At 61.5% G+C, this 56,129-nt stretch carries 51 protein-coding genes, 1 tRNA gene and 1 pseudogene (2 of these 53 only partly in view); 18 read left to right on the top strand and 35 right to left on the bottom strand.

The window, feature by feature from the left end:
* The 4 genes from CAF78_RS07535 to CAF78_RS07520 all read right to left on the bottom strand — a co-directional run.
* A protein-coding gene (locus CAF78_RS07535) for a TetR/AcrR family transcriptional regulator (protein ID WP_085678637.1) crosses the window boundary here: on the bottom strand, window positions 1-133 show its beginning. The gene continues 500 nt to the left of window position 1, outside the view; the window shows 133 of its 633 coding nt (coding positions 1-133); its start codon is at window positions 131-133; its stop codon lies beyond the left edge, outside the window.
* Entirely contained in the window at window positions 133-1,710 is a 1,578-nt protein-coding gene (gene gshA, locus CAF78_RS07530; protein WP_177408505.1) for a glutamate--cysteine ligase, read from the bottom strand. The genes CAF78_RS07535 and gshA overlap by 1 nt, the downstream gene beginning before the upstream one ends.
* Before the next feature lie 154 nt (window positions 1,711-1,864).
* Entirely contained in the window at window positions 1,865-2,248 is a 384-nt protein-coding gene (locus CAF78_RS07525) for a PaaI family thioesterase (protein ID WP_085678644.1), read from the bottom strand.
* Window positions 2,248-4,572: a Tex family protein gene (locus tag CAF78_RS07520; protein WP_085678647.1), complete on the bottom strand. Its 2,325-nt coding sequence runs from the start codon at window positions 4,570-4,572 to the stop codon at window positions 2,248-2,250. Before CAF78_RS07520 ends, CAF78_RS07525 begins: the two co-directional genes overlap by 1 nt.
* Window positions 4,573-4,789: 217 nt before the next feature.
* Between CAF78_RS07520 and ompR the strand changes: the two genes are divergently transcribed.
* Both ompR and CAF78_RS07510 read left to right on the top strand, forming a co-directional pair.
* Complete coding sequence (gene ompR / locus CAF78_RS07515) at window positions 4,790-5,530, top strand: two-component system response regulator OmpR (protein WP_079230429.1); 741 nt, start codon at window positions 4,790-4,792, stop codon at window positions 5,528-5,530.
* A 13-nt stretch (window positions 5,531-5,543) separates the two neighbouring features.
* On the top strand, window positions 5,544-6,857 hold the full coding sequence (locus CAF78_RS07510; RefSeq protein ID WP_085678650.1) for an ATP-binding protein: 1,314 nt from the start codon (window positions 5,544-5,546) through the stop codon (window positions 6,855-6,857).
* A 127-nt stretch (window positions 6,858-6,984) separates the two neighbouring features.
* Here CAF78_RS07510 and rimK read toward each other — a convergent pair whose 3' ends face one another.
* Window positions 6,985-7,890, bottom strand: a complete 906-nt coding sequence (gene rimK / locus CAF78_RS07505; RefSeq protein WP_015268602.1) for a 30S ribosomal protein S6--L-glutamate ligase — start codon at window positions 7,888-7,890, stop codon at window positions 6,985-6,987.
* Window positions 7,887-8,369: an ATP-dependent zinc protease gene (locus CAF78_RS07500; protein WP_085678653.1), complete on the bottom strand. Its 483-nt coding sequence runs from the start codon at window positions 8,367-8,369 to the stop codon at window positions 7,887-7,889. The genes rimK and CAF78_RS07500 overlap by 4 nt, the downstream gene beginning before the upstream one ends.
* Window positions 8,370-8,478: 109 nt before the next feature.
* On the opposite strand from CAF78_RS07500, the gene CAF78_RS07495 reads away from it, so the two are divergent.
* On the top strand, window positions 8,479-8,880 hold the full coding sequence (locus CAF78_RS07495) for an RNA-binding S4 domain-containing protein (protein WP_085678656.1): 402 nt from the start codon (window positions 8,479-8,481) through the stop codon (window positions 8,878-8,880).
* Between the two features lie 126 nt (window positions 8,881-9,006).
* Here the strand turns inward: CAF78_RS07495 and CAF78_RS07490 are convergent, their stop codons facing one another.
* Window positions 9,007-9,801: a phosphatase PAP2 family protein gene (locus CAF78_RS07490; RefSeq protein WP_085678659.1), complete on the bottom strand. Its 795-nt coding sequence runs from the start codon at window positions 9,799-9,801 to the stop codon at window positions 9,007-9,009.
* A 119-nt stretch (window positions 9,802-9,920) separates the two neighbouring features.
* On the opposite strand from CAF78_RS07490, the gene hslO reads away from it, so the two are divergent.
* Both hslO and CAF78_RS07480 read left to right on the top strand, forming a co-directional pair.
* Complete coding sequence (gene hslO, locus CAF78_RS07485) at window positions 9,921-10,820, top strand: Hsp33 family molecular chaperone HslO (protein ID WP_085678662.1); 900 nt, start codon at window positions 9,921-9,923, stop codon at window positions 10,818-10,820.
* 179 nt (window positions 10,821-10,999) lie between these two features.
* The gene (locus tag CAF78_RS07480; RefSeq protein ID WP_085678665.1) at window positions 11,000-12,547 is read left to right on the top strand and encodes a phosphoenolpyruvate carboxykinase; all 1,548 of its coding nucleotides are present in this window, start codon (window positions 11,000-11,002) and stop codon (window positions 12,545-12,547) included.
* Window positions 12,548-12,603: 56 nt separating this feature from the next.
* On the opposite strand, the gene CAF78_RS07475 is transcribed toward CAF78_RS07480, so the two are convergent.
* Both CAF78_RS07475 and CAF78_RS07470 read right to left on the bottom strand, forming a co-directional pair.
* Window positions 12,604-12,876 carry a type II toxin-antitoxin system RelE/ParE family toxin gene (locus CAF78_RS07475; protein WP_085678668.1) on the bottom strand — a complete coding sequence of 91 codons (273 nt, stop codon included), beginning with the start codon at window positions 12,874-12,876 and terminating at the stop codon, window positions 12,604-12,606.
* Window positions 12,876-13,190 (bottom strand): hypothetical protein, encoded by a 315-nt coding sequence (locus CAF78_RS07470; protein ID WP_256573963.1) that lies wholly within the window; start codon window positions 13,188-13,190, stop codon window positions 12,876-12,878. The genes CAF78_RS07475 and CAF78_RS07470 overlap by 1 nt, the downstream gene beginning before the upstream one ends.
* Window positions 13,191-13,443: 253 nt before the next feature.
* Between CAF78_RS07470 and CAF78_RS07465 the strand changes: the two genes are divergently transcribed.
* Window positions 13,444-13,884, top strand: coding sequence for a thioesterase family protein (locus CAF78_RS07465; protein ID WP_085678674.1), 441 nt, complete (start codon window positions 13,444-13,446; stop codon window positions 13,882-13,884).
* A 56-nt stretch (window positions 13,885-13,940) separates the two neighbouring features.
* Here the strand turns inward: CAF78_RS07465 and CAF78_RS07460 are convergent, their stop codons facing one another.
* The 3 genes from CAF78_RS07460 to fdhD all read right to left on the bottom strand — a co-directional run bounded on the left by CAF78_RS07460 (window position 13,941) and on the right by fdhD (window position 17,812).
* The gene (locus CAF78_RS07460) at window positions 13,941-14,417 is read right to left on the bottom strand and encodes a glycine zipper domain-containing protein (protein ID WP_085678677.1); all 477 of its coding nucleotides are present in this window, start codon (window positions 14,415-14,417) and stop codon (window positions 13,941-13,943) included.
* 213 nt (window positions 14,418-14,630) lie between these two features.
* Window positions 14,631-16,976, bottom strand: a complete 2,346-nt coding sequence (locus CAF78_RS07455) for an FdhF/YdeP family oxidoreductase (protein WP_085678680.1) — start codon at window positions 16,974-16,976, stop codon at window positions 14,631-14,633.
* A gap of 5 nt (window positions 16,977-16,981) precedes the next feature.
* Window positions 16,982-17,812, bottom strand: coding sequence for a formate dehydrogenase accessory sulfurtransferase FdhD (gene fdhD, locus CAF78_RS07450; RefSeq protein WP_085678683.1), 831 nt, complete (start codon window positions 17,810-17,812; stop codon window positions 16,982-16,984).
* 177 nt (window positions 17,813-17,989) lie between these two features.
* On the opposite strand from fdhD, the gene lysM reads away from it, so the two are divergent.
* Window positions 17,990-18,430, top strand: a complete 441-nt coding sequence (gene lysM / locus CAF78_RS07445) for a peptidoglycan-binding protein LysM (RefSeq protein WP_060507543.1) — start codon at window positions 17,990-17,992, stop codon at window positions 18,428-18,430.
* Between the two features lie 102 nt (window positions 18,431-18,532).
* Here the strand turns inward: lysM and yrfG are convergent, their stop codons facing one another.
* On the bottom strand, window positions 18,533-19,195 hold the full coding sequence (yrfG, locus tag CAF78_RS07440) for a GMP/IMP nucleotidase (RefSeq protein WP_085678686.1): 663 nt from the start codon (window positions 19,193-19,195) through the stop codon (window positions 18,533-18,535).
* A 64-nt stretch (window positions 19,196-19,259) separates the two neighbouring features.
* Here yrfG and nudE point away from each other — a divergent pair, with 64 nt between their 5' ends.
* Entirely contained in the window at window positions 19,260-19,826 is a 567-nt protein-coding gene (gene nudE, locus CAF78_RS07435) for an ADP compounds hydrolase NudE (protein ID WP_015268611.1), read from the top strand.
* Complete coding sequence (gene cysQ / locus CAF78_RS07430) at window positions 19,823-20,641, top strand: 3'(2'),5'-bisphosphate nucleotidase CysQ (protein ID WP_085678690.1); 819 nt, start codon at window positions 19,823-19,825, stop codon at window positions 20,639-20,641. Before nudE ends, cysQ begins: the two co-directional genes overlap by 4 nt.
* Before the next feature lie 240 nt (window positions 20,642-20,881).
* On the opposite strand, the gene CAF78_RS07425 is transcribed toward cysQ, so the two are convergent.
* Genes CAF78_RS07425 through rfbC form a run of 5 tightly spaced genes read right to left on the bottom strand, consistent with a single transcriptional unit; the run spans window position 20,882 to window position 25,992 of the window.
* The gene (locus CAF78_RS07425) at window positions 20,882-21,337 is read right to left on the bottom strand and encodes a YiiD C-terminal domain-containing protein (RefSeq protein WP_085677884.1); all 456 of its coding nucleotides are present in this window, start codon (window positions 21,335-21,337) and stop codon (window positions 20,882-20,884) included.
* On the bottom strand, window positions 21,334-22,743 hold the full coding sequence (locus CAF78_RS07420; protein ID WP_085677885.1) for a sigma-54 dependent transcriptional regulator: 1,410 nt from the start codon (window positions 22,741-22,743) through the stop codon (window positions 21,334-21,336). Before CAF78_RS07420 ends, CAF78_RS07425 begins: the two co-directional genes overlap by 4 nt.
* Window positions 22,740-24,554, bottom strand: a complete 1,815-nt coding sequence (locus CAF78_RS07415) for an ATP-binding protein (protein ID WP_085677886.1) — start codon at window positions 24,552-24,554, stop codon at window positions 22,740-22,742. Before CAF78_RS07415 ends, CAF78_RS07420 begins: the two co-directional genes overlap by 4 nt.
* Window positions 24,555-24,592: 38 nt before the next feature.
* Window positions 24,593-25,453 (bottom strand): dTDP-4-dehydrorhamnose reductase, encoded by an 861-nt coding sequence (rfbD, locus tag CAF78_RS07410; RefSeq protein WP_085677887.1) that lies wholly within the window; start codon window positions 25,451-25,453, stop codon window positions 24,593-24,595.
* The gene (gene rfbC, locus CAF78_RS07405) at window positions 25,450-25,992 is read right to left on the bottom strand and encodes a dTDP-4-dehydrorhamnose 3,5-epimerase (RefSeq protein WP_085677888.1); all 543 of its coding nucleotides are present in this window, start codon (window positions 25,990-25,992) and stop codon (window positions 25,450-25,452) included. Before rfbC ends, rfbD begins: the two co-directional genes overlap by 4 nt.
* A 453-nt stretch (window positions 25,993-26,445) precedes the next feature.
* On the opposite strand from rfbC, the gene aguA reads away from it, so the two are divergent.
* The gene (aguA, locus tag CAF78_RS07400) at window positions 26,446-27,552 is read left to right on the top strand and encodes an agmatine deiminase (protein WP_085677889.1); all 1,107 of its coding nucleotides are present in this window, start codon (window positions 26,446-26,448) and stop codon (window positions 27,550-27,552) included.
* Between the two features lie 183 nt (window positions 27,553-27,735).
* Window positions 27,736-27,933, top strand: a complete 198-nt coding sequence (locus CAF78_RS07395; protein ID WP_085677890.1) for a hypothetical protein — start codon at window positions 27,736-27,738, stop codon at window positions 27,931-27,933.
* Between the two features lie 79 nt (window positions 27,934-28,012).
* Here the strand turns inward: CAF78_RS07395 and CAF78_RS07390 are convergent, their stop codons facing one another.
* The gene (locus CAF78_RS07390; protein WP_085677891.1) at window positions 28,013-30,115 is read right to left on the bottom strand and encodes a TonB-dependent siderophore receptor; all 2,103 of its coding nucleotides are present in this window, start codon (window positions 30,113-30,115) and stop codon (window positions 28,013-28,015) included.
* A gap of 445 nt (window positions 30,116-30,560) precedes the next feature.
* Here CAF78_RS07390 and CAF78_RS07385 point away from each other — a divergent pair, with 445 nt between their 5' ends.
* The gene (locus CAF78_RS07385; RefSeq protein WP_085677892.1) at window positions 30,561-31,880 is read left to right on the top strand and encodes an OprD family porin; all 1,320 of its coding nucleotides are present in this window, start codon (window positions 30,561-30,563) and stop codon (window positions 31,878-31,880) included.
* 30 nt (window positions 31,881-31,910) lie between these two features.
* Here CAF78_RS07385 and CAF78_RS07380 read toward each other — a convergent pair whose 3' ends face one another.
* From CAF78_RS07380 to CAF78_RS07370, 3 genes are all read right to left on the bottom strand, one after another.
* Complete coding sequence (locus tag CAF78_RS07380) at window positions 31,911-33,581, bottom strand: FMN-binding glutamate synthase family protein (RefSeq protein WP_085677893.1); 1,671 nt, start codon at window positions 33,579-33,581, stop codon at window positions 31,911-31,913.
* 104 nt (window positions 33,582-33,685) lie between these two features.
* On the bottom strand, window positions 33,686-35,053 hold the full coding sequence (locus tag CAF78_RS07375; protein WP_085677894.1) for an ATP-binding protein: 1,368 nt from the start codon (window positions 35,051-35,053) through the stop codon (window positions 33,686-33,688).
* 1 nt (window position 35,054) lies between these two features.
* Window positions 35,055-35,774: a response regulator gene (locus CAF78_RS07370; RefSeq protein WP_085677895.1), complete on the bottom strand. Its 720-nt coding sequence runs from the start codon at window positions 35,772-35,774 to the stop codon at window positions 35,055-35,057.
* Window positions 35,775-35,913: 139 nt separating this feature from the next.
* Here CAF78_RS07370 and CAF78_RS07365 point away from each other — a divergent pair, with 139 nt between their 5' ends.
* On the top strand, window positions 35,914-38,211 hold the full coding sequence (locus CAF78_RS07365) for a TonB-dependent siderophore receptor (protein ID WP_085677896.1): 2,298 nt from the start codon (window positions 35,914-35,916) through the stop codon (window positions 38,209-38,211).
* Window positions 38,212-39,113: 902 nt separating this feature from the next.
* Window positions 39,114-40,802 carry an ATP-dependent endonuclease gene (locus CAF78_RS07360; protein WP_158090042.1) on the top strand — a complete coding sequence of 563 codons (1,689 nt, stop codon included), beginning with the start codon at window positions 39,114-39,116 and terminating at the stop codon, window positions 40,800-40,802.
* Between the two features lie 407 nt (window positions 40,803-41,209).
* Here CAF78_RS07360 and CAF78_RS07355 read toward each other — a convergent pair whose 3' ends face one another.
* The 7 genes from CAF78_RS07355 to CAF78_RS07315 form a co-directional block, all read right to left on the bottom strand.
* Window positions 41,210-42,148 (bottom strand): retron St85 family RNA-directed DNA polymerase, encoded by a 939-nt coding sequence (locus CAF78_RS07355; RefSeq protein WP_085677898.1) that lies wholly within the window; start codon window positions 42,146-42,148, stop codon window positions 41,210-41,212.
* On the bottom strand, window positions 42,148-43,110 hold the full coding sequence (locus CAF78_RS27765; RefSeq protein ID WP_143515024.1) for a retron St85 family effector protein: 963 nt from the start codon (window positions 43,108-43,110) through the stop codon (window positions 42,148-42,150). Before CAF78_RS27765 ends, CAF78_RS07355 begins: the two co-directional genes overlap by 1 nt.
* Window positions 43,111-43,595: 485 nt before the next feature.
* Window positions 43,596-43,871: a hypothetical protein gene (locus CAF78_RS07340; RefSeq protein WP_085677901.1), complete on the bottom strand. Its 276-nt coding sequence runs from the start codon at window positions 43,869-43,871 to the stop codon at window positions 43,596-43,598.
* Window positions 43,868-44,848, bottom strand: a complete 981-nt coding sequence (locus CAF78_RS07335; protein ID WP_085677902.1) for an integrase domain-containing protein — start codon at window positions 44,846-44,848, stop codon at window positions 43,868-43,870. Before CAF78_RS07335 ends, CAF78_RS07340 begins: the two co-directional genes overlap by 4 nt.
* Before the next feature lie 925 nt (window positions 44,849-45,773).
* Window positions 45,774-47,093: an integrase arm-type DNA-binding domain-containing protein gene (locus tag CAF78_RS07325; RefSeq protein ID WP_085677904.1), complete on the bottom strand. Its 1,320-nt coding sequence runs from the start codon at window positions 47,091-47,093 to the stop codon at window positions 45,774-45,776.
* Window positions 47,094-47,255: 162 nt separating this feature from the next.
* Window positions 47,256-47,331, bottom strand: a tRNA-Thr gene (locus CAF78_RS07320).
* 98 nt (window positions 47,332-47,429) lie between these two features.
* Window positions 47,430-47,678, bottom strand: coding sequence for a hypothetical protein (locus CAF78_RS07315; protein WP_085677905.1), 249 nt, complete (start codon window positions 47,676-47,678; stop codon window positions 47,430-47,432).
* A 481-nt stretch (window positions 47,679-48,159) separates the two neighbouring features.
* Between CAF78_RS07315 and CAF78_RS07310 the strand changes: the two genes are divergently transcribed.
* Window positions 48,160-48,432: a hypothetical protein gene (locus CAF78_RS07310; protein ID WP_085677906.1), complete on the top strand. Its 273-nt coding sequence runs from the start codon at window positions 48,160-48,162 to the stop codon at window positions 48,430-48,432.
* Window positions 48,425-48,696: pseudogene (locus CAF78_RS07305) on the top strand (DUF3077 domain-containing protein). Before CAF78_RS07310 ends, CAF78_RS07305 begins: the two are co-directional and overlap by 8 nt.
* Window positions 48,697-48,988: 292 nt before the next feature.
* Here CAF78_RS07305 and CAF78_RS07300 read toward each other — a convergent pair.
* The 5 genes from CAF78_RS07300 to CAF78_RS07280 all read right to left on the bottom strand — a co-directional run bounded on the left by CAF78_RS07300 (window position 48,989) and on the right by CAF78_RS07280 (window position 53,237).
* Window positions 48,989-50,194, bottom strand: coding sequence for a methyltransferase (locus CAF78_RS07300; RefSeq protein WP_085677907.1), 1,206 nt, complete (start codon window positions 50,192-50,194; stop codon window positions 48,989-48,991).
* A gap of 72 nt (window positions 50,195-50,266) precedes the next feature.
* Complete coding sequence (locus CAF78_RS07295; RefSeq protein WP_085677908.1) at window positions 50,267-50,956, bottom strand: ABC transporter permease; 690 nt, start codon at window positions 50,954-50,956, stop codon at window positions 50,267-50,269.
* Window positions 50,957-51,649 (bottom strand): ABC transporter permease, encoded by a 693-nt coding sequence (locus CAF78_RS07290; protein WP_085677909.1) that lies wholly within the window; start codon window positions 51,647-51,649, stop codon window positions 50,957-50,959. It abuts the gene before it with no gap.
* A gap of 53 nt (window positions 51,650-51,702) precedes the next feature.
* Entirely contained in the window at window positions 51,703-52,452 is a 750-nt protein-coding gene (locus tag CAF78_RS07285; RefSeq protein WP_085677910.1) for an ABC transporter substrate-binding protein, read from the bottom strand.
* 11 nt (window positions 52,453-52,463) lie between these two features.
* Entirely contained in the window at window positions 52,464-53,237 is a 774-nt protein-coding gene (locus CAF78_RS07280) for an ABC transporter ATP-binding protein (protein ID WP_085677911.1), read from the bottom strand.
* A 633-nt stretch (window positions 53,238-53,870) separates the two neighbouring features.
* Between CAF78_RS07280 and gabP the strand changes: the two genes are divergently transcribed.
* Entirely contained in the window at window positions 53,871-55,256 is a 1,386-nt protein-coding gene (gene gabP / locus CAF78_RS07270) for a GABA permease (RefSeq protein WP_085677912.1), read from the top strand.
* 180 nt (window positions 55,257-55,436) lie between these two features.
* On the opposite strand, the gene CAF78_RS07265 is transcribed toward gabP, so the two are convergent.
* Window positions 55,437-55,880 (bottom strand): hypothetical protein, encoded by a 444-nt coding sequence (locus CAF78_RS07265; RefSeq protein ID WP_085677913.1) that lies wholly within the window; start codon window positions 55,878-55,880, stop codon window positions 55,437-55,439.
* A 224-nt stretch (window positions 55,881-56,104) separates the two neighbouring features.
* On the opposite strand from CAF78_RS07265, the gene CAF78_RS07260 reads away from it, so the two are divergent.
* On the top strand, window positions 56,105-56,129 hold the beginning of the coding sequence (locus tag CAF78_RS07260; RefSeq protein WP_177408508.1) for an HDOD domain-containing protein. It continues 794 nt past the right edge of the window; the window shows 25 of its 819 coding nt (coding positions 1-25); it begins with the start codon at window positions 56,105-56,107; its stop codon lies beyond the right edge, outside the window.

Genomic DNA, 56,129 nt, shown 5'->3' with positions numbered 1-56,129 from the left:
GCTCGGCCACGCTGTAGATCGACAGCCCCGCCACCCCGTGTTCGGCCAGCAGCTCACGCGCGGCGACCAGGATCGCCTCGATCCTGGCCTGGCTGCTGGCGCGCGGCTTGCGCTGGGTGGCGGTGCGGCTCATCAGTTGCTGATGGCCAGGATGCTGGCCTGGTAGGCGCCGACGAACAGGTCGAAGTCACCGACTTCCTCCTGCTCCAGCTCGGACTGCTTGGCCAGCGACTCGCGAGCGAGGGTCTCGAAGGCCTGTTGCTGCTCGACCGACAGCGGTTGCTCGCGGAAGGTCTCGGCGTGCAGGCGGCTCTGGCGCAGGGAGAACTCGACAAAGCTTTCGTCATGCTCGGTCATGCGCGCCAGCACCTGGGCCGACGGGGTCAGCGAGGCGTCGTCGACCTTGGCCTGTTGGGCCGCCAGGGCCTTGGCGTGATCGTCGCTGCCCTGAGCCTGATCGAGCAGCCCGGCCAGCTGGCCGATGCGGCTGATCAGTTCGCTGGCCCACTCACGCAGGCCGACAGGCTGGCCGTTGCGGTGCAGTTCAAGGCCTGGGCGGCGGCCTTCCTTGACCACGGTGAGGAAGTTGCTGGTGCACTGGCCGCACTCGCCGTTGTCCAGTTGCGGGCTCTCATCGAGGGCACAGAACAGCAGAAACGCATCGAGGAAGCGCGCTTCGGTCAGGTCGATGCCCACCGGCAGGAACGGGTTGATGTCCAGGCAACGCACCTCGACGTACTGCACGCCGCGCGAGGTCAGCGCCTGGATCGGCCGCTCGCCGGTGTAGGTGACGCGCTTGGGGCGGATGTTCGAGTAGTACTCGTTCTCGATCTGCAGGATGTTGGTGTTCAACTGCACCCATTCGCCATCCACGTGCGTACCCACCTCGACATAGGGCGGGTAGGGCGTGCCCACGGCCTTGCGCAGGCTGTCGGTGTAGCTGGCGAGGTTGTTGTAGCAGGGCGTGAGGCCGGCCTGGGCGTTGCTCTGGTAGCCCAGGTCGCTCATGCGCAAGCTGGTGGCGTAGGGCAGGTAGAGGGTTTCGGCATCGAGCTCTTCGAGCTGGTGCGGGCGGCCGCGCAGGAAGCCTTTGTCCAGCGCCGGCGAGGCACCGAACAGGTACATCAGCAGCCAGCTGTAGCGGCGGAAGTTGCGGATCAGCGCGATGTACGCCGAGGACTGGTAGTCGCGGTCGCTTTCCTCGCCACCTTCGGCGTCGCGCAGCAGTGGCCACAGCGCTTCAGGCAGCGAGAAGTTGTAATGGATGCCGGCGATGCACTGCATGGTGCGGCCGTAGCGCAGGGCCAGGCCCTTGCGGTAGACGTGCTTGAGCTTGCCGATGTTCGAGGTGCCGTACTCGGCGATCGGGATGTCCTCCTCGGCCGGCAGCGTGCAGGGCATCGACGGGCTCCACAGGTACTCGTCGCCCAGCTTGCTGTAGACGAAGCGGTGGGTCTGTTCGAGGCTTTCGAGCACCTTGGCCGGGTCGGGCAGGGCCGGGGTGATGAACTCCAGCAACGACTCGGAATAGTCGGTGGTGATCTGCTCGTTGGTCAGCGCCGATCCCAGGGCTTCCGGATGTGGGGTCTGGGCCAGGCGACCTTCGTCAGTCACGCGCAGGCATTCGCGCTCAATACCGTGCAGGCACTGCTTGAGCAGGGGAAGATTGGCGCCGAGCAGGCTCAGGCGGCGGTTGAGGAGGTCGCTCAAGATGTATTCCTTCACGCGTCAGTCGCCCCAATATGGGGGTAGAGATGACGGTCTACAAGGGTAGGAAAAAAGGAACTGGCGTTGTCGCCTGGTTTACGCGGTTCCGGCAGTGCCAGCGCACTGCCGAAAAATACCGCATATACAGCTTGGTGAGCTAGAGAACCGCGAAGGTTCCTTGCGCTTTTGCCACCAGTTTGTCGCCTTGAACTACGTCGGCGTCGACCACCAGGGTGCGGCGCCCGGCATGCAGCACGCGGGCCGTGCACAGCACCTCACCGTCGCTGACGGCGCGCAGGTAGTTGATCTTGCATTCGATGGTCACGCTCTGCTGGTCGAAGCCGTGGCTGGCCGAGCAGGCCAGGCCCATGGCGATGTCCACCAGGCTGAAGATCGCCCCGCCGTGCAGCTTCTGGCCGCGGTTGCGCAGTTGCGGTTCGAGCGCCAGGGCCACCTCGGCAACGCCGGTATCCAGGCGTTGCACGCGGCAGCCAAGGAGCTGGCTGTAGGCGCTTTGGACCAAGTCCTTGGGGATGTCCATCACTTCTTCTTCAGCGTCTTGGCGTTGGCGAACAGCGCGGCCATGGCGTTGTTGGCCGGGGCTGCAGTGGCGGTTTCACGCTGGCGTGGCGCCTGTTGCTGGCGGTTGCCGCCATTGCCACGGTTGCCGCCGCGGTTGCCTTCGACCTTTTCGCCCGGGGTGTCGCTCATGCGCATGGACAGGCCGACGCGCTTGCGCGGGATGTCTACTTCCATGACCTTGACCTTGACCACGTCGCCGGCCTTGACCGCTTCGCGTGGGTCCTTGATGAACTTCTCCGACAGCGCAGAGATGTGCACCAGGCCGTCCTGGTGCACACCGATGTCGACGAAGGCGCCGAAGTTGGTGACGTTGGTCACCACGCCTTCGAGGATCATGCCCGGTTCCAGGTCCTTGAGGTCCTCGACGCCATCCTGGAAGGTAGCGGTCTTGAACTCGGGGCGCGGGTCGCGGCCAGGCTTGTCCAGCTCCTGCAGGATGTCGGTGACGGTCGGCAGGCCGAAGGTCTCGTCGGTGAATTTTTTCGGGTCCAGGCGCTTGAGGAAGCTGCTGTCGCCGATCAGCGAGCGGATGTCGCGCTCGGTGCCGGCGGCGATGCGCTGCACCAGCGGGTAGGCCTCAGGGTGCACGGCGGACGCGTCGAGCGGGTTGTCGCCGTTCATCACGCGCAGGAAGCCGGCAGCCTGTTCGAAGGTTTTCTCGCCCAGGCGGCTGACCTTTTTCAGCGCTGCACGGGTCGCGAACGGGCCGTTGGCGTCGCGGTGGGCGACGATGTTCTGGGCCAGGGTAGCGTTCAGGCCCGAAATACGGGTCAGCAGCGCCACCGACGCGGTGTTGACGTCTACGCCCACGGCGTTCACGCAGTCCTCGACCACAGCGTCCAGGCCGCGGGCCAGTTTGATTTGCGAGACGTCGTGCTGGTACTGGCCGACCCCGATGGATTTCGGGTCGATCTTCACCAGCTCGGCCAGCGGGTCCTGCAGGCGACGGGCGATCGACACGGCGCCACGGATCGACACGTCCAGGTCCGGGAACTCACGGGCGGCCAGCTCCGACGCCGAGTACACCGAAGCGCCGGCTTCGGAGACCATGATCTTGGTGATCTTCAGTGCCGGGTACTTCTTGACCAGCTCGGCCACCAGCTTGTCGCTCTCGCGGCTGGCGGTGCCGTTGCCGATGGCGATCAGCTCCACCGAATGCTTGGCGCACAGGGCGGCCATGATGGAAATGGTGCGGTCCCAGTCGTTCTTCGGCGCATGCGGGTAGACCGTGGTGTGGTCCAGCAGCTTGCCGGTGGCATCGACCACGGCGATCTTGCAGCCGGTGCGCAGGCCCGGGTCGAAGCCCAGGGTGGCGCGCGGGCCGGCCGGGGCGGCCAGCAGCAAGTCGTGCAGGTTGTGGGCGAAGACGTTGATCGCCTCGCTTTCGGCGTTGTCGCGCAGTTCGCCGAACAGGTCGGTTTCCAGGTGGGTGTAGAGCTTGACCTTCCAGGTCCAGCGCACCACCTCGCCCAGCCACTTGTCGGCCGGGCGGCTGCGGTTTTCGATGCCGACGTGGTTGCCGATCATCAATTCGCACGGGTGCAGGGTGCCGGGCAGCTCTTCGCCGACCTTGAGCGAGGCGCTCAGCACGCCTTCGTTGCGCCCGCGGAAGATCGCCAGGGCGCGGTGCGAAGGCGCAGTGCGCAGCAGTTCGTCATGGGCGAAGTAGTCGCGGAACTTGGCGCCTTCCTCTTCCTTGCCGGCCACCACGCGGGCGCTGAGCACCGACTCCTGCTTGAGGAAGTTGCGCAGCTTTTCGAGCAAGGAGGCGTCTTCGGCGAAGCGCTCCATGAGGATGTACTTGGCACCCTCCAGCGCGGCCTTGACGTCGGTCACGCCTTTTTCGGCATCGACGAAGCGCGCGGCTTCGCTTTCCGGCGCCAGGTTCGGGTCGTTGAACAGGCCGTCGGCCAGTTCGCCGAGGCCGGCTTCCAGGGCGATCTGGCCCTTGGTGCGGCGCTTCTGCTTGTACGGCAGGTAGAGGTCTTCGAGGCGGGTCTTGGTGTCGGCCAGCTTGATCTCTCGGGCCAGTTCCGGGGTCAGCTTGCCCTGCTCCTCGATGCTGGACAGGATGCTGGCGCGGCGCTCGTCGAGTTCGCGCAGGTAGCGCAGGCGCTCTTCCAGGTGGCGCAGCTGGGTATCGTCGAGGCTACCGGTCACTTCCTTGCGGTAACGGGCGATGAAGGGCACGGTCGAGCCTTCGTCCAACAGGCCCACGGCCGCCTCGACCTGCTGGGGGCGTACGCCCAGTTCCTCGGCGATACGGCTGTTGATGCTGTCCATGTAAACCACCTGACATTTGTGAATACGGGGGTCGCCGGTGGGCCTTCGGCCCGGTGGCGCTGGATGAAAGCCGCGCATTATACCCATCGCAAACGGCTTGCGGTGATGGCGCCCGGCCAGTCGGAACTGGCGCCCGGGGAAAAATCTGCTAACAATGCTCACGCAACGTGCAGCAATGGCTACGCCATAATGCGCGGCGATATCAGAGGAGTTATTCATGACCGGCACGCCAAACACCGCTGAAGGTGACAAGATTCTCATCGTCGACGACGATCCGGGGCTCAGCAGCCTGCTGGAACGTTTCTTCACCAGCAAGGGCTACCGCGCCCGCGCGGTGCCCAACACCGAACAGATGGACCGCCTGCTGCAGCGTGAGGTGTTCAACCTGGTGGTGCTCGACCTGATGCTGCCGGGCGAGGACGGCCTGTCTGCATGCAAGCGCCTGCGCCAGCAGAACAACCAGATCCCGATCATCATGCTCACCGCCAAAGGTGACGAGCTCAGCCGCATCAAGGGCCTGGAGCTGGGTGCCGACGACTACCTGGGCAAACCGTTCAACCCGGACGAACTGATGGCACGGGTCAAGGCCGTGCTGCGTCGCCAGTCGCCGAGTGTGCCGGGTGCCCCCGGCAGCGAGGACGAGTCGGTCACCTTCGGCGACTACGAGCTGTCGCTGGCGACCCGCGAACTCAAGCGTGGCGACGAAGTGCACATGCTTACCACCGGCGAGTTCGCCGTGCTCAAGGCACTGGTGATGCACGCCCGTGAGCCGCTGACCCGCGACAAGCTGATGAACCTGGCCCGTGGCCGCGAATGGGATGCCCTGGAGCGTTCCATCGACGTGCAGATTTCGCGCCTGCGCCGCATGATCGAGCCGGACCCGTCCAAGCCACGCTACATCCAGACGGTGTGGGGCGTAGGTTACGTGTTCGTGCCAGACGGAAACGCCGGCAAATGATGTTTCGTCGTCGATGAAAACACCGCTCTGGTTTCCGCAAAGCTTCTTCGCCCGCACGTTGTGGCTGGTGCTGATCGTTGTCCTGTTCTCCAAGGCACTGACGCTGGTCTACCTGCTGATGAACGAGGACGTGCTGGTGGATCGGCAGTACAGCCACGGTGTGGCGCTGACCCTGCGCGCCTATTGGGCCGCGGATGAAGAGAACCGCGACAAGATCGCCGAAGCCGCAGGGCTGATCCGGGTCACCGGTTCCGGCGTGCCGGAGGGCGAGCAGCACTGGCCATACAGCGAGATCTACCAGCGGCAGATGCAGGCCGAGCTGGGTGAAGACACCGAGGTGCGCCTGCGCATCCATGCGCCGCCAGCGCTATGGGTGAACGCACCGAGCCTGGGCCCGGGTTGGCTGAAGGTGCCGTTGTACCCGCACCCGCTACGTGGGCAGAAGATCTGGAACGTGCTGGGCTGGTTCCTGGCCATCGGCCTGTTGTCGACCGCCTCGGCGTGGATCTTCGTGCGCCAGCTCAACCAACCGTTGAAGCGCCTGGTGTTCGCCGCCCGGCAGGTGGGCCAGGGGCGCAGCGTGCGCTTGCCGATCAGTGACACGCCCAGCGAGATGACCGAGGTTTACCGCGCCTTCAACCAGATGGCCGAGGACGTCGAACAGGCCGGGCGTGAGCGCGAGCTGATGCTGGCGGGGGTTTCCCATGACCTGCGTACGCCGCTCACGCGCCTGCGCCTGTCGTTGTCGTTGTTGGACAGCGACAGCGAACTGAGTGACGACATGGTCCGCGATATCGAGGACATGGACGCGATTCTTGACCAGTTCCTCGCGTTCATTCGCGATGGGCGGGACGAGCCGGTCGAGGAGGTCGACCTGGCTGACCTGGTGCGTGAAGTGGTGGCGCCCTACAACCAGCCGCAAGAGCGTGTGCGCTTGTGCCTGGAGCCGATTCCGCCGTTCCCGCTGCGTCGGGTTTCGCTCAAGCGCATGCTCGGCAACCTGATCGGCAATGCCCTGCATCATGCTGGCAAGGGCGTCGAGGTAGCGGCCTATGTGTCCGGTGACGAAAGTGCGCCGTATGTGGTGCTCAGCGTGTTGGACCGGGGTACCGGGATCGACGAATCGGAGCTCGAAACCATCTTCAACCCGTTCATCCGCGGCGACCGTGCCCGCGGGGGCAAGGGGACCGGGCTGGGGTTGGCGATCGTCAAGCGGATCGCGGCGCAGCATGGCGGGAATGTGGAGTTGCGCAACCGGTCCGGGGGTGGGATCGAGGCGCGGGTAAGGCTGCCATTGGGGCTGTTGCTGCCGCGTAATGCGGTCTGAATGTGTTTCTGCTGTACCGGCCCTTTCGCGGGCAAGCCCGCTCCCACAGGTGATTCACATGTCCTGATGCCTTTGGAGCACCCTGTGGGAGCGGGCTTGCCCGCGAAGAGGCCGGTACAGGCTAGAGTCAGCCCTTGCCCTTGGTCCGGGTCTGATTCGGCCCGCCATTCTTTTCCAAGTGCTCGATGATCATCCCGGCGACGTTCTTGCCGGTGGTCACCTCGATGCCCTCCAGCCCCGGCGACGAGTTCACCTCCATCACCAACGGCCCGTGATTCGAACGCAGGATATCCACACCTGCCACGCTCAGCCCCATCACCTTGGCGGCACGAATGGCCGTCATGCGCTCTTCGGGGGTGATCTTGATCAGGCTCGCCACCCCACCGCGGTGCAGGTTGGAGCGGAACTCCCCCGGCTTGGCCTGGCGCTTCATCGAAGCGATCACCTTGTCGCCCACCACGAAGCAGCGGATATCCGCACCGCCGGCCTCCTTGATGTACTCCTGGACCATGATGTTCTGCTTCAGCCCCATGAATGCCTCGATCACCGACTCGGCAGCCTTGGTGGTTTCGCACAGCACCACGCCGATACCCTGGGTGCCTTCCAGCACCTTGATCACCAGCGGCGCGCCGTTGACCATCTGAATCAGGTCGGGGATGTCATCCGGGGAGTGGGCGAAACCGGTAATCGGCAGGCCGATACCGCGGCGCGACAGCAGTTGCAGCGAGCGCAGCTTGTCACGTGAGCGGGCGATGGCCACCGATTCGTTGAGCGGGTACACACCCATCATCTCGAACTGGCGCAGGACCGCGCAGCCGTAGAAGGTCACCGAGGCGCCGATGCGCGGGATCACCGCATCGAAGCCCTCCAGCGGCTTGCCGCGGTAGTGGATCTGCGGCTTGTGGCTGGCGATGTTCATGTAGGCCCGCAAGGTGTCGATCACCACCATTTCATGGCCCCGCTGGGTACCGGCTTCGACCAGACGGCGGGTGGAATACAGACGCGGATTGCGCGACAGCACAGCGATCTTCATGCAGCACCTGTGACAGGGGAGAGGGTGGCCGGATAGGCCGGTTTGTCTTGCACGTATTTAAGGCCAGGGTTGACCACCAGTTGGCCGTGTATGAGCGCCTTGGAACCCAGCAGCAGGCGATAGCGCATGTTCTTGCGGCAGGCCAGGGTGAACTCGACTTCCCACACCGCATCGCCCAGGGCCAGTGTGGTGCGGATCACGTAACGCGTCTGCGCCTGGCCGTTGGAGCTCTTGATGGTCTTCATGGTCACCAGCGGCGCTTCACAGCGGCGGTGACGCAACTGCACCACCGAGCCAAGGTGAGCGGTGAAGCGTACCCACGGTTGCCCGTCACGCTCGAACGGCTCGACTTCGGTGGCATGCAGGCTGGAAGTGCTGGCGCCGGTGTCGATCTTGGCGCGCAGGCCCGCCACACCCAGGTCGGGCAGGGCCACCCACTCGCGCAGGCCGATCACTGTCAGATGGTCAAATTTCTTCACGAAGCACACCCTGCGGATAAGGTGGTGAACTGTAAGCACGGCGGGGACTTTTTGCATCCGTCAGTTACGGTAGTACAGTTCGATGAAAGACAGAATTCGAGGTAACGAGATGGCACAAAAAGCCGAGGACGACGACAAGGTCCGCCTGGACAAATGGCTGTGGGCGGCGCGGTTCTACAAGACCCGTGCGCTGGCCAAGGCCGCGATCGAAAGCGGCAAGGTGCATTGCCGGGGCGAGCGCTGCAAGCCGGGCAAGGAGCCGCGGGTGGGTGATGAGTTCGTGTTGCGCACCGGGTTCGATGAGCGCACGGTCGTGGTCAAGGCGCTGTCGGTGGTGCGGCGCGGGGCGCCTGAGGCGCAGGCGCTGTATGCAGAGACCGAAGACAGCGTGCGCCGCCGCGAGCAGGCAGCCGAGATGCGCAAGGCGGGGGCGATGGGGGTGACCACCGATGGCCGGCCGAACAAGAAGCAGCGGCGGCAGATTCACCAGCTGCATGGGAGCTTTGAATAGCCGGGGCCGCTGCGCGGCCCATCGCAGGCAAGCCAGCTCCCACAGGAACGGCAAAAATCTCGGAACTTGCGCAATACCTGTGGGAGCTGGCTTGCCTGCCATGGGCTGCAAAGCAGCCCCTGGGCTCTAGCGGATTACCGCCAACCGTCCGACCAATGGCACCTTCTTCGCAATGGCGAACAATGGCGCCGTCCAGCGCAGCAGCAAGGCACTCCCCTTGGCCGCCAGCGGCGTGTGGCAGCTCCAGCCCAACGCCAGCACCGCCATCAGCAGGCCGCCGATGTAATCGTCCTGTCCCCAGTGCGCCCCGGCCACCAGCCGCGGCAGCATGAACAGGAAGGCCAGGCCCCAGATCACCAGGTGTTGCACCAGGCGGCGGCTGAACAGGCTCATGAACAAGGCCCAGATCAGCAGCACCGAGGCGTGATCACCAGGGAAACTGTTGCTGGAGCGGTCTTTCAGCTCCCACGCTTTTTCCAGGTTCGGGTAGTAGCTGCTCAGGTGCACCACGTGGTCGAACACCATCGAAGGACTGTCATGTTGCCAGCCCATTGCATCCACCCACTTGGAAAACAGCGCGCGAATCACCACTAATAGGAGCAGCGTGACCAGGAAGCCAAAGAAGGCTTCGCGAACCTGGCTGGCCTTGAACACCCAATCGCCACGGATCAGCACGGCCAGAAGGGTCAGGCCGACGACGATGTCGAAAGGGCGCAGGCTGCCGACGGTCCAGATGTAGCGCCAGGTGGTGTTGTCGGCCAATGGCGTATTGAGGCTATGGAATAGCCACTCGTCGAAAGTCAGGCACAGGATCTGGCCAATAGGCCATAACCAGAAACACAGTAGAGCGATGGGAAGCAGCGTACAGGCTGCCAATGGCCCCCAGGACCACCTTGCTTGGAACAGTGGTCGATTGTCCATAAAATACCTCTATTGCAAACAGGAACAAGAGTGCCTTGTGGGCGCTCTCCCACGGGATCTCGCAGTAGTTCGACATCCCGTGTAACCATTTTGTCATCATTTTCAGATAGCCAAAACCTATGAGCGATTTGCCTGATACCGATTTCACCCAACGTTTCATCTTCGACGAGCGCGACGTGCGCGGCGAGTGGGTGTCTCTCGATGACAGCTACGCCGCGGTGCTGGCGCGTCACGAGTACCCGCAGCCGGTGCAGGCGCTGCTAGGCGAGCTGATGGCTGCCACCGCCTTGCTGGTCGGCGCGCTGAAGTTCGACGGCCTGCTGATCCTGCAGGCGCGCTCCGAAGGGCCGATCCCGCTGCTGATGGTCGAATGCTCGGGTGAGCGTGACATCCGTGGCATGGCCCGCTACGAAGCGGAGCAGATCCCGGCCGATGCCACCCTGGAGCAACTGATGCCCGGCGGCCACCTGACCCTGACCATCGATCCGGTCAAGGGCCAGCGCTACCAGGGCACCGTCGACCTGGACGGTGCCAACCTGTCGGAGTGCTTCACCAACTACTTCGTGCAGTCGCAGCAGCTCAACACCCGCTTCTGGCTCAACGCCGAAGGCGGCAAGGCCCGCGGCCTGCTGCTGCAGCAGCTGCCTCGCGATCGCCAGCCGGACGACGAAGAGCGCGAGGACAGCTGGCAGCACGTGATTGCCCTGGCCAAGACGCTCAAGCCCGAAGAGTGGTCGGAAGACAACGAAACCCTGCTGCACCGCCTCTATCACGAAGACGCGGTACGCCTGTTCGACATCCAGCCGCTGCGCTTCAAGTGCAGCTGCTCGCGCGAACGTTCCGGCAATGCGCTGGTCAGTTTGGGCGAGCACGATGCCAAGGCGCTGGTCGAGGAGTGCGGTGGTACAGTGGAGATCGATTGCCAGTTCTGTAACCAGCGCTATTTCTTCGATGCCAGCGATGTGGCGCAACTGTTTGCCGGTGGCGGCACGGAAGCGGCGTCAGAAACTCGCCACTGAAACGTTTAATTTCAGGGGAATCTCCTGTCGAATTGCGCAAAAGCGCGGTTACGACAGGAGGGGCCTACTTTTTTTGGGCGTTTCTGGCATAATCCGGCCACTTTTTTCGCTGTAGTAGTTTTTTCGAGACAACTACAAAACGTTTGGAGCACTCGGCCTCGGGCCGGATGGGGTATCTCATGACGCAAGCCAACAACACCGTGTACACCGACCTGAGCGTCGATAAGCTGGTTGAAGAAGCGCTGCAACGCGGTGAAGGCGTGCTGGCCGATACTGGCGCACTGGTAGTCGAAACTGGCCACCGTACTGGCCGCTCGCCGGCTGACCGTTTCATCGTCGAAGAACCTTCCACCCAGGCCGCCATCGCCTGGGGCCCGATCAACCGCAAGTTCCCGGCCGACAAGTTCGATGCCCTGTGGGCTCGCGTCGAGGCGTTCAACAACGCCCAGGATCACTTCGTTTCCTACGTTCACGTAGGGGCTGCTGCCGAGCACTACCTGCCGGTGAAGATGACCACCCAGACTGCCTGGCAGAACCTGTTCGGTCGTTGCCTGTTCATCAACCCGGAGCCAGGCCAGTTCAACCCGGCCGGTCGCGACCAGTGGCAGATCCTCAACGTCGCCAACTTCGTCTGCGAGCCTGAGCGCGACGGCACCAACTCCGACGGCTGCGTGATCATCAACTTCGCCCAGAAGAAGGTGCTGATCGCTGGCATGCGTTACGCCGGTGAAATGAAGAAAGCCATGTTCTCGGTGCAGAACTTCCTGCTGCCGGCCGCCGACGTGCTGCCGATGCACTGCGCTGCCAACATCGGCGAAGAAGGCGATGTGACCCTGTTCTTCGGCCTGTCGGGCACCGGCAAGACCACCCTGTCGGCCGACGAAAGCCGTTACCTGATCGGTGATGACGAGCACGGTTGGGGCGAAGGTGTTGTCTTCAACATGGAAGGCGGCTGCTACGCCAAGTGCATCGACCTGTCCGAGAAAAACGAGCCGGTCATCTGGAAAGCCATCAAGCATGGCGCCGTGCTGGAAAACGTCGTTCTCGACGCCAACAAGCACGCCGACTACGCCGATGTCAGCCTGACCCAGAACAGCCGTGCCGCCTACCCGCTGGAGCACGTCGCCAAGCGCGCCGAAGCCAACCTGGGTGGTGAGCCGAACGCCGTCATCTTCCTGACCTGCGACCTGACCGGTGTTCTGCCTCCGGTTTCGATCCTGAACAACGAGCAGGCGGCCTACCACTTCCTGTCCGGCTACACCGCGCTGGTCGGTTCCACCGAAATGGGTTCGGGCGGCGGCATCAAGTCGACCTTCTCCACCTGCTTCGGCGCACCGTTCTTCCCGCGCCCGGCTGGCGAGTACGCCGAGCTGCTGATCAAGCGTATCAACGCGTTCGGTTCCAAGGTCTACCTGGTCAACACCGGCTGGACCGGCGGTGGCTACGGCGTTGGCAAGCGCTTCAGCATCCCGACCACCCGTGGCGTGATCGCCGCCATCCAGAGCGGTGCTCTGGTCGGCGCCGAAACCGAGCACCTGGACATCATCAACCTGGACGTGCCGAAGGCCGTTCCGGGCGTTGACACCGAGCTGCTCAACCCACGCGCTACCTGGGCTGACAAGGCTGCCTACGACGAGGCCGCCCAAGGCCTGGCCAAGCTGTTCATCGAAAACTTCAAGAAGTTTGAAGTTTCCGACGCCATCAAGGCCGCTGGCCCGCAGCTGTAAGCGGACCCAGCCGTAACAAGAGAGCCGCCCCTTGGGGCGGCTTTTTTGTGTCTGGATCAGGGCCACTGCTGTCGCGCATGGAGGATTCTGATGATTTCAATGCAATCGTCCATGACCCGGTAGACCAACACGTAATTTGGCCTTACGACGATTTCTCTCGTTCCTGGATACCTGCCGGCTTTATAGAGCGCCGGTGTCTGAGTGGCGCGCCTGGCTTTGTCTCTGAAGGTCTCGTCCAGCAGAATGGCTGCGGCAGGATTGTCTTGGGAAATGCGCTCCATGATGCGAAATCGGTCTTTCAGAGCCATTTTTCGCCAAACAAGGCGCATCAGCGGATCTTGGCCTTGAGGTTGGCGCGGTAGGCGGCGAACTGCCGCTCCGCGTCATCGTCCTCGATCACGGGGGACACATCTTCGAGGCTTGCCTCGACCTGTTCGGCAAACCAGCTTTCGTAGGCTGCTGCCTCATGAGCTCGCTTGAGTGCCAGCGCACGGTCAGGGCGTTGATAGGTGTTCAGCTGGCTCGGGTCGAAGGTGGACGCATCGACCTGGAAATGATCAATACCGAGGTCGAGCAAGTAGGTCACCAAGGTCTCGAATTTCTTGAACAGCCTGACATTGCCACTGCGTTGTGCGATGAGCACATGTTCCTGATGGTTGACGTCAACCTGAACTGCCCAGCCTCCGGGCTGGCCTACAATGTGCGTTGCGTTGATTCGGCCTGATTCTGCCATTCGGCCAAGGGTTGCATGGTCCAGCTGATGAGTAGGCACGGGTGTGGTTCTCGGTTTCATTGGGAATGCACCATGCTATGCAATCTATAGTTGATTGCGACTATAGGCCTTCCTGACTTGTTGTGGGAAGCTTCTCTCTGATGTAACCAATTGTGGATAACTCATGATCGAATCTCCCAATCGCACCGCCTTCTCCCACTTTCACCCCATCCTCACCCGCCCTCAGGACAACGACGTCAACGGCCACATCGCTGGCGCCACCGTGCATGGCTTCTTCGAAACCGCCATCCAGGCCTTCCTTGTCGAACAGGCAGATGTGGACCTGCGCGATGGCGAGTTGGTGGCCTTCGTGGTGAGTTCGACGGCAGACTTCTACGCCTTGCCGGGCTTCCCGGATGTGCTGGAGGTGGGTCTTGGGGTGACGCGGCTGGCAGGCAGTACGGTGGAGTACCGCCTGGCGCTCTACCGTCCGGGGGAGGCCGATGCGTGCGCGGCGGGGACGGTGGTGCAGGTGTTCATCGAGCGCGCCAGCGGCAGGCCAGTGCCACTGCCCGAAGCGTTGCAGATGATCCTGGCCGGCCTGCAACTCGAGTTGCAGGCATGAAAAAGCCCTGCCGGTGAGGGCAGGGCTCTTGTTACCCGCAGGCTGAGCCCCAGGTATCAGTCACGCCAGTGACGGTGCTTGCGGTGACCATAGTGGCGGCCACGGTCGTAGTGGCGACGGTCGTCGTAATCGCGACGGTAGCGGCGCTCGTCATGGCGCTCGTCTTCATCGGCCTTGTTGCCCATGTAGTTACCCAGCGCACCACCGGCACCGCCGCCTGCGGCCGCACCAATGTAGCTGCCGGTGGTGCCGCCCACCGAGCGACCGACCACGTTACCGCCTGCGGCGCCCAGTGCGCCACCGATGGCGGCCTCGCCACGCTGGCGCTTGTCGGCACCCAGGGCACCGCCGGCCGCACCGCCCAGGCCGGCACCAATGGCACCGCCAGTGCTACCACCGATGGAGTTGCCCACTACGGAGCCGAGTACCCCACCCAATGCGCCGCCAATGCCAGCCTCGGTATTGCCGCCTGCCATGGCAACGCCGCTGAGCAAGCTGAAAGACAACAACAGAATCGAGGAGTACTTCTTCATCGAGAAAGCCTCATAGGGATGACGAGGGCGAATTTGAGGCTACGCAAGCCCGCTGGCAACGAAAATCCGACGAGTAACACGAGTTGTACACAATTCTCTAAGTTACTGTATTTGCTATGAAACTTTATCGATTTTCGCTTGTCTGAGCTTATTGTGACAAAGCCCTGGACCTCGCGGTTCAGGGCTTTTTTGCTTTTAGCCGGGTACTTTCGCTTAGAGGATTCGGCCGTCGTCGCGAGCGCGTTCGAGCTTGATGGCCACGAACTTGGACGTCGGCGTATGGCTGCCGTCGCCAATGCTTTCCAGCGGAATCAGCGGGTTCACTTCCGGATAGTACGCCGCCGCCTGCCCGGCAGGGATGTCGAAGGCCAGCAATGTGAAGCCGTGCACACGGCGCACATGCGCATCCCCCCACAACGAGACGATGTCGACCTTCTGCCCTGGTTGGAAGCCCAGGCGGATGATGTCGGCTTCGTTGGCGAACAGCACCTCGCGCTGGCCGCGCACGCCGCGGTAACGGTCGTCCAGGCCGTAGATGGTGGTGTTGTACTGATCGTGGGAGCGCATCGACTGCATGATCAGGTCCGGCAATTGGCCGCTGGCGCGCACGCGCTCGTCGATCAGGGTATCGGGCAGCAGGTTGGCCTTGAAGTTGGCGCGGCCCGTGGTGGTCTTCCACTGGCGGCTGCCGGCGCTGTTGCCCAGGTAGAAACCGCCCGGGTGGGCCAGGCGCTGGTTGAAGCCGGCAAAGCCGGCAATGGTGTCGCCGATCAGGTCGCGGATGCGCGCGTAATCGGCCACCAGCCAGTGCCAGTCCACCGGGTGCTTGCCCAGGGTGGCGGCCGCGATGCCGGCAACCACGGCAGGCTCCGAGCGCATCTGTGGCGACAGCGGCTTGAGCTGGCCATTGGAGGCGTGGACCATGCTGAACGAGTCTTCCACGGTGACTGCCTGTGGGCCGTCGGCCTGCAGGTCGATGTCGGTGCGGCCCAGGCACGGCAGGATCAGTGCCTGCTTGCCGTGGATCAGGTGGCTGCGGTTGAGCTTGGTGCTGATGTGCACGGTGAGTTCGCAGTTGCGCAGGGCCTGGGCGGTACGTTCAGTGTCCGGGGTGGCCTGGGCAAAGTTGCCGCCGAGGCCGATGAACACTTTCGAACGGCCGTCGAGCATGGCGTGGATCGCCTCGACGGTATTGTGGCCGTTGTGCCGCGGCACCGGGAAGTTGAAGCGCTTTTCCATGGCGTCGAGCAGGGCCACTGGTGGGCGCTCGTTGATGCCCATGGTGCGGTCGCCCTGCACGTTGCTGTGGCCACGCACCGGGCACAGGCCGGCGCCCGGCACGCCAATGTTGCCGCGCAGCATCTGCAGGTTGACGATTTCCTGGATGGTCGGCACCGAATGGCGGTGCTGGGTGATGCCCATCGCCCAGCACATGATCACCCGCTTGCCGCGGCAGTACATACGCGCAGCCAGTTCGATGTCGGCCAGCGTCAGGCCGGATTGTTCCTGGATGTGCGCCCAGGAGGTGGCGTCTACCGCGGCCAGGTATTCCTCCACGCCATGGCCGTGTTCGGCGATGAACACGTGGTCGAACACGGCCGGCTCGCCCTTGGCCTGCGCTTCGCGCTCCCATTGCAGGACGAACTTGGCCATGCCGCGCAGCAACGCCATGTCACCGCCCAGCGCCGGGCGGAAGAACGCGGTGTTGGTCGGGCGGTCGCTGTTGGTCAGCATCTCCAGCGGGTTCTGCGGGTGCTGGAAGCGCTCCAGGCCACGTTCCTTGAGCGGGTTGACGCAGACCACCTGGGCGCCGCGTTTTACCGCATCGCGCAGCGGGTCGAGCATGCGTGGGTGGTTGGTGCCTGGGTTCTGGCCCCAGACGAAGATCGCGTCGGCGTGCTCGAAGTCGTCGTAGGTGACGGTGCCCTTGCCGACGCCGACACTCTGCCCCAGCGCCACGCCGCTGGCTTCGTGGCACATGTTCGAGCAGTCGGGGAAGTTGTTGGTGCCATAGGCGCGCACGAACAGCTGATACAGGTAGGCTGCTTCGTTGCTGGCACGGCCGGAGGTGTAGAACTCGGCCTGGTCAGGGGTGGCCAGCTTGTTCAGCTCGCGGGCGATCAGTGCGTAGGCGGCATCCCAGGCGATCGGCTGGTAGCGATCGCTTTGTGGGTCGTAGACCATCGGCTCGGTCAGGCGGCCCTGGTACTCAAGCCAGTAGTCACTCTGCTGCAGCAATGCGCTGACGCTGTAGCGAGCGAAGAACGCCGCATCGACACGGCGTTTGGTGGCTTCCCAGTTGACCGCCTTGGCGCCGTTCTCGCAGAACTTGACCATGCCGCTCTCGGGCGAATCGCCCCAGGCGCAGCCGGGGCAGTCGAAGCCGCCGTTCTGGTTGGTCTTGAGCAGGGCGCGGATGTTCTTCAGCGCGTTGTCGCTGCCGACCCAGGCCTTGGCCACGCTGCGCAGCGCGCCCCAACCACCGGCGGGGCCGTGGTAGGGCTGGTAGCGAGGGGTGGAGGCTGGGGCGTTGTCCGGGAGTTGCTGGTACGAGGTCACGGCTGTTACGACTCCGCCGCTGGGCTGTAGACCCGCGGTGCACTGTGTTTGGGCAGATGAATGAGGTTGAGGTTGTGCTTGCGTGCCCATTGCAGGGCAAGGCCGGTGGGCGCCGAGAGGCTGACCAGGGTCTGGATGCCGGCGCGCAGTACTTTCTGGATCAGCTCCAGGCTGCAGCGGCTGGTGACGATGGCCAGGCCGCCCTCGGTGCTGACGCCTTGGCGCAGCAAGGCGCCGATCAGCTTGTCGAGGGCGTTGTGCCGGCCAATGTCTTCGCGGCCCATCAGCAATTCGCCCTGGGCGTTCATGAACAGAGCGGCGTGCACGGCGCCGCAATGCTGGCCCAGCGGTGTGAATGCATCGATGCGTTCACGCAGGCCCGCCAGCCATTGCGCCGGCGGCAGCGGTGCGCCAGGCAGTGCGTTCAGGTCCGGCAGCGCCTGCTCCAGGGCTTCCACCCCGCACAGGCCGCAACCGCTGGTGCCGGCCAGTTGGCGGCGCTGGTTCTTCAGGTTCCAGAACGCACGGCTGGAGATCTCCAGGTCGGCGTACATCGCCGAGCCGCTGCCGGACAGCTTCAGGTCATAGATTTCCGCCGTGCCTTCGACGATGCCGCTGCCGACGCTGAAACCGACCGCGAAGTCTTCCAGGTCGGTTGGGCTGACCAGCATCACCGCCTGGTTGAGGCCGTTATAGGCAATGGCCAGGGCGACTTCTTCGGCCAGCGGCGTGCAGGCGCGTTCGCCGTCGCTGAGTTGGACGTAGTCGTAGGTGTTGCTGGCGGCGGGCAGGGCCAGAGGCATGGAGGCTGCGCACACCGGAGGTTTGCTTGGCATCGGAAGGCTGACGGTTGGCGGCTGTTTGATAGCACAAGCCTAGGCCGCAGGGCAGCGCGCGTCTAATCGCTAGGGTCTATGCCTTGATAGACCGCGTCGATTGGTCGCAGTGGGGCGCGAGGGGCAATCCTGGCCTAGACTCCTGGCTCCGAGGTTAACGTCAACAAGGAGCGCGTCATGAGCCTGTTCAGTTTCGTGAAGGAAGCCGGCGAGAAGTTGATCGACCTGCTGACTCCCGGCAATGCCAATGCCGAGGAGCAGTTGAAGAAACACGTGGAAAGTGTCGGCCTGGGCAACCCGAACATCTCGGCCACTGTAGAGGGTGACAAGGTCATTCTCAAGGGCGAGGTGGCCAGCCAGGAGGAGAAAGAGAAGATCATTCTCGCCGCCGGTAACATCGAGGGGGTGGCCAGCGTCGATGACCAGATCACCGTGACCGGGCCAGTCGTGGCGGCGGCAAGGTTCGTCACCGTGAAAAAGGGTGACACGCTGTCAGCCATCTCGGTGGTCGTGTATGGCAATGCCGGCCAGTACAACAAGATCTTCGAGGCCAACAAGCCGATGCTCAAGCACCCGGACAAGATCTACCCGGGGCAGGTGCTGCGTATTCCTGACTGATTTAAGTGGCTTCTTCGCGGGCAAGCCCGCTCCCACAGGCCCCGCACCACATTCAAGGTTGGTGCAGTACCTGTGGGAGCAGGCTTGCCCGCGAAGGGGCCCTTACAGGCCTGTCAGTAATTCCCGGTAATCCTCGACCGCTGCAAACTCTTCGGTATCACGCGGCTGCGCCCGGCTGTCCGGCTGGCGCACCGCCAGCAGATGCCCCACGCCAAAGCGCCGCGCACTGCGCAGGATGGCCAGGGTGTCATCGATGAACAGGCTGCGCGCCGGGTCGAAGCCGATATCCGCCTGCAACGCCTCCCAGAACTGCGGGTTTTCCTTCGGGTAGCCGTAATCGTGCGAGCTGATCAGCCGCTCGAAATACGGTGCCAGTTCCACCCGCTCCAGTTTCAGCGACAGCGAATCGCGGTGGGCATTGGTGATCATCACCACACGTTTGCCCGCCTTGCGGATGGCCGCCAGAAAAGTATCGGCATCCGGCCGCAGGGCGATCAGGTCGGCGATTTCGCGCTTGAGTTCGCGAATCGGCAGCTTCAGCTCGCGGCTCCAGAAGTCCAGGCAGTACCAGTTGAGCGTGCCGGCATTGCGTTCGAACAGCGGCTGCAGCTCCATTTCCGCCATGGCCCGGCTGACCCCGTGCAGCTCGGCGTAGCGCTGGGGCAGGTGGTCGAGCCAGAAGCGGTTGTCGTAGTGCAGGTCGAGCAGGGTGCCGTCCATGTCCAGCAGGACGGTGTCGATGGCAGACCAGGGAAGAACAGGCATGGGAAACTCTCGATCAGTCGGCAAGCCACGGTATAGTAACGCGTTCACGCCAAGGAGCTGCCCCATGCGCCAGAAACCCACCGTCCTCAGCCGCGAAATCGTCGCCAGCAGCCGCCTGTTCCGGGTCGAGGCCGTACAACTGCGCTTCAGCAATGGCAACGAACGCACCTATGAGCGCCTGGTTGGCCGAGGCAATGGCTACGGCGCGGTGATGATCGTGGCCATGCTCGACGCCGAGCACGCGGTGCTGGTCGAGGAGTACTGCGGCGGCACCGACGAATACGAGCTGTCGTTGCCCAAAGGCCTGATCGAGCCGGGTGAGGACGTACTGGCCGCCGCCGACCGTGAACTCAAGGAAGAAGCCGGCTTTGGCGCTCGCCAGCTGGAGCACCTGACCGAGCTGTCGCTGTCGCCGGGCTACATGAGCCAGAAGATCCAGGTGGTACTGGCCAGCGACCTCTACGAGGAGCGCCTGGAGGGCGACGAGCCGGAGCCGATGCGGGTCGACAAGGTCAACCTGCGCGAGCTTTCGGCCCTGGCCATGCACCCGCAGTTCACCGAGGGGCGGGCGTTGGCGGCGCTGTACCTGGCCCGTGACCTGCTGATCCAGCGGGGGCTGCTCGAAGCATGAACGACCTGCAGCTGATGCACGAAGTGGTCAAGCTCGCCCAGCTGGCCGGCAAGGCCATCCTGCCGTTCTGGCGCGCCGACGTGGCGGTGACCAGCAAGGCCGACGATTCACCGGTGACGGCTGCCGACCTGGCCGCGCATCAGGTCATTGCCGATGGCTTGCAGGCGCTGGCGCCGCAGATTCCGGTGCTGTCCGAAGAGGACTGCAATATCCCGCTGGCCGAGCGCCAGGGCTGGAGCCGCTGGTGGCTGGTCGATCCGCTCGACGGCACCAAGGAGTTCATCGCCGGCAGCGAGGAATTCACCGTCAACATCGCGCTGGTCGAGAACGGCGAGGTGGTGTTTGGCGTGGTGTCGATGCCGACCAGCGGGCGCTGCTATTTCGGCGGTCGCGGCCTTGGCGCCTGGCGCTCAGAAGGGGCTGCTGAGCCGCTACCTGTCCAAGTGCGCAATACGCCGCCTGCCGGCGGCCGTTTCACCGTGGTGGCCAGCCGTCGTCATTCCAGCCCGCAACAGGAGGCGTTGCTGGCTGGCCTGCGTGCTGCCGTGGGTGAACTGGAGCTGGCCAATATCGGCAGTTCGTTGAAATTCTGCCTGCTGGCCGAAGGCAGCGCCGACTGCTACCCGCGCCTGGCGCCGACTTCGCAGTGGGACACGGCGGCGGCCCAAGGCGTGCTGGAAGGTGCCGGTGGTGAGGTGATCGAAGTGGATGGCCAGCCGTTCCGCTACCCGGCGCGCGAGTCCTTGCTCAACCCGTTCTTCCTGGCCCTGCCTGCCAAAGCTGCCTGGCGCCAGGCCTTCCTTGATCTGATCTGAGGTTCGGTCGCCCTTTGTGCAAGCAACTGTCTTGCACATTACTTAAAAATTGGCGCGATCCCTGTGGGAGATCACCCAGCCCTGTGGGCTGCGCTGTCGCGCAGAGAACAAAGCCTCAGCAAGCGCCGCTTTACCCTGTGGGAGCGGGCGTGCCCGCGAAGCATGCGACGCGGTGCATGGCACCGGCTTCGCCGGTGTTCGCGGGCACGCCCGCTCCCACAGAGGTCGCGCCAGCCGCTGTCAGCGGTGCAGGACGTACTGCCCGCTGAAGGTGACAGCGGGTTCGTCGCTGCCAACGTTGCTGACCGTGGTTTCCAGGGTCAGCCTGGCCCGGCCACGGCGCTGGTACATCGTCAGGAACCGCTCCCAGGTCTTTTCGTCCGGCGCCGGGCAACGTGCCACCGCCGTGCCGGTCACCGGCAGTGGATAGCTGATCTGGCCCTCCTGGATGACGATATGCCCGTCATCGATGCCCAGCTCACGCAGGCGCAGGTGCAACCAGCCCCAACCCACCAGCACCGCGGCGCAATACAGGCTGCCGCCGAACATGGTGCTCTTGTGGTTGACGTTGGCGGCCAGCGGCAGTTGCAGGCGCAAGGTCTGGGCTTGCCAATCGATGACTTCCAGGCCCATTTCGCGGGTCAGTGGAATGTCGCCGTGCAGCACGGACTGCAGGTATTGGCTGTCGGAACTCATGGGCGATTTTCCTCGTGGTCGTCACTGGTGCTGCTACCGCCTTCAAAATGCAGGCCGTGCTTGCGCAGCTTGTCGTGCAGGGTCTTGCGCGGGATGCCGAGGGCTTCGGCGAGGCTGCGCATGGAGCTGTGGGGCTGGGCCAGTTCGGCGGCGATCAACGAACGTTCGAACTGTTCGACCTGCTCGCTGAGGTTGCCCAGCAGGATCGGCGCAGCGGTGGCGGCGGCAGGCGGCGCCTGGCCATCGAGGGCCAGCTCCAGGCCCAGGGCAAAGCGTTCGGCAGCGTTCTGCAGTTCGCGCACGTTGCCCGGCCAGTCATGGCGCAGCAGCACGGCCCGCTGGGCGGGCTGCAGGCTGTGCGGCGGCAGGCCATGGCGCTGGCTGGCGGCGTCGGCGAAGTGCTGGAACAACACCAGGATGTCGTCGCCGCGTTCGCGCAAGGGTGGAATGCGCAGCGGCGCCACGTTCAGGCGGTAGTAGAGGTCGGCGCGGAAGCGGCCTTGGTCGGCGGAGGTGCGCAGGTCTTCCTTGGTGGCTGCGATGATGCGGATATCCAGCGGGATGAGCTGGTTGCCGCCGAGCCGCTCGACCACCCGCTCTTGCAGCAGGCGAAGCAGCTTCACCTGCACGTCCAGGCTCATGCTCTCGATCTCGTCGAGGAACAGCGTGCCGCCGTTGGCGAACTCGAACTTGCCGATACGGCGCTTCTGCGCACCGGTGAAGGCCCCCGGCTCGTGGCCGAACAGCTCGCTTTCGACCACCGATTCGGCCAGCGCGCCGGCATTGATCGCCACGAACGGGCCTGTGCGGCGGCTGGACAGGTCGTGCAGGGCACGGGCGACCACCTCTTTGCCGGCACCGGTCTCACCGAGGATCAACACATCGGCCCGGGTACCCGCCAGGGCGCCGATCTGCTCACGCAAGCGCTGCATCGACGGTGAGTGGCCAACCAGCCGGGTGGCCAGTTGCTGGCGGTCGCTCAGGGCCAGGCGCAGGCTGCGGTTGTCCAGCACCAGGCGGCGCAAGGCCAGGGCACGGCGCACGCTGTCGAGCAGGGCGTCGCTGGCGAAGGGCTTTTCGAGGAAGTCGTAAGCGCCCGCGCGCATGGCCTGTACCGCCAGCGGCACATCGCCGTGGCCGGTGATCAGCAGCACCGGCAGCTCACTGTCGCGGCCGTGCAACTGCTCCAGCAGCTGCAGGCCGTCGATGCCGGGCATGCGGATATCGCTGACCACCACGCCCGGCCAGTCGGGCTCGATGCGCTCGGCCAGTCCTTGGGCGTCAGCCAGGGCGACCACCTTGAGCCCGGCCAGGTCGAGGGTCTGGCTCAGGGCCTGGCGCAGGTGTGGGTCATCGTCGACCAGGATCACCTGGGCCTGGCTGTCGATGTAAGGCTCGGTCGTCATGCCGAGGGGTCCTCCGAAGTGGGCAAGGTAGCGCCGGGTGCGGCCACGCGCAGTTGCAGGGTGAGCAGGGCGCCACCTTCGGGGTGGTTGGCCAGCAGCAGTTCACCGCCCAGGGCGCGCATCAGGCTTTCGCAGATGGCCAGCCCCAGGCCCAGGCCCTGGGTGCGGGTCTTGGTGGTGAAGAACGGCTCCTTGGCGTGCTCCATGGCCTGGCGGCTGAAGCCCGGGCCGTTGTCGCGAATGTATAGGTAGACGTAGTCATCGCGCTGTTCGGCACTCAGCCACAGGCGCCGCGGGTTGGCTTTTTCGGTCAGGGCGTCGAGGGCGTTGGCCAGCAGGTTGCCGAGTACCTGGCGCAGGCGGGTTTCGCCGGCCTGCACCCACAGGGTGGCTTCGGGCAGGTCGCGGATCAGCTCCACGGCCATTGCCCGGCGGCGCTTGGCCAGCAGGGCCAGGGCGTCATCCAGTGCCGGTTGCAGGGCCACGCTTTCCGGGGCGTGGCGGTCGCGGCGGGCGAAGGCGCGCAGGTGGGCGATGATCGAGGCCATGCGCCCGGTCAGTTCGCCAATCAGCTTGAGGTTGCCGCGGGCGTCTTCGGTGCGTTGATGGTCGAGGAGGATTTCGGCGTTTTCCGCGTAGCTGCGGATCGCCGCCAGCGGCTGGTTGAGCTCGTGGCTGATGCTGGCCGACATGGTGCCGAGCACCGAGAGCTTGCCGGCCTGGACCAGTTCGTCCTGGGCGCGCACCAGCTCCTGCTGGGCGTTCTCGCGCTCCAGCACGGCGCTTTTGAGCCGGGTGTTGAGGCCTTCGAGGGCGGCGGTACGCTCGGCCACGCGTGACTCCAGCTCCTGGCGGCCCCGGGCCTCGAAATCGATGCGGTCGATGTAGTGGCGGCGCCGCTGCATCACCAGGCCGGTGAACAGCATCAGCACCAGCAGGGTGCCGGCGCCGATGGCCATCACCGTCTGCACCGAGCGGTCGACCAGCGTGCGGGGGGCGAGGATGCTCACTTGCCAGCCGGTTTCCTTGATGTCGCGGGTCTGCGTCAGCCAGGCGTCCTGGTTGAGCACCAGCGGCTGCGGCGCCTGGGTCGGGTAGGGCTGGATGGCGATGATCGCCTGGCGCTCGGCTTCGGTCAGCACGCGGGTGGCGCGAAAACGCCAGTCGGGGCGCGAGGTGAGGATCACCACGCCGTTGTGGTCGGTCAGCAGCAATTGCTCGGGGGTACGGCCCCACAGGGTTTCGGTGTGGTCGAGGTCGACCTTGACCACCAGCACGCCCACGATGCGCTCCCTGTCGCGTACGGCGGCAGCGAAGAAGTAGCCGCGCTTGGCCGAGGTGGTGCCCTGGCCGAAGAAGCGGCCCAGGTGGCCGGCCATCGCTTCGTTGAAATACGGGCGGAAGGAGAAATTGCGGCCGACGAAGCTGTCCTGCTTGTCCCAGTTGGAGGCGGCCAGGGTGTTGCCGCTGACATCCATCAGGTACATCACTTCGGCGCCGGTCTGGTGGACGATGTCCTTGAGCAGGCGGTTGGCATTGGTGACCGCCTCGAGGCGGAACGGGTCGGCCAGCACGCCGCGCAGCGCCGGCAGGTCGCCGAGGATCTGCGGCAGGGTTTCGTAGCGGTGCAGGGTGCCGAGCAGGTTGGCGACGTACAGGTCGAGGGTCTGGCGGTTCTGCGAGGCCAGTTCGTCCTGGTAGTAGCGCTCGGCCAGGTGGTGCAGTGGCCACAGCAAAGGCGCCAGGCACAGGGCCAGCAGGGCCAGGCTGCGCCAGCGGGGACGGCGAGGGGGTGTGGGTTTTGCAATCATCGCGTAAATGCGCCAGGTGGGTCTGGCGCAATTATGCGCTACTTGAGGCAGTCGATCAGTGCCTGGTGCCAGTGCGGCAGGTGGACGTCCCACTCCTGGGCCAGGCGCGAGCAGTTAAGGCGAGAGTTGGCTGGGCGACGGGCTGGGGTCGGGTATTCGCTGGAAGGGATCGGCAGCAGCTCGGCGCAGGGCAGGCCGCGTGCCTTGAGCTGTTCGCCAATGGCCTGGGCGAAGCCGAACCAGGATGTTTCGCCCTGGGCGGTGAGGTGATAGGTGCCCCAGGCACCGCGCTGCCCGGCCTGCCAGCGCTCGATCAGTGCCCGGGTGGCGACGGCGATGGTGGTGGCCCAGGTGGGGGCACCGATCTGGTCGTTGACCACGCGCAATTGCGGTTTTTCCTGCAGCAGGCGTTGCATGGTCAGCAGGAAGTTGCGCCCGTACAGCGAATAGACCCAGCTGGTGCGCAGAATCAGATGCTCGCCATCCACGTCGGCGATGGCTTGCTCCCCGGCCAGTTTGCTGCGGCCGTACACACCCAGCGGGTTGGGGCGGTCGAGCTCGGTGTAGGGCAAGGCCTTTTCACCATCGAAGACATAGTCGGTGGAGTAGTGGATCAGCGGCGCTCCCAGGCGCACCGCCTCTTCGGCCAGGATCCGCGGGCCTTCGGCGTTGATCGCGAAGGCCAGGTCTGGCTCGCTTTCGGCCTGGTCCACCGCGGTATGGGCGGCGGCGTTGATGATCAGCTGCGGGGCCAGGCGCCGCACTGGCTCGCGCAGCGCCTCGGGGCGGGCCATGTTCAGATGCTCGCGGCCCAGCACATGCACTTCGCCAAGCCCGTTCAACTGCGCCTGCAGCGCCTGAGCGACTTGGCCATTGTGGCCACAGACGAGAATCTTCATGGGAACAGGTCCGCGTCTTTCAACAGCACGGCAGCCTGGTCCTTGGCCGACAGGGTCGGGTTCTCGACGCCCCAGTCGATGGCCAGGTCAGGGTCGTCCCAGCGGATCGAGCGCTCGGCGGCGGGGTTGTAGTAGTCGGTGGTCTTGTACAGGAAGTCGGCCGTTTCGCTCAGCACCAGGAAACCGTGGGCGAACCCGGGTGGGATCCAGAACTGCAGGTGGTCGGTGGCGGTCAGGCGCCGGGCCACCCAGCGGCCGAAGTACGGCGAACTGCGGCGTATGTCCACGGCCACGTCCAGCACTTCGCCCTGCACCACGCGCACCAGTTTCCCCTGAGGGTTGTCGATCTGGTAATGCAGACCGCGCAGCACACCCCGTTGGGAGCGCGAATGGTTGTCTTGGACAAAGTGGCCGTCGAACCCGGTCTGCTTCTTGAATTCGCGGGCATTGAAGCTTTCGAAGAAGAAGCCACGGCTGTCGCCGAAGACCTTGGGTTCGATGATGACTACGTCGGGTATCTCGGTCGCTATGATGTTCATGGAGATTCTTCGGTCAGTGTGCTGAGGGTCCGACCTTGAAAGGTCCGCTCTAAGTCCGCCGCCTTGGCAAACTGAGCCTAGATCGGCTGGCGGTGAGCCAGCACGCGCCCACCTGCTGATTTCATCTTTGCACCGGGTTATCGGCCACAGGGCCGGGTTCCCCAGCAGAAAAATGAAACAGGTTTCATCTTGAGGCTTTTTGGCACGGTGACGCAGCCTGCGCGAAGCGATTATATCGAACGTCGGGTCTGGATTGTCTTTGGCTGACCGTTTATCGATCTATATCGGTAAAAAATAGAAATTTGTCAGATACTGATCATATATAAGGCTTCTAAAGTCGATATGTATCGGTTATAAATTAGCCAATCTCGGCGGGCATCACACACCGTCGGGAATGTCACATTCACTTGCTATCCATCGACCATCGGCCCAGTGCCTTTGCAGAGGTTACCCATGAAGACCCTCAACTCCACCCCCCGCGCCGACGGTTTCCACATGCCCGCCGAATGGGCTGCGCAAACCCAGGTCTGGATGGTCTGGCCGGAGCGTTCGGACAACTGGCGCCTGGGCGGCAAACCAGCCCAGGCGGCGCATGTCACCCTGGCCAAGGCCATCGCCCGCTTCGAGCCGGTAACCGTGGCGGTTTCCGCCGGCCAGTACGAAAACGCCCGTCGCCAGCTGGACCTGCCGAACATTCGGGTGGTGGAAATCAGCAACGACGACGCCTGGGTGCGGGACACCGGCCCGACCTTCGTGATCAACGACCACGGCGAGGTACGTGGCGTGGACTGGGGCTTCAATGCCTGGGGCGGCTTCGACGGTGGCCTGTATGCGCCGTGGAACCGGGATGAAGAACTGGCGGCCAAGGTACTGGAAATGGAGCGCTGCCAGCGCTACCACACCGAAGGCTTCGTGCTCGAGGGCGGTTCGATCCATGTCGATGGCGAAGGCACCCTGATCACCACCGAAGAGTGCCTGCTCAACCGCAACCGCAACCCGCACCTGAACCGCGAGCAGATCGAAGAGATCCTGCGCGAGCAGCTGGCGGTGGAAACCATCGTCTGGTTGCCCGAAGGCCTGTACAACGACGAAACCGACGGCCACGTCGACAACTTCTGCTGTTACGTCAGCCCGGGCGAAGTGTTACTGGCCTGGACCGATGATTCCAACGACCCCAACTATGCCCGTTGCCATGCGGCCTACGAGGTGCTGAAAAACACCCGTGACGCCAAAGGCCGCGAGTTTGTGGTGCACAAGATGCCGATCCCCGGCCCGCTGTTCGCCACTGAAGCAGAATGCGCCGGTGTCGACCAGGTGGCCGGCAGCCAGGAGCGCGACCCGTCGGTGCGCCTGGCCGGTTCGTACGTGAACTTCCTGATCGTCAATGGCGGCATCATCGCGCCGAGCTTCGACGACCCGGCAGATGCGCAGGCCAGAGCGATTCTTGCCAAAGTCTTCCCGGACCACGAAGTGGTGATGATCCCGGGGCGTGAACTGCTGCTCGGCGGTGGCAACATCCACTGCCTGACCCAGCAGCAGCCGGCACCGGTCAAGCGCTGATCACTGCCCCACGAAGAAGCCCGTCAGATGACGGGCTTTTTTTTGCTCCGGCGATATCCGGAAGGCCCGATGGCATACGTTTTGTATTGTTTTCAGGGAGTTAACCAGGCAGGCCGGGCTCTCGGTACTGTAACAATCACAACGTAAATTAGCCGCTCACGGGCCCAGGGAGTACGTGTGGACATGAACGCAGCAAGTGAGACGGCTTTGCGCCCATCGGCAGTCAATCATCATTCGCTCAAGATTCTGGCGCAGTGGTTGAAACACCATGGAGGCAATCGGGTCAGGACGACCGACCCACGACGTCTGCTTGACGGCCGCTATCCTCAAGGGCTGATCAGCGATGCTGAGCTGGATGCGCTGCTGGGGGTCTGGCACTGACCAGGGCAGGAGCCCGCCCCATGAAGAACGCCACCGCACTTGCGGTGGCGTTTTCGTTTGAGCAAGGTGCAAAAGCGGGTCAGAAACGGTAAGTACCGGTCACCACCAGGCTGCGCGGGTCACCGACCTGGATCTGCGCGGCACTGGTCGCCGAGCTGTAGTAGGTCTTGTCGGTGATGTTGCTCAGCGCTGCCCGCATATCCCAGTCATGGGTGCGGAACCCTGCCAGCGCGTCCCAACGGCCATAGCCTGGCAAAACCGTGGTGTTCTGGTTATCGGCGTAGCGTTCTCCGACCAGCGTCAGGCCGGACTCGGCGTACCAGCCCAGTTCTGGTTTCCAGGTCACGAACAGGCTGGCGTTGCGTTTTGCCACATCGTTGATGCGATTGCCTTCCAGGCCATTGTTGTCTTTGACGATGGTGGCGTCCTGCAAACCGATGCCGCCACGGACGTACCAGTTGCCGACAATGTTGCCGGTGGCCGTCAGTTCGATGCCGCGTGAGCGTTGCAGGCCGCTGAGCAGGGTGATCTCCGGGTTGTTCGGGTCGCGCGTGCGGCGGTTGTAGAGCTCCAGTTCATAAATGGCGAGGGTGGTGCTCAGGCGTTCGTCCAGCCAGTCGCTTTTCACCCCGATCTCCTTCTGCCGGGTCAGCTCCGGGCTGGTGTCGTTGGTGTTGCCCGGCGCGCCTGGGGTGATGCCGATCAGGCCACCGCCGACCGGCGAGAATGTCTTGCTCCACGACGCATAGAAGGAATGGTCGCGCCAGGGGGTGTAGATCACGCCAAGGCGCGGGCTGGTGGTGTTGCTGTCCTGTTTCTCGGAAAGGTTGCGGACCTTGTTCGTGGTCTCTACCTCGAACTGGTCGAAACGCACCCCGGCCAGCAATTGCCATTGGTCGTTCAGGCGGATCTGGTCTTGCAGGTACAGCCCGCGGCTGTCGACCACGGTGTGGTTGTCGCTGGACACCAGCATGCGGCCGTTGTGCTGCAGGCTGCGGTCGGGGTGGTAGACATCCAGGCTGGGTACCGGGCTGCCACCGGCCGCGACCGGCGCGGCGGTATACAGCGTCGGGTCACGGCGCTGATTGCCGAACTCCAGCCCGATCAACAGCTTGTGTTCCAGGCCAAGGGTGGCGAAATCACCTTCGGCTTCCAGGTTGTTGAACAGGTTGCGGGTGGTCAGGTCTTGCTGCCAACGCTGGCGGGTAACCGTCTTGTTGCGGGCGTTGTAGCCCGTGACGTAGGTGTTGTCGAACTGGCTGTCGAGCGTGAACAGGCCGAGGGTGTGGCGCAATTGCCAGGTTTCGTCGAGCTGGTAGTTCAGGCGAGAGCGCAACGATTGCGCACGGTCGTCGATGTAGTCGCGCTGGGTGTCGCCGAAGGTGGTGCTGCGGCCGACATCCGCCGGGCGCCCGTCGACACCGGGAATGCCCCGGTCAGGCGTGCGGTTGTAGCGGCTGTACTCGTACTGCACCAGCCAGTTGAGGTCGGGTGAAAGCTGCCAGCTCATGGACGGCGCGAACAGTTGCCGGCTACCGTCGATGCCGTCGCGGAAACTGTTGTTGTCCTGGTTGCCCATGTTCAGGCGCAGGCTGAGGCTGTCGCTGGGGTCGGCACTGAGGTCGGCATACAGGCTGCGCAGGTCTTCACTGCCGCCCTGGGCCTCGATCGACGAGCGCCGGCCACGCTCTGGCGCCTTGCTTACCCGGTTGACGATGCCACCTTGGCTGCCACGGCCATAAAGCACGGCTGCCGGGCCTTTGAGCACTTCGACCCGCTCGATGTTATGCAGGTCGCGAATGTACTGGCTGTCGTCGCGGATGCCGTCCAGGTAAAAGTCGTTGCTCGCCTCGAAGCCGCGAATACGTACGCTGTCGAAGCGCGTATCGGCACCGCTGCTGACGTTGGGAATGCCTTCCAGCGCCTCGCCCAGGGTATTGCTGCCGTAGTCCAGTACGTTGGAGGTCTTTACCGAGTCGATGGCTTGCGGCACATAGCGCACCGGCGTCGACGTACGGGTCGCGGTGCTGACCTCCTTGACCTGGGGGTTGTCTTCTTCGCGTTCACTCTCGGCAGTTACCGAGAGTTCGGGCAGGGTGGTGCTGGAGGCGCTGGCCAGGCTGGCGCTGATCAACAGTGACAGGCCAAGGCCAAATGAGGGCAGGCGGTTGGGGGCAAGCATCAGAACATCCGGACTGAGGTAAATGAAAAACAGGCGCGAATGGTAATGCTTGTTATTTGCTGTCGCTTGGGTGTTTGTAAAGACTTGTCTTTACATATGTGTCAGTTTGTAAATTAGGCTTTTGCCACGGGTTGCTGCCGAACAATCCCACAAAAGACAAAATGCCTGCCGATTGCCTCAAGTCATATGAAAATGCACCAGCCATTACTGCGAAATTGGTTATATCGACCTGCAATTCACGATTTTTTGACATTTGTAATCGCGCAGGGCTAGGATTCGGCCAACGCTTGCTGGCCACCCCTGGCCATGCTGCTGCGAAAGGCCCGCCACACAACGATTGGCGGGCCTTTCAGTTCGGATCCGCATAGCGTCGAACCTACGAAGGGGCGTTGGTTCCTGGCGTAATTGTGCAAAGCGTTTTTGATTTAGAAATAAGGAAAACAACATGTTGAAAACCAGGATCAGCCTGGTCGCCCTGGCGATGATCGCCGCGACCCAGGCCCAGGCCAACGATCAGGCCGACAGCAAGGGCTTCCTCGAGGACAGCCACGCCAACGTTCTTCTGCGCAACGCCTACATCAACCGTGACAAGAAGCACGGTACCGATGACCAGATCGAATGGGGTCAGGCAGCCATTGCCAACTTCTCCTCTGGCTTCACCCAGGGCACCGTCGGTGTCGGTGTCGACGCCTTCGGCCTGTACGCCGTGCGTCTGGACGGCGGCAAAGGCCACAACGGTGGCGCCGGTGTCGACTTCTTCAAGCCGCACAACAGCGTGAATGCCGATGGCAACGCCAGCGGCCCGCACGACCTCGCCCGTGCCGGCGCAGCCGTGAAGTTCCGCATCTCCAACACCGTGCTCAAGTACGGTGACCAGATGCCAGCCCTGCCAGTGCTGCAATACGACGACGCCCGCCTGCTGCCAGAAAGCTTCACCGGCACCCTGATCACCTCCAAGGAGATCGCAGGCCTGGAGCTGAACGCCGGCCGCTTCACCCAGGAAGCGCGCAAGAGCGCCGAGCGTCGTGACGGTGGCGGCCTGAAGTCGATCAACGTCCTCGGCGGCAGCTACAAGTTCACCGACAACTTCACCGCTTCGCTGTACACCGCAGACAACGAAGACGTGATGAAGAAGCACTACCTGGGCCTGAACTACGTCTTCCCGATCGCCAGTGACCAGTCCCTGACCCTGGACTTCAACGGTTACAAGTCGGACATCGACAACAAGTTCGTCCAGGCTGCCAAACTCAACGGCGATTCCAACACCATCTGGAGCCTCGCTGCGACCTACGCCTACGGCGCGCACTCGTTCACCATCGCGCACCAGCGCAGCACCGGCAGCACCGGCTACAACTACGGCTGGTACCAGAATGAAGGCGGCGTGGGTGACGGTGGCTCGACCATCTACCTGGCCAACTCCTACTGGTCCGACTTCAACGCCGAAGACGAGCGCTCCTGGCAGCTGGGCTACGGCCTGGACTTCGGCGCCTACGGCATCCCGGGCCTGACCTACAAGCTGGCCTACGTGGTGGGTGACAACATCAACACCCGCAACGTCGATAACCCGCAGGGCTTCGGTGAAGGTAAAGAACGCGAGATCTTCAACCAGATCCGCTACGTCGTTCAGGACGGCCCGGCCAAGGACCTGTCGATCAAGCTGCGCAGCTCGTTCGTTCGCACCAACAACGCTGTACAGCAGAACGGCTACAACGACGACGGCAACGAAGTCCGCGTATTCGTCGAGTACCCGATCAGCATCTTCTGATCCTGACCGAGCGTCGCGAGCAGCCCCGGCCTATGCCGGGGCTGTTTGTTTGCGGCGCACGCTGGCCGCTGCCGGCGTGGCCGGTACCTCCCCTGTCTCCGGCGCAAAGCTGTCACTGCGCGCCATCCGCCACATCCGCGCATAGAACTCGCTTTCAATCGAGCCACTGAGCAATTCGCCAGGCTTGAGGAACTGGTGCAAGTCGGAAAACAGGCTGATCTGGCTGGTGCTGATACGCCGCGCCAGGTGCTTGGGCTTGAGCTCCGAGGGGTGTTCCAGGCCTGCGGCAGCGAGCATCTCGGCCAGGGCATGCAGCGTGTTGCGATGGAAGCTGGCCACCCGTTCGGCTTTGTCGGGCACGACCAAGGCGCGCTGGCGCAACGGGTCTTGCGTGGCGACGCCGGTCGGGCACTTGTTGGTGTGGCAGCTCTGCGACTGGATGCAGCCGATGGCGAACATGAAGCCGCGTGCCGAGTTGACCCAGTCGGCGCCGATGGCCAGCACGCTGGCGATATCGAAGGCACTGACGATCTTGCCCGCCGCGCCGATGCGGATGCTCGAGCGCAGGTTCAGGCCGACCAGGGTGTTGTGCACGAACATCAGGCCTTCGCGCATCGGCACGCCCATGTTGTCGCTGAACTCCCGAGGTGCCGCGCCGGTGCCGCCTTCCTTGCCGTCGACGACGATGAAATCCGGGGTGATGCCGGTGACCAGCATGGCCTTGGCGATGCCCATGAATTCCCACGGGTGGCCCAGGCAGAACTTGAAGCCCACCGGCTTGCCGCCCGACATCTCTCGCAGGCTGGCAATGAAGTGCAGCAGCTCCACCGGGGTGCGGAATGCGCTGTGCGCGGCGGGCGAGATACAGTCCTCGCCCACGCGCACACCGCGGGTGGCGGCGATCTCAGGGCTGACCTTGTGTGCCGGCAGAATCCCGCCATGGCCGGGCTTGGCACCCTGGCTGAGCTTGAGTTCGATCATCTTCACTTGCGGGCTGCGCGCCTGCTCGGCGAAGCGTTGCGCGTCGAAGCGGCCGTCTTCGGTGCGGCAACCGAAGTAGCCGCTGCCGATTTCCCAGATCAGGTCGCCGCCATGCTCGCGGTGGTAAGGGCTGATGCTGCCTTCGCCCGTGTCGTGGGCGAAACGGCCAAGGCGTGCGCCCTGGTTGAGCGCGGCAATCGCATTGGCGCTGAGCGCGCCAAAGCTCATGGCCGAGATGTTGAAGATCGACGCAGAGTAGGGCAGGCGGCATTGCGGCCCGCCAATGGCAATGCGAAACGACGCCGGGTCGGGTGTGGCGACAGGCAACATCGAGTGGCTGATGAATTCGAAGCCCGGCTTGTAGGCATCGTTGAGCGTGCCGAAGGCTTTCTCGGCGCTCTCGTTCTTGGCCCGGGCATACACCAGCGAGCGCTGCGAACGGGAGAACGGCAGCTTGTCGTCGTCACCTTCGATCAGGTACTGGCGGATCTCAGGGCGGATGGTTTCGATCAGGTAGCGGATATTGCCCAGGATCGGGTAGTTGCGCCGCACCGCGTGGTGGCTCTGGCGCAGGTCGTTGAGGCCGACCAGGCTGAGCAGGGCGGCAACCACCGTCAGCGGCCAGAGCCAACTGTGCTGGGCAAGGAACGGGATGCTGGCGAAGGTGAACAGCAGGCACAGGGCCAGGCAGGCATAACGGCTGGGAAGCGAATCTTTCATGGGTCCATCGCAGGTTGGATGACGCGGCCTAGGATAGGCAAACCCCGGGGCGGGAAAACCTGGGGTTTTGGTAAAAGACTATTACCCGAACGAGGGGGGCTGGCTCACCGGGGCAGCAACACACTGACGCGCAAACCACCGCCCTCGCGATTGTGCAGCAGCAGTTCGCCGCCATGGCTGCTGGCGATGCGCTGGGCAATGCTCAGCCCCAGGCCGTAGCCCCCGGACGCCTGGTTGCGTGACCCTTCGCCACGCACGAACGGGTCGGTGATGGTGGCCAGCAGGCCAGGCGCGATACCGGGGCCGCGGTCGTCGATGTGGATGTACACGCCAGTGATGGCGGTTTCCAGTGTCACCGACACCTGCCTGGCATAACGCAGGGCATTGACCACCAGGTTCTGCAGGCAGCGTTGCAGCAACAAGGCATCGACCCGCAGGCTGCCGCCCTTGCCCTGTACGGGCAAAGGCTCCGCGCTGCTGGCAAGGTCGGCGCACAGCCGCGCTACCAGGCGGTCGAGGTCGACCAGCTGAAGGTTCTGCTGCTCGCCGGCACGCAGGTAGTCGAGCACCTGGCCAACCATGTTGTCCATCTGGGTGATGTTCTGCCGCAGGCGTTCGCGCTGCTCGTCGTCCGGCAGCCGCTCCAGGCGCAGGCGCATGCGTGTCAGCGGGGTGCGCAGGTCGTGGGACACGGCGGCCAGGAAGTAGGCCTTGTCGTTGACCATGGCGATCAGGCGCTGCTGCATGGCATTGAAGGCGAGTGCGGCCTGCCTGACTTCCTCCGGGCCGTCCAGGGCCAGCGGTGGCTGCGCGAGGTTGCTGCCCAGCCCGCGCGCCGCATCGGCCAGGCGCCGCAACGGGCGCAGGCACAGGCGCACCGCGATCAGGCAGACCAGCAGCACGGCAACGATGCGCAGCGCGTACACCCGCAGCAGGTAATCGCTGATCAGCACCCACGCCGATTCGCCGCTCCAGCCCTGCAGCTCCTGGCCGTCGATGCTCAGCCAATGGCCATCGGGCAACGGCACGGCGAACTGGATATGCGCCTGGGCAGTGCGCAGGCCGAACAGGCTGCGCCAGACGATCGGCTGGCCCCGTTCATCGGTCAGTTGCACCTTCAGCAGGCGCACCGCCTGCGCATGGCCCAGTTCGTACTTGAGCGCCTGTTGCAGTAGCAGCTCGACGCGCCGGCGCCCGCGCCGCTGGTCCTCCGGTTGTGCAGGTTCGCTCTCGGCACAACGCAGCTGATAGTGCGCCGGTACCTGCAGGTTCTCGGTGTGGCAATCGGCCTGGGCAATCAGCGGGGCGCTGCGTGCGGCCATGAGCCGGACCGGTGCCTCGAGCACCTGGGCGAAACGCACATCGAACCAGATGCTGCTCGACATCAACTGGATCACCAGCGTGCCGCTGACCATGATCAGCAGCAGCTGGCCAAACAGCGTGCGTGGCCACAGGCGACGGAGCCAACGCATCTCAGCTGTCTGCCTCGGCGCGGGCAATGCTCAGCAGGTAGCCTTCGTTGCGGATGGTCAGGATCTGTATGCCGCTGGCCGGCGCGCGGCGCAGTTGCTGGCGCAGGCGGCTGATGCACATGTCCACCGAGCGATCGTCGGGGTGGTGATCGCGGCCAAACGCACTGCGTGTCAGCTGATCGCGGGAGACCACGCGGTTGTTGGCCTCCAGCAGTTCACGCAGCACCCGGTAATCGGAGCGCGGCAGGGTGAGGGTTTCGCCGTCCGGGCGAGTCAGCAGGCGTTTGACGTGGTCGAGGCTGAAGCCGGCAAAACGCTGGGCTTCGGCGGCTGGCTCTTGCGCCGGGCTGTCCAGGCGCTGCGGGCGGCGCAGCACCGCCTTGATGCGGGCGATCAGCTCACGGGGTTCGAACGGCTTGGCCAGGTAGTCATCCGCGCCCACTTCCAGGCCGATGATGCGGTCCAGCGTGCTGCCCTTGGCCGACAGCATGATCACCGCCAGGCCAGGTGTGGCCTGCAACTGGCGGCACAGGCTCAAGCCATCCTCGCCGGGCAGCATGAGGTCGAGCACCACCAGGTCGACCTTGCTCGCGGCCAGCTGTTCGCGCATGCCTTCACCGTCTGCTGCCGCCAGCACGGTATAGCCGGCATCGGTGAGGTAATCGCAAAGAAGTTCGCGGATCTCGTCGTCATCATCGACAACCAGCAAGGTCGTGCTCATCGGGAAAACACCTGTTGGGCGAGGGCCGGCAGCGCTCGTTACGTTCAATTACATCCCCGTACAAGCCGGGTATGGAGCCCAGGGGGCGGATCCCTAGAATCGTAACAAAAAATCATCTGCGAATACGAAGCCTTCCCAAATGAATCACAAGAGCGCCATGACCGACTTCACTCCAGTTGTCCGGGGCGGCAGCCGCCTGCACCCGCTTGCCTTGTTCATTGCCGTCGCCATCAGTGGCAGCGCCTTGGCTGCCGAACGCCAGCCCCTGGAGCTGGATGCCACGCAGATCGAGGACAGTGCGCTAGTGTCCGCAGATGAAACCGGCCAGCTTGGCTACACGGTGGAGAGCACCCGCAGTTCCACCGGCCTGAAGCTGACCCCGCGGCAGACGCCGCAGTCGGTGACCACCATCACCCGCCAGCAGATGGATGACCGCGATGTGCACTCCATCGAGCAGGCGCTGGACACCACGCCAGGCGTGAGCGCCACCAAGTCCGAAGTGGGAGGGCGCACCGACTTCCGTGCCCGCGGCTACTCGATCAGCAACTGGAAGGTCGACGGCCTGCAATTCCAGGGCGGTTCCGACTTCAGCGGTGGCGGCAACGCGCTGAACATGGACCTGTACGAGCGCATCGACATCGTCCGCGGCGCCAACGGCCTGCTGGGGGGCACCGGAGACCCATCGGCCACCGTCAACCTGATCCGCAAGGCACCGACCAGAACCTTCGGCGGCAGCGCCTACGCCACCTATGGCAGCTGGGACAAACGCCGCCTGGGCGCCGACCTCAACCTGCCGCTGTCCGAAGACGGCCGCCTGCGTTCGCGCTTCGTGATGACCCAGGGCGACGCCAACTCGTTCCGCGACAACCAGTCCGAACGCTCACGCGCAGCCTTGGCCAACTTCGCGTTCGACATCGACGATGCCACCACGATTGGCGCCGGCTACCAGTACGAATACAACAAGGTGGTCGGTGGCGGTTGGGGCGCCAACATCCCGATCTGGTACAAGGACGGCAGCAAGACCGACCTGCCGCGCAGCACCAACGTGGTGCCGAGCTGGAGCTTCGGCGAATACACCACCCGCACCACCTTCGGCTCGCTGGAGCACCGCTTCGACAACGACTGGACCCTGGACCTGAAGGCTGCCCAGAGCACTGCCGAAGTGCTCAACCACCGTGGCCTGGCCAAGGTCAACTCGGCTGGCCGTGGCAGCTATGGCGGCTACTGGGACCAGGATGGCAGCGGCGCGGTGCTCAACGGCCTGCACAGTTCCAGCGACACCACCCAGCAGTCTGCGCAGATCGACCTGTCTGGCCCGTTCCAGCTGTTCGGCCGCACCCACCAGGCGATGGTCGGCTACAACGACAGCCGTACCGTGGCCTGGTCGCCGGAATACAGCTGCACCATGGTCAGCGACGACCGCGTCAGCGCACCCTCGGTGGGCTGCCAGTTCCGCGCCAACAACGGCTTCCCGCTCACCGACTGGCACAACGGCGTGGACAGCGACTACGACATGATCGCCACGCGCACCGGCCGCCACAGCAAGACCACCACTCGCTTGCAGGGCATGTATGCCGCCACCCGGCTGAGCATCACCGACCCGCTGTCGGTGATCGTCGGCGTGCGCACCACCGATTATTCGGCAACCACCAACAGCGTGGCCGGTGTGCGCAGCAACCAGCAGAACAACGGCATCGTCACCCCGTACCTGGGTGCGGTATACGACCTCAACGACACCTACTCGCTGTACGCCAGCTACACCGACATCTTCAACCCGCAGACGGCCGAGACCGAAAGCGGTACCAAGGTCGAGCCGATTCGTGGCCAGAGCTACGAGACCGGTATCAAGGGCGAGTGGCTGGACGGGCGCCTGAACGCCTCGGCGGCGTACTTCCGCACCAAGCAGCAGAACAAGGCAGTGCTTGATAACGGCCTGACCACGCCGACTGGCGGTGATGCCTACAAGGCCGGCACCGGCCAGGAAACCGACGGTATCGACCTGGAAATCGCCGGCGCCCTGACGCCAAACTGGAACCTCTATGCCGGTTATACCTACCTGCACTTCCGTCGCGTCGACAGCGATGGGCGCAGCGACCCGTCGCACCTGTTCAAGGCCTCGACCACCTATCGCCTGTCCGGCCCGCTGGACCGCCTGACCCTCGGCGCCGGGGTGAAGGCACAAACCAACATCCGCGCCATCTCCAGCCCCGCGGGGCAGCCGGTGAACGGCGTGAGTGCAGGGGCGACCGACGTGAACTGGTCCGGTTATGCGATCTGGAACGCCATGGCCAAGTACCAGCTGACCGACGACACCTCGGTGAGCCTCAATGTCGACAACCTGTTCGACAAGCACTACTACACCCAGTACGGGTTCTATGCCGGGGCGATCTACGGCGATCCGCGGAACATGTCGCTGACGGTCAGTACTGCGTTCTGATCAATCGGGGCCGCAACGCGGCCCCTTTTGTTAGGGCAGGGAGGCGTCCAGCGTCAGGCTATGAACAAGCTATGGCAGCTACAGCACAGCCTCTTCACCTGGCATTTCATCGGTAACCATGACTCACACATGTGCGCCGCATGGGTCTTCCATGCGCAAGCCAAAGTAACGGGAGTCGTTGGCATCCCAGAATGGCCTCAGCAGGCCTGCATTTCGCTGCGTGTACGTGGTCAATGGTTGTCGTGTTGCATTTGCTCGTGCAAACGACACTGAAAACAAAAAAGGCCCACCTTTCGGTGAGCCTTTTTAGTACTGCGTATGGTGGCACCAGGAGTCGAAAAACTCAGTAAGTTTTTGATATGTAGCGATTTTTAGTCAATGCGCATGAGCCAGTATCTCTAAAACTACCCTAAGGCTCTGTCTGATAGTCCAAGATGCATAACTAACTTTAGCAAGATGGGAAGCACTCTAACGTTCTGGGCTATGGCTAATCTCGCGTGGTTTCACGAATAGGGGAGTCCCTCTAGAGCTGTTAAGCAGTGACAATCGGCCCGCTGTAGCTACTCACCGATGGACGTGTTGCTGGCAAAATGATAGCTTCCTGTTACAAGTGGTGAGCATAACCGTCGCGATGTAACTTACGATATTTGAGGCTGCGGTAGTTTTTTGGCTGCGTTAAGAAATAATAATTATCCATGGCCTGTCATTTCTGAAGGGGCGTTCCCGGTTAAATTTGGCTGGGACGGTCAGTGGCCATGATTGTCATTGTCGGGAGGCATTGATTGTGCGCTAAAGCATTGCTTGATGAATTGTTGCTCTGTTGCATAACGGATTTTGATCGTTCGGGTAATGACTTTTATAGTTTTGATCTCTAATGTTTTTATGTTAATAAGGAGATGGGTTTGCTTAGTTCTGTGAAAATTGAGCGATTTAAGAACATTACGGATATTGAAATTCCTCTAGGAGGTATAAATCTCCTTATTGGATCTAATAATGCGGGTAAGAGCAGTATTCAGCAAGCAATCCAATTTTCTGTGTCTATTGCACAGACTACTGCACAACAAGGCGCGCGGTGGTCTCAAGATAGATGCCCCTCATCACTTTCTAGTGAATCGTTGATTTACTCACCTTTGAGGGACGTTGAAGCGTTAGCACCGTACGGAAGGCTTCAGACTTCATTGGAGCATGCGATTAAAGTAACTTTTGTTGAGAACACAAATTCAACTGTTACTATACGAAAAGGTAGGAATAGAAATATTACTACCTCGCTAGAAGGTCGAGCGTTGGGAGAGCATCTCCAAAATATTGAAAGCCCTTATTCAATGATTGTTCCTGGTCTAGCAGGAATACCTTCCTTTGAAGAATATAGACCGCCATCAGTTGTCCGCAAAGCTGCTGCAAAAGGAGACTCGAATAGTGTCTTTAGAAATATTTTGCTGCTGCTATCTAAGGATAATCAGTCATGGCAATCGTTTAAGGATAAGTTTAAGACTGTATTTCCAGATTATGAGATAAGCGTGAGGTTTGACTCCAATATTGATGAGCATATCAATGCGAGAGTTACTAGTAATGAAGTGTCGCTGCCAATTGATTCGTGTGGGACAGGAATTCTACAAGCCATTCAAATACTGGCTTATTACTATTTGTACAAGCCTAAGCTGCTTATATTGGATGAGCCTGATTCGCACTTGCACCCAAATAACCAAAGAATTTTAGCGATCTTGCTCAAAGAGCTACATCAAGAAACCGGCTGTCAACTTATAATATCTACGCATTCTCGACATTTTTTCGATGCGCTTAAAGATGATGCGACTATTCACTGGATAAATAATTGTTCTTTGGTTGAGGATTCGGAAGACCTTGAGCGAAGCATTTTGCTAGAAATCGGGGCTCTTGATAAGGGGGATCAACTGAGAAATGGCGAGATACCTTGCATATTGCTTACTGAAGATGCAGATGTAAGTTACATAAATCTTATTGCTGAGGCTTCTGGTTTCTTGCCTGGGGAGTATCAAGTCTGGTCATATAATGGTTGCTCGAATATACAGATCGCGCAGGCGTTGAATTCATTTATAGTTGAACATGCTCCAGGTACAACTGTAGTTGTTCATCGCGATCGGGATTATATGACGGACGCAGAAGTTTTGGAGTATAAGGAAGGTTTAGAAGCTGTAGGTATAAAAGTTTTTATTTCGGTCGGGAATGATGCTGAAAGTCATTTTGTAGATGAGGAGCATATTTCCGAGTTATACCCGCGGCTAACACAGCAGCAAGTTTCAGTGTTGATAGAGGAGTGTCTCAATGAACGACGAGATGCGATACTGGAGAAGTACATAAACACAATATACAATCGACAGCTTCAAGATTCCTACAGAGGTGGCGCCAAGCCAAATGCTGGTGTTATTGCTCGGCAGTGCACGCAAAACTTTGATGGCAATATGCGCGGCTTCATGCACGGGAAAATTGTAGAGCGTTCTCTCAGAGGAAAGCTACAGGCTCAAGTTGGACAGAATATCGACCTTTGTAGGGTAACTAGAGGTATTGCTGATCCGACTTTATCTGAGATTGCGGGTGAAATTTGGCACGACTGATCAGGGATTACATGCAGCGGAGAATAGTTGAGTGAGCTAGTTCCGTGCGCGAGCACAACCTAGATCACTATCTACAGTAAGGTCCTGACTTTTTAAGCGTAAATGTTAGTGTGCTGAGTATTCAGTCTCGGGCGTTAGCTATCCGCTCTGAAGGAAAAAGGGGACAAATTTATTTAATGGCACGTCAATCATCGCCGAAAAATAAATTTGTCTCCTTTTCTGCGGCGCAAGGTTATGGGAAGTGCCAAAATTAAAGTGATCGATACGTTGTGGATGTAATGAATAAAAGAAAGGATGCGTGTCCTAGATCAATACAGATTTACTGACGCTTGTTCTTGTGAGGCCTAGCGCTTTGGTGTCGTGGCTAAGAGCTGTATGCAGGTGAGTCGAGACCTGAGAGCAAACAGCTATTTTAAAATCTGGTATTCCATGATTGATTTAATTAGTTCCGCACCGTACTTTTGAACAATAGCATTATAGAATGTCGGCTCCACGTGCTTAGCGAATGCCAGCCTTCCCTTGAGTGCATAGATGTCTTTACTAGACATGCCACCAAGTGAGTATCTATGAATCAATGATCTAAAGTATCTTTTTTTCTCTCGGCCTAGTGATATTTTGTTGTCATTTGTTAGTACTAGCCCTGTGACGTGGCGGTTGTTTCCTTTTGACGAAAAAACAGTTTTTTCCTGGTTTACTCTTAAGGTCGGATATTCAATCTCGGCACAAGTCTTGGTTACTATATCGGGAAGCTCAAACAGAACGCCTCGTACATTAGTTGTAAATGTGAGATCGTCCGCATAACGTGTGTACTTGACACCTAAACGAGCACACTCTTCGAAAATCTTGCAGTCAAAATCGTACATCAAGGTGTTAGATATGAAAGGTGATGATGGTGCGCCGATGCTAAGTCTATGCACAGGGTCTTTCTTTGTAGCCCAGAAAAATACTTTCCTTACGGCGTAAGCATCTTCTCTAGCGATATCTTTTCTATGTTTCTTTATGTGCGAAATAAGATCGCTCGGTCCTATGGACGGAAAGAAGTCCGAAAAATCCATCTTTAGCAGATATTTGCTACCCAGATGTACTGCGGCGTTTTCCTTGATGCTTAAGCCATCTCTATAAGCTGTAGCGCAATCATGGATCGGAAGGTCCTTCAAGTAACTATCGAGAACCATGCGCTGTATTACTTTTAGCACTTCAGTAGGCTGTGCAATGACTCTTAGTCCTCGACCACTCCGTTTTGGAATTGAATACACCTTATATCGGTAGGGTGCAGTGTTAACAAACTTTACTAATTCTGCGGTACTGATTAATAGCTTGCTTGCCAGTTCTTCTAAAATCAGCATCACTCCGCCCCCACTGGCAAGACGACCGGCTCGGGAGTAGCCATAGCGTAGGCAGACTGAATCACATGCATTCTTCTCGATTCGCTATCATTGGTCGCATAATATTGCTGTGCCGCAAGTTTAACCTTGGTCGGTTCAAATTTCCCTGCAAACTCCACCATAACTACATCGAGGGCGACATAGTAATAGTCGATATGGCCTCGCTTCGAGCTCTTAATCAGGTTGAATTTTCCGAGCAGAAATATAAGTCTTTTTAGTTTGTCTCTTGAAATGTTAATGTCGAGGGCTCGAAGGTAGCCTTCAATCTCCATAAGCTTCAAAGCTCTGAAAACTTTAATGATTTCATAAATTACGAAGGCGATGTGCCCTTCATTATCTATGTTGAACGCCTCTGAGTCGTCTCGATTAGATATGGCGCCTAAGATATCTTCTCTCATCTCTTTTAATGAAGAAGATAGACTTCCTGCTAGGTCATTGTTATCCCAAGGATAGGAGCAGACGCTGCTTTCCTTTACGCCTTGCAAGTATCTTAATGGCCCGAGCTTAATGAAGGAACTTTCTTCGTAATGATCTTGCCTGACAAAGACCAGTATTTTATTCTTGAGAGCTTTGTTTTTAACAAATAGCCCGAGCTCAGCTAGTGCGCCCGGACTTTCGAGGATTATAACAATCAAGGATGATATGTGTGCAATGTCGCTCTCAAAGGCCAAGAGATCTTTGTAAACAGCATCATGAATCCAGTCTTTAAAGTCTTCAGCCAGAGTAATGCTGTCTGCAAGATGACAACGGGCTTTGTGCAAATACTCAACAAGTGCCCCTCTAACAGAAGTCGGAACAGCCGACTTAACGTCTACTTGGCCACCGCAGAGAAAAAGGATTGGATGAGTCAGAACGACACGGGAGTTTTCAAGAGAAATATGAGCTAGTGACTCGAGTCTTTTGTCATCGTACTTCAACGTCACGTTAGTCGACCCTAGTCCATGGCACTTGATTGCGTCTCCAGGAGGTTCTCTTTACCAAAGATATAGCGGCGAAGGCTCGCGTGGGATTTGCGAGGAGTGCGAGTGCTAAGGCACGAGTGCGACGAGTGAAGCCCACGCGAGCCTTCGTCGCAACTAATACCGTTCAATAAATTAGAGTCCGGCTATACACCAGACTAGAGCTCGAAAGCTCCTAAAGCGCGTAAAGAGGGCACCAATATTATTGGTATGCGAGCTTTTGTCAAGTCTACTTTCGGCTGAACCTAGGGTCTGTTCAAGCAGCCGTGGCGCGGTTCGAGGCACACTGGCGAGCTCTATAGCGCGTTCCTGATTTAGAGAAAAAACACGTTCATGCCGATCCTGTAGTGCCTTGGTACGTCTCCGGCCGCCAGGCCGGAGACGGTTGCCTATGAGCGGCCTGTGATAACCGATTGGTGCCGTTCATTATTACCAGCATCAGGTCCGAATCAGAGATTAAAAACCCATGACTTTTCTAGGCGACGGGCGAGTAGCCGAACCGTCAGCACGTAGTAATACCGCGTCGCTTCACTGCGCTGGCTCATCCGATGACCGAGAAACCACGCGACATGCTTTCTCTGCCAAACCCAAGGCGTTTCTCGCTGCCAGCGCACGGCAATCTCAGCCTGGATGATTTTCGCCTGCCGTATGTGGCGTTGCCGAGTTGCGTGCGAGCCGGTCAGTACTCCAGACAGGAACAGCTCCATGTCGAATGACTTACTCATACCCGCCCACCGATGTAGGCTGCGATTACATCGACCCGACCGTGCCCTAGCTCATAGCTGATTAGCCTTCGGGCCTCACGATCAAGGTGCTGATCTGTCCGGTAGCATTTACCGCCGTTGATAGGTGCGCGGTGTTGGGTGATTTGCTCGTAGCGGTCACATGCGTACGCCGCCCGTAGCTCATGGAACCCTTTGAGGTTGTGTATATGCAGGATGTCCCGTGCCGGTCGGATGATTTTTTGCAGCAGATCCACGTAGCTTTCGTGTGCCGCAATCAGGTTGCGGCTACCCTCAGGCGACACCTGCCGTGCCAAATCAAGCGCCTCTCGTATACGGTCATCCATCGCAATCCAACGTGGCGCCGAGGCGCCAGCGCGGCCACCTTTGGTGCCATCCTGAATGTTGATCTTGCCTAGGTCGTTAGCCTCGCGGCTTAGCCGTGGCAGGTCAGCCAAGATGGCCTCACGCAAGCGCATACCGGTGGCTCGCGCCAACAAAACAATCGCGGCGGCCCGTAGTTCATGTTGGTTGCAAAGCGCATCGACGATCTGCTTAACCTGTTCGCGGTCCCGGCCCTGCGGCACTGAATGTCGAACTCCTGTGCGCTGCATACCCAGCGCCTTGCTCGGACTGGGCAATTTCACGTACTGATCACCGCGAAGCGCCGCCATGGTCCTGTTAACGCTGGATAGCCGGTTTTGTGCGGTACTGACGGCGAGGTCACCGCTCCCAACCATGTTGCGCAGATACGCCGCGTAGTTAGCCAACACCTTACGATCAATCTGTCGCGCATCATTGATGCCGGGCCCCTGTTCGGAGCGACACCATTTGACGAATGCTTGCCAGCGATCACCGTGCGCTTTGACCGTGCCGTAATGGCCACCGCCAAACATGTCTTTCAGCGCCTGCGGCCCTGCGTAGCTCAATTGTCTGCCGTAGCCGAAATTGCGGCCATCGCGTCTACCCACCAATGCCATATTGGTCACCTCTTCTTATGCTCTCCCGTCCTTCCCACGTCATCCCGCCAAGAATGCTGAGTGTTATCAGGGATCAAGGCCCCTGCGACCTGTGGGGATGTCCTCTAACGCGGGACTGGCGGCTCCTTACATCCGGGAGCAAGGGCATCTCATGATCTGGCCTCCTGAGCACCGTTACCGGTGGGCGGGTGGAGGCTGCACTGGCTGACGAGACCAGCGCCTGAAGATCCTGAGTCGGGTGAACGCAGCAATGCGATGACCGGGGCATGCCTGACTGTCAGTCAGGTGCAGTCCATTCCTTGGTCTGCGGCACCATCATCTGCATGGCTGTTGCTGGTGACATCGGCGTTTGTCACGCCAATTGTCACGAGGGGAAGTGCCGCTGAGCCATGTGCGATCAGGGCTGCAGCAGTGTCAGGATCGCCCGTCTCTTTCCAGTGAAAGAGACGGGCGCAGGTTGGCGCACGCGAAATGGCCAAGCGGATAGGTTGCTGCTGAGCAGATAGGTAGGGTGGTTGCCGCAGGGGCAACGATATTGAGTTGGCATCCATCACATGGGTAGTGACCGTACGAGCTGCCGGACGCGAATCGTACTTGCGGGTGAACCACCGCAGAGCGGCGTGACCTTTAAGGTTCAGGTCACCTGGGTGCTGTCATCGACAGCTCTTGCGACTCCCGGTCTACGCTTGTGGACAATATTCGTCAAGCAGCGCGATATCAGGGATTTAGCGCCTGTGGATAAAAATATCCCCCGGTGGACATCAGTGGTTTTCCACAGTCGTAAGCTGTGCCAGCAGTTTTTTTCTTAGGTATGGTCCTTTCAAACGGGGCGGCTTTGCAGCCCCGTTTGAAAGGACCCGCGCGGAGGAGCTTCATGCGGTGCTGTGGGTAACTTCACAGCGAGTTGAGGTGGTGGTGCGGCGGGTTACTCGGTCCTCTTGGCACTGCGAAGCCGCGTGACGTTCTCGCCCGTCTGCTTGGCAAACTCATGTGGCGTCACATGGTCCTCGCGGTTCGCCTCCAGAAACCGGCTCCACCAGGTCATGATCATCCGGCGCTCTTCGAGGAACTCGGCCTTGTGGGTATAAGCGGCGCGCACGTTGTTGCGTTCTTTGTGGCTCATCTGCCGTTCGATGGCCGTCTCTGACCAAAGTCCGGATTCGACCAGCGCACTGCACGCCATGGCTCGGAACCCGTGGCCGCAGATATCCACCTTGGTGTCGTAGCCCATCGTCCTGAGCGCGGCATTCACCGTGTTCTCGGACATCGGTTTCCACGGTTTGGCATCTCCCGCGAACACCAGGTCAAACTTGCCGGTGATCGCGTGGATCTGCTCAAGCAAGGCCACTGCTTGCGGCGATAAGGGTACAACGTGAATGTCTCCGGCCATTTTCGTACCCCTTGTGGAAAACGGTACGCCGTCGAGCGCCGGGCGAGTGTCGGGGATCTCCCAGATACCGCGATTGAGGTCGAACTCGTTCCAGCGGGCGAAGCGCAGCTCACTGGAGCGTACGAACACGTGCAGCGACAGCATCACGGTAAGGCGTGTGAGTGGACGACCTTTGTAGTCGTCGATGCGTGCTTGCAGCTCTGGCAGCCGCGATAAGGGTAGTGCGGGTCGATGTGTAACCCGTGGTGCTCTGATCGAGCCGTCGAGGTCGTGAGCCGGGTTCGAGGTGATCAGCCGCAGCCGTTTGGCTTCGCGCATGATGCTTTGAAGGTAGTTCTTGATCCTAAGCGCCACGTCGATGGTGCCGCGTTTCGTCACGGCTTCTAGAGGCTGCATGAGGTCGTGGGTATCGAGCTCGACGATTGCCCTGGCACCGAGCAAAGGGAATACGTGAGTCTTCAACCGGCTGAGCACAGTCTTGGCGTGGCCCGGCGCCCACTTGGGCACCATCCCGGCATACCAATCGAGCGCGACGCTTTCGAAGGTACGGCCATTGATTACGGCTTGCACCTTGGCCTGCTGCTTGGATTGGATGGGGTCAATGCCGTTGGCGAGCTGCTGTTTGAGCTCGAAGCGCTTGTGGCGAGCGTCAGCCAGCCCGACCACCGGGTAATTGCCGAGTGAGGTCAGGCCCTCGCGACCATCGGGCTTCACGTACCTGAGCCGCCAGCCTTTGCGACCGTTGGGCTTCACGAGCAGGTAAAGGCCATCCCCGTCAAAAAGCTTGTACTCACGTTCGCGAGCCTTTGCAGTGCGGCAGGCGTTGTCGGTAAGGGGAGCCGTTGTGCGAGCCATAAGGGTACTTTCCAATGTCGAATTGGTAGGTATCCTTAAAAGTACCCTTATTAGCGCTGGCTACCCTCGGAATCCGACGGAACGCCAAAACGAAAAAACCCGCCAGAAGGCGGGTTTTTCGGGGGTTCCAGAGATTTTGAAAGCTTTCTATGGAACCTTGAATGGTGCCGGCACCAGGAATCGAACCCGGGACCTACTGATTACAAGTCAGTTGCTCTACCATCTGAGCTATACCGGCAATGGGGCGTCATTATAACGATCGGTTGGCGCCTGTAAACCACTTCCTTGCGATTGTGCGCAAATGACCTAAGTCACCGGCCTGAAAGGAGAATTTTCCTACCAGCCGCGGTGGATGGTATTGACGTTTGGCTCGGTCTTCCCGGGGTTGAAAAACAGCTTGTCGTTGTCGCAGCCGCGCTTGCGGCAGGGGCTTTCGACGCGCAGGGGCAGGCCGTTGTCGCCGCCCAGTTGCATGCCCGGGGTGTTCCAGTCCAGGTTGCTGGCAGGGTGCGGGGCAGGGCTGTTGGTGCAGGCGCCCAGGGTCAGGGTGAAGGCCAGCAGGGCAAGGGGTTTGGTGTAGGTCACGATGCTGTAGTCCGTTAGTCCATTGTCGAATCTGGCGCAACGCCAGACGGTCGCAGGGCTGGCGGGCAGCGTGCGACGTAGCTTTTTACTGATTTGGAGGGCGGATGATACACCGTCGGGCCTCTTCGCGGGTGGACCCGCTCCCACAGAGACCGTGGTGATTTTGTGAGGGATTTCTGAACTTGAAACCAAATACTTCAGGATTGAGGTATTTGGGAATTATCCTACGCGGCTAGTCGACCCTTCTCTGTTGGCGGGGAAGTGGCCCAGGGATAACGTTCCTGGGTTGCCAATTCCTGGTGACCGGGTGTGAGAAACCCGACAAGGAGTTATTCGGCTGGTCCGTTATGGCGGTCGTACGCGGGCAGGCTTCGGCCTGGCCGAGCTTTGTAGCTCCCTCGGTTTTCTCACCCCGTGTACGACTGCCACCTGAATCCGTGAGAAAGGTCCATGTGGTGGTTCCATTGAAGGAGCTGCTGTCATGAAAAAGATCGTTCCTGATCCACCCCATCTTCTAATCCAAACCCCGTACTTCTCCGTCCACAGCGACATCTCCCCTGAAGATGCCATCACCCACGGCGCCGAGCTTATCCGCGGCGTCGCCGAAACCATTGACGAACATTGCCGTCTCCACGCCGGCGAGCCCGGTTTGAATACGCTGGCCAATGCCGCCTATGCGGCCGATTCGGCATTGATCCTGTTCCAGCATGCACTGGCGAGCTTGAGCGATGAAAAGGGGCCTGCACATGAGTGATGCCGCTGAAACCACCGTCACCGCAGGGGCGAAGACCTTCCTGGAAGCGGGTAACCCAACGGTCGATCTGCTGCGCGTGCAGCCGGGCATCCCGATCGACCATGCCTATGAGCATGTGTCGGTGTTGCTCGGCTATATCAAGCACCTTGTGCGTGAGGGGGACGCGGAGGACGACCACAAGCTTTTAGGCGCCGCCGACTATTTACTGATCCTGGCCAAGGCGCTGATGATGACATTGAGCTGGGCAAGAATAAGGTGCACTGATTCGAGGGCCATTCGCGGGCAAGCCCGCTCCCACAGAGGAGGCTATCGAAGTCGCCATTGCGGGTACTTCTGTGGGAGCGATTGCCTAATCGAAATTTTGTTTATGCACAAGAGGCATTGTCGCCTTGCGCGAAAGGCATGCCGCTTCTCCATACCGCCGGTCTTTGCGCAAAGGCCTGTTTTTACTGGGCTTGAGGCGCGGGTGGGAATAAGCCGAACGGTTGAAATAGCGCTTGAATCCAACAGGTCATCACAAGCTTGTTCACAGAGTTATCCACAGGTTTTGGGGTGGCTAATCAGTGCGTTCCGCGAGCAGCAGCAGGTTGCGAGGGGTGAGCGGGTAATCGCAAAAAGTGCCCAGGCGCACGTCGTAGCCTTGTTCTTCGAGGAACAGGGCGCGGTCGAGCACCAGCCACAGCTCCAGCGGGCGGCGGAACAGGTTGCGCAGGCGTTCGAGGTTGCGCACTTCGGCCAGGCGCCGCCAGCCGGCGGCCTCCAGCGCGGCCCAGTCCGGGTTGCCACTCAAGTCGACCTGGCGCAGGTCGGCTAGCTCACGGCAGTACTGCTCGAAAGGCTTGTCCAGCCAGGCGATCGGCAGCGAAGGGGTGGACAGGTATTCATTGCTCCGGCGCTGCTCACGCTGCAGCAGGTCGAAGCCCAGGCGCCGCGCCATGGAGCAGTCGCGCTGATGGCGCACGCGCGCGCTGGCGGTAACGGCTTCGTTCAGCGGCAGGCCCAGGTCGGTCATGCTCAGATGCAGCGGCGAGCGCTGCGCGGCTGTGGATAACGCTTGGTAGTGCTCGCCGGGGATGCGGTTGTAGCAGCAAGGGGCCACAGCCAGATGGCGGCAGCCTTGCTGGCTGGCCTGGCGCAGCAGGTGCACGTGCAGTTCGCCGCAGGCGTGCAGGGCGACCACGCTTTTCTCGTGGTTCAGGTGCTGGGTACTGCTGGCGGCCATCACATCCTGGTGAATGTGGGCCGCGGGCAGGTGGTGGTGGTCGCTCAGGGCCTGGCCGGCGGCGACCAGCTCGGGGTTGTACTCAAGGCAAGTCAGCTGCTGGCCTGGCTGCAGCAGGCGGCGGCCGAGGTGGCCTTTGCCGGAGCACCAGTCGAGCCAGTGACGGGTCGTTTCGCGGAAGCCCAGGCGGCGGCTGAAGGCTTCTATCTGCTGCCATTTGCGGCCTGGGACGTTGACGTCGAGGCGGTGGCCGGCGCCGGGCAGGCCAGTGTCGGGGAGCTCGCCCAGGGCCGACAGCTGCGCGGCTTGCGCGGCCAGTTGCGGGAACGGGGCGGGCAGGCCTTGCGGGTCGATGTCGGCTTCGGCATCGGCCAGGGTGCATTGGCGCAGGTGGGCGGCGAGTTCGGGATGCTCGGCCTCCCAGTCCAGGTGCAGGGCAGTGAAGGGCCGGGGTTTCCACAGCGGCTGGTGCTCGGTCAGGAACTGGTCGAGGGCCTGGAAGCGGTCATGAAGCTGATGGCTGTGGAGGTAGTGGGACATGGGTGTGGCTTGGTGTGTGAAGGGTTTTTGAGGCCTCTTCGCGGGCAAGCCCGCGAAGACGGCAGTGGGTGTTTAGCGGCCCTGGCAGGCGTCCACGCGCAACCAGCGCTCCAGCAGCTTGAAGCCTTGCACCAGCACGAACGAGATCACCAGGTAGAACACCCCGGCAGCGAAGAAGATCTCCACCGGCAGGTAGGTCCGGGCAATGATGGTACGGGCCATGCCGGTCAGTTCCAGCAGGGTCACGGTACTGGCCAGGGCACTGGCCTTGAGCATCAGGATCACTTCGTTGCTGTAGGCCGGCAGGCCAATACGCGCGGCACGTGGCAGCATGATGTAGAACAGCGCCTTGCCGCGCGACATGCCCAGCGCCCGTGCGGCTTCGATCTCACCCTTGGGGATCGACTGCAGCGCACCGCGCAGGATCTCGGCGATGTAGGCAGCGGTGTGCAAGGTCATGGTCAGCACCGTGCACCAGAATGGATCGCGCAGGTACGGCCACAACGAGCTGGAACGCACGGCGTCGAACTGTGCCAGGCCGTAGTAGACCAGGAACAGCTGCACCAGCAGTGGCGTGCCACGGAAGAAGAAGATGTAACTGAACGGCACGGCGCGCACGTACCAGTGGCGCGAGGAGCGGGCGATGCCCAGCGGGATGGCCAGGATCAACCCGGCGACCACGGCGATGGCTACCAGCTCCAGGGTCAGGGTCGCACCCTGGGCCAGGCGCGGCAGCCACTTGATGATGACTTCCCAATTCATTTATTCGGCCCTCGCAAAGCCGCGAGCGGCGCGTTTTTCCATGAAGTGCATGCCGGTCATGGCGATGATGGTCAGGCTCAGGTAGATGCAGGCGGCGACCATGTAGAAGGTGAACGGCTCCTTGGTCACGGTCACGCCGATCTGTGCGTGGCGCATGATTTCTTCCAGGCCGATCACCGATACCAGCGCGGTGTCCTTCATCAGGATCATGAACAGGTTGCCCAGGCCCGGCAGGGCGATGCGCCACATCTGCGGCAGGATGATCCGCGACAGGATGCGGCCCTTGGACAGGCCCAGCGCCAGGCCGGCCTCACGGTGGCCCTTGGGGATCGCCAGGATCGCACCGCGGAACACTTCAGTGGCGTAGGCGCCGAAGCACAGGCCCAGGGCAATGACGCCGGCAGCGAAGGCGCTGAGCTCAAGGCCCGGCATGTTCAAGGCTTCGCCGAGGCTGTTCATCAGGCCGACGGTGCCGAAGTAGATCAGCAGGACCCAGAGCAGTTCGGGCACGCCGCGCACCAGGGTCGAGTAGAAGCCGCCAAGCCATTGCAACGGCTTGATCGAGGAAGTCTTGGCCAGGGCGCCGAGCAGGCCCAGGACCAGCCCCAGCAGCAAGGCGCAGAGCGCCAGTTTTACGGTCATCAGGGTGCCGGCCATCATGGCCGGACCGAATCCGTGCAGGTCGATATTCATGGGCAGGTCATTCTAGGGACTTGCGCGCCGCAGGGGCGCGCAGGTCAAGCGGATCATTCGATGCTGAATGGGAAGTACTTGTCGTTGATCTTCTTGTACGTACCGTCAGCCTTGATTTCCGCCAGTGCGGCGTTCAGCTTCTCGCGCAGCGGGTCACCTTTGCGCACGGCGATGCCGATCTTGTCGCTGTCCATCACTGGCTCGCCCTTGAACTCGAAGTTCGAGCCGTCCTTGCTCTTGAGCCACTCGTACTGCACGTACTTGTCGGCGAGGATGCCGTCGATGCGCCCGGCAACCAGATCAAGGTAGGCGTTTTCCTGGGTGTCGTAGAGCTTGACGTCGACGCCCGGGAAGTTGTCTTCGAGGTAGGTACCGGCCAGGGTCGCACGCTGGGTGCCGATGGTCTTGCCCTTGAGCGACTCTTTGTCGGTCTTGAAGTCGACATTCTTCGGCGCGATGAACTGCAGCTTGTTGGAGTAGTAGGCGTCGGTGAAGTCGACAGCCTGCTTGCGCTCGTCGGTGATCGACAGCGATGAGACCAGGAAGTCGAACTTCTTGGCGTTCAGGGCCGGGATGATGCCGTCCCAGTCGGAGGTCACCACCGAGCACTCGACCTTCATCTTGGCGCACAGGGCGTCGCCGATGTCCTTGTCGAAGCCGACGACGTTACCGCTGGCATCCTTGTTGTTGAACGGTGGGTAGGCGGCTTCGATACCCATGCGCAGTTTTTCCGCGGCCATGGCGTTTGCCGACATCACCAGCGTGGCAGCGGCTGCCAGGAGGAACTTCTTGTAAGTGTGCATGTATTGCTCCGTTAGCGGTGGCTGGACATGAATTGCTTGCAACGCGCCGAGGTCGGGTTCTCGAAGACCTGCTGCGGCGATCCTTGCTCTTCAACCAGGCCCTGGTGCAGGAAGACCACTTCACTGGACACCTGGCGGGCAAAGTTCATCTCGTGCGTCACCAGCAGCATGGTACGGCCTTCTTCGGCCAGTGCGCGGATAACGTTAAGCACTTCCTGGACCATTTCCGGATCGAGCGCCGAGGTCGGCTCGTCGAACAGGATGACCTTGGGCTTCATGGCCAGGGTGCGGGCGATGGCAGCACGTTGCTGCTGGCCACCGGAAAGCTGGGCGGGGTAGCTGTGGCGCTTGTCGTAGATGCCGACCTTGTTCAGCAGCGCTTCGGCGGCTTCGATGGCCTCGGCCTTGCTCTGGCCAAGCACGCGGCGTGGCGCCTCGATGATGTTGTCGAGGATCGACATGTGCGGCCACAGGTTGAAGTTCTGGAAGACGAAGCCGATTTCGCTGCGCAGGCGGTTGATCTGGCGGTTGTCGGCGGCGATCAGGTCGCCGTTCTTGGCGGCCTTGAGCTTGAGGCTTTCGCCGGCAACCAGGATTTCGCCCTGGTGCGGGTTTTCCAGCAGGTTGATGCAGCGCAGCAGGGTGGACTTGCCGGAGCCGGACGACCCCAGGATGGAGATCACGTCACCGTCGCGCGCGGTCAGCGAAATGCCCTTGAGAATTTCCTGCTCGCCGTAGCGTTTGTGCAGATTGCGGATTTCCAGCGCGGGCGTGGCCTGGGCCATGTGCGGTCCTCATGTGATCGGGTGCGTTCCCAGCTGTTGGCGGCCTTCCTGGCGAGCGCCACGCTAGCATAGCGGCAATATGACGGCCAACAGGGTCGCAGGGGGCTCAAGGCATTGCCGGGGCAGTTTGTCGCATCGTTGCAGTGCAACGTCGCGCAGATGTCCGCAAAGGATCGCGCCCAGCGCCATAGCCTTGATGAAAAAAGGCGCGATGGTGCCAGTTTTGGCCGGCACTGGGAAGCGGTTTTAGACCATTCGCGGGTCTGGCTCGCAGCTGCGGGTGCGACTTCAGCCTGTTGAACTGGGGAGGGACGGTTGTACCTTCGGGTTGCACTTTTGTGCTTTGCGCTGGTGCAAAGGTGTTACCGGGGAGCACCTTTGGTGCGTTTGTAAGTGGGTATTTCCGTAATCCGGACCTGGCATGGGGTTTTGGCGACCTTTCGGTCACGGGTTGGCCGAATGCCCTGCAACCCGCGCCGTTTAAAGGTCGAAGTATCAATCTGACGAATGCATTCAGCACATGGCGCGCTTATTGCCAGTAGGAAACCGCCGATTGCAGCGACGCCTAGGTCAACCCCAGGTGCGCTCTGTTCCCGCAGTCGGAGTGGTCCACTCCTTACAAAGGTAGTTTTAATGAGCGGTAACAATTCCAATGACCTCGCTCAGGGGCTCAAACAACGGCATGTCACCATGCTGTCCATTGCTGGCGTTATCGGCGCCGGTCTGTTCGTGGGTTCCGGCCATGCCATCGCAGCGGCCGGCCCGGCCGTGCTGCTGGCCTACGCCGCCGCCGGTACCCTTGTGGTACTGGTGATGCGCATGCTCGGCGAAATGGCGATCGCCTCGCCGGATACGGGTTCGTTCTCCACTTATGCCGACCGCGCCATTGGCCGCTGGGCCGGTTTCACCATTGGCTGGTTGTACTGGTGGTTCTGGGTGCTGGTCATCCCGTTGGAGGCCAACGCCGCTGCGGCCATCCTCCACGCCTGGTTCCCGTCCGTGGACCTGTGGGCCTTCTCTCTCCTTATTACCCTGGCGCTGACCCTGACCAACCTGTGCAGCGTCAAGAACTACGGTGAGTTCGAGTTCTGGTTCGCCCTGCTCAAGGTGCTGGCGATCATCGGCTTCATCGTTGTCGGCTGCATCGCCATGTTCGGCTTCGTGCCCAGCAGCCAGGTGAGCGGTGCTGCGCACCTGTTCGACACCCAGGGCTTCATGCCCAATGGCCTGGGCGCAGTGCTGGCGGCCATGCTGACCACCATGTTCTCGTTCATGGGTACCGAAATCGTCACCATCGCGGCTGCCGAATCGAAAGACCCAGGCAAGCAGATCAGCCGTGCCACCAACTCGGTGATCTGGCGTATCTGCCTGTTCTACCTGGTGTCGATCTTCCTGGTCGTGGCCCTGGTGCCGTGGAACGACCCGGCGCTGGCCGAAGTCGGTTCCTACCAGACCGTGCTCAGCCGCATCGGCGTGCCGAACGCCAAGCTGATCGTCGACATCGTCGTCCTGGTCGCTGTGACCAGCTGCCTGAACTCGGCGCTGTACACCTCCTCGCGCATGCTGTTCTCGCTGAGCAAGCGTGGCGACGCCCCGGCCATCGCCCAGCGCACCACCAAGGCGGCGACGCCGCATGTGGCCGTGCTGCTGTCGACCGCTGCCGCGTTCCTCTGCGTGTTCGCCAACTACGTGGCCCCGGCCCAGGTGTTCGAGTTCCTGCTGGCCAGCTCTGGCGCCATCGCGCTGCTGGTGTACCTGGTGATTGCCATCTCGCAACTGCGCATGCGCAGCCAGCGTGAAGCTCGTGGCGAGAAGATCGCCTTCAAGATGTGGCTGTTCCCGGGCCTGACCTGGGCGACCATCGCCTTCATCGTTGCCGTGCTGGTGGTGATGGCGCTGCGTGAAGACCACCGTGCCGAAATCATCGCGACTGCGCTGCTGAGCATTGGCGTGGTGGCGGCCGGCTTGCTGGTGCACCGCAAGCGTGAAGCTGCCGGGCGAGTGGCGCTGGATAACTGATCCGCGCTGTTTGAAATGAAAAGGCCGCGTCCTGTGCAGGGCGCGGCCTTTTTTATTGCCTGTTCCGGCCCTTTCGCGGGCTAGCCCGCTCCCACAGGTTAACCACAGGCCTGAGGGCGGCGCGATCTCTGTGGGAGCGGGCGTGCCCGCGAGAGGGCCGGAGCAAGTAATGCAGCCGGTTCAGCCAAACTGCTTCTGCTGTTGTTGCTGCTTGGCCACCAGCTCGGAAGCCGCGATATAGGCTTCCTGGAACTCATCGCTTTCCAGCCAGGCCATGGTGGTGTCTTCGTCGGCGCCGTCGAGCCAGGTGCGGTAGGCGTTGAACACCAGCACGATGTAGTCGGTGGCGTGCTCTTCCTTGTGGCCCTTGAGTACCAAGGCCAGCAGCGGGTCGACCAGGAACACCGAGATCATCGCCACCAGGCTGGTTTCCTGGGCGGTTTTCATCTTCGCGAACAGCTCTTTGTAGCTGTCGGTCTCCATGGCCTTGTTGAACACTTGCTCGATGCTGGTGCTGTCACCGGCACTGGCCTTGACCGCCTGGCCGCTGCGTACCATGCGGTTCTGCTTGGCCTTGCTGGCGGCGCGCTTGGCGCGTTTCTGTTGCTTGGTTGGGGTGGCCATGGGCTCATCCTGGGGGGGCTGAAAAGTGCGCGTATTGAAGCGCAGTTGCCCGGGAAACCCAAGCGTTGCTGAAAGTGGCCGCTGTGCGGCGCTCGATCTCCCGGGCGCTGCATTTGTCACGGTGAGCACTTAGAGGGTTAAAATCGCGGGTCCTTCACGAGTGTGCACGCATGTCCCAAGAACTCAGCGCCGAACAGATCCAGCAAGCCTTGCAAGGCATCACCATTCCGCCGCAACCGCAGATCATGG

The sequence above is a fragment of the Pseudomonas sp. R28(2017) genome, assembly GCF_002112505.1.
Lineage (GTDB): Bacteria > Pseudomonadota > Gammaproteobacteria > Pseudomonadales > Pseudomonadaceae > Aquipseudomonas.
This window is presented reverse-complemented; position numbering and strand designations above follow the sequence as displayed.

What these genes read in the sequence shown, in the direction of transcription:
- cysQ (WP_085678690.1), top strand. Translation starts at nt 19,823, where the DNA reads ATGAACGACCTGCAGCTGATGCACGAAGTGGTCAAGCTCGCCCAGCTG.
- CAF78_RS07375 (WP_085677894.1), bottom strand. Translation starts at nt 35,053, where the DNA reads ATGCGTTGGCTCCGTCGCCTGTGGCCACGCACGCTGTTTGGCCAGCTG.
- gabP (WP_085677912.1), top strand. Translation starts at nt 53,871, where the DNA reads ATGAGCGGTAACAATTCCAATGACCTCGCTCAGGGGCTCAAACAACGG.
- CAF78_RS07340 (WP_085677901.1), bottom strand. Translation starts at nt 43,871, where the DNA reads ATGAGTAAGTCATTCGACATGGAGCTGTTCCTGTCTGGAGTACTGACC.
- rfbD (WP_085677887.1), bottom strand. Translation starts at nt 25,453, where the DNA reads ATGAAGATTCTCGTCTGTGGCCACAATGGCCAAGTCGCTCAGGCGCTG.
- CAF78_RS07365 (WP_085677896.1), top strand. Translation starts at nt 35,914, where the DNA reads ATGAATCACAAGAGCGCCATGACCGACTTCACTCCAGTTGTCCGGGGC.
- CAF78_RS07475 (WP_085678668.1), bottom strand. Translation starts at nt 12,876, where the DNA reads ATGCGCCTTGTTTGGCGAAAAATGGCTCTGAAAGACCGATTTCGCATC.
- CAF78_RS07395 (WP_085677890.1), top strand. Translation starts at nt 27,736, where the DNA reads ATGAACGCAGCAAGTGAGACGGCTTTGCGCCCATCGGCAGTCAATCAT.
- CAF78_RS07295 (WP_085677908.1), bottom strand. Translation starts at nt 50,956, where the DNA reads ATGAATTGGGAAGTCATCATCAAGTGGCTGCCGCGCCTGGCCCAGGGT.
- lysM (WP_060507543.1), top strand. Translation starts at nt 17,990, where the DNA reads ATGAGCCTGTTCAGTTTCGTGAAGGAAGCCGGCGAGAAGTTGATCGAC.
- CAF78_RS07355 (WP_085677898.1), bottom strand. Translation starts at nt 42,148, where the DNA reads ATGCTGATTTTAGAAGAACTGGCAAGCAAGCTATTAATCAGTACCGCA.
- nudE (WP_015268611.1), top strand. Translation starts at nt 19,260, where the DNA reads ATGCGCCAGAAACCCACCGTCCTCAGCCGCGAAATCGTCGCCAGCAGC.
- CAF78_RS07415 (WP_085677886.1), bottom strand. Translation starts at nt 24,554, where the DNA reads ATGATTGCAAAACCCACACCCCCTCGCCGTCCCCGCTGGCGCAGCCTG.
- CAF78_RS07325 (WP_085677904.1), bottom strand. Translation starts at nt 47,093, where the DNA reads ATGGCTCGCACAACGGCTCCCCTTACCGACAACGCCTGCCGCACTGCA.
- CAF78_RS07310 (WP_085677906.1), top strand. Translation starts at nt 48,160, where the DNA reads ATGAAAAAGATCGTTCCTGATCCACCCCATCTTCTAATCCAAACCCCG.
- CAF78_RS07425 (WP_085677884.1), bottom strand. Translation starts at nt 21,337, where the DNA reads ATGAGTTCCGACAGCCAATACCTGCAGTCCGTGCTGCACGGCGACATT.
- CAF78_RS07495 (WP_085678656.1), top strand. Translation starts at nt 8,479, where the DNA reads ATGGCACAAAAAGCCGAGGACGACGACAAGGTCCGCCTGGACAAATGG.
- CAF78_RS07525 (WP_085678644.1), bottom strand. Translation starts at nt 2,248, where the DNA reads ATGGACATCCCCAAGGACTTGGTCCAAAGCGCCTACAGCCAGCTCCTT.
- fdhD (WP_085678683.1), bottom strand. Translation starts at nt 17,812, where the DNA reads ATGCCAAGCAAACCTCCGGTGTGCGCAGCCTCCATGCCTCTGGCCCTG.
- CAF78_RS07480 (WP_085678665.1), top strand. Translation starts at nt 11,000, where the DNA reads ATGACGCAAGCCAACAACACCGTGTACACCGACCTGAGCGTCGATAAG.
- CAF78_RS07385 (WP_085677892.1), top strand. Translation starts at nt 30,561, where the DNA reads ATGTTGAAAACCAGGATCAGCCTGGTCGCCCTGGCGATGATCGCCGCG.
- CAF78_RS07300 (WP_085677907.1), bottom strand. Translation starts at nt 50,194, where the DNA reads ATGTCCCACTACCTCCACAGCCATCAGCTTCATGACCGCTTCCAGGCC.
- CAF78_RS07465 (WP_085678674.1), top strand. Translation starts at nt 13,444, where the DNA reads ATGATCGAATCTCCCAATCGCACCGCCTTCTCCCACTTTCACCCCATC.
- rfbC (WP_085677888.1), bottom strand. Translation starts at nt 25,992, where the DNA reads ATGAACATCATAGCGACCGAGATACCCGACGTAGTCATCATCGAACCC.
- rimK (WP_015268602.1), bottom strand. Translation starts at nt 7,890, where the DNA reads ATGAAGATCGCTGTGCTGTCGCGCAATCCGCGTCTGTATTCCACCCGC.
- CAF78_RS07285 (WP_085677910.1), bottom strand. Translation starts at nt 52,452, where the DNA reads ATGCACACTTACAAGAAGTTCCTCCTGGCAGCCGCTGCCACGCTGGTG.
- CAF78_RS07290 (WP_085677909.1), bottom strand. Translation starts at nt 51,649, where the DNA reads ATGAATATCGACCTGCACGGATTCGGTCCGGCCATGATGGCCGGCACC.
- CAF78_RS07280 (WP_085677911.1), bottom strand. Translation starts at nt 53,237, where the DNA reads ATGGCCCAGGCCACGCCCGCGCTGGAAATCCGCAATCTGCACAAACGC.
- CAF78_RS07370 (WP_085677895.1), bottom strand. Translation starts at nt 35,774, where the DNA reads ATGAGCACGACCTTGCTGGTTGTCGATGATGACGACGAGATCCGCGAA.
- CAF78_RS07390 (WP_085677891.1), bottom strand. Translation starts at nt 30,115, where the DNA reads ATGCTTGCCCCCAACCGCCTGCCCTCATTTGGCCTTGGCCTGTCACTG.
- ompR (WP_079230429.1), top strand. Translation starts at nt 4,790, where the DNA reads ATGACCGGCACGCCAAACACCGCTGAAGGTGACAAGATTCTCATCGTC.
- CAF78_RS07265 (WP_085677913.1), bottom strand. Translation starts at nt 55,880, where the DNA reads ATGGCCACCCCAACCAAGCAACAGAAACGCGCCAAGCGCGCCGCCAGC.
- CAF78_RS07460 (WP_085678677.1), bottom strand. Translation starts at nt 14,417, where the DNA reads ATGAAGAAGTACTCCTCGATTCTGTTGTTGTCTTTCAGCTTGCTCAGC.
- CAF78_RS07335 (WP_085677902.1), bottom strand. Translation starts at nt 44,848, where the DNA reads ATGGCATTGGTGGGTAGACGCGATGGCCGCAATTTCGGCTACGGCAGA.
- CAF78_RS07510 (WP_085678650.1), top strand. Translation starts at nt 5,544, where the DNA reads ATGAAAACACCGCTCTGGTTTCCGCAAAGCTTCTTCGCCCGCACGTTG.
- CAF78_RS07520 (WP_085678647.1), bottom strand. Translation starts at nt 4,572, where the DNA reads ATGGACAGCATCAACAGCCGTATCGCCGAGGAACTGGGCGTACGCCCC.
- CAF78_RS07420 (WP_085677885.1), bottom strand. Translation starts at nt 22,743, where the DNA reads ATGACGACCGAGCCTTACATCGACAGCCAGGCCCAGGTGATCCTGGTC.
- yrfG (WP_085678686.1), bottom strand. Translation starts at nt 19,195, where the DNA reads ATGCCTGTTCTTCCCTGGTCTGCCATCGACACCGTCCTGCTGGACATG.
- hslO (WP_085678662.1), top strand. Translation starts at nt 9,921, where the DNA reads ATGAGCGATTTGCCTGATACCGATTTCACCCAACGTTTCATCTTCGAC.
- aguA (WP_085677889.1), top strand. Translation starts at nt 26,446, where the DNA reads ATGAAGACCCTCAACTCCACCCCCCGCGCCGACGGTTTCCACATGCCC.
- CAF78_RS07380 (WP_085677893.1), bottom strand. Translation starts at nt 33,581, where the DNA reads ATGAAAGATTCGCTTCCCAGCCGTTATGCCTGCCTGGCCCTGTGCCTG.
- CAF78_RS07490 (WP_085678659.1), bottom strand. Translation starts at nt 9,801, where the DNA reads ATGGACAATCGACCACTGTTCCAAGCAAGGTGGTCCTGGGGGCCATTG.